Here is a 57,671-nt window from a genome sequence, read left to right as displayed (position 1 = left end):
CTGTACTACCTGAATGTCCCGTACAAGGACCAGGTTGACATCCCGCTGTTCGACACCGGCGAAACGCTGTTCAACTTCGACTCGCTGTTCCGCGACAACCGCTTCAGCGGCACGGACCGTATCGGCGACGAGAACAAGCTGTCGCTCGGCGTGACCAGCCGCTGGATCGAAGAGAACGGCTTCGAGCGTCAGAACATCAGCCTCGGCCAGGCGTACTACTTCAAGGACCGCAAGGTCCAGCTGCCAGGCATCGACTACCGTACCCGCAAGGACGCGCAGTCCGACGTATCGCCATACGCGCTGATGTACAACTACTACTTCAACCGCGACTGGCGCTTCAATTCGGACTTCAACTGGGACCCGGACAGCCGCAGCACCCGTTCGGGCAGCGCGATGTTCCACTACCAGCCTGAAGACAACCCGAACAAGGTGGTCAACCTCGGTTATCGCTACCGCAACGACACCATCGCTTACGACTCCACAACCGGTACGTGGAAAGTGGGCGGCGGCGACTACGGTACCCCGGGCACCGACGGCTACATCAAGGACTACTACAAGATCCAGCAGCACGACTTCTCGGTCATCTGGCCGATCGTGCCGCAATGGAGCGTGATCGCGCGCTGGCAGCATGACTACAACCGCAACCGCACCCTGGAAGCCATGGGCGGTTTCGAGTACGACAACTGCTGCTGGAAGCTGCGCCTGATCAACCGTTACTGGATCGACTACGACGACTTCAGCCAGGCGACTCCGCAGAACGAAAAAGGCGACCACGGCATCTTCCTGCAGATCGTGCTGAAAGGTCTCGGTGGCGTGGTAGGCAACAAGGTCGAATCTTTCCTCGACCAAGGCATTCAAGGTTACCGTGAACGTGAAGACCAAGCTTATTGATCGTCTGCGCCCAGTGTTGCTGGGCGCTGTATTGCTGAGTGGCGCGGTGCATGCCGCGGTGCAACCCCTGGACCGTGTGGTGGCCATCGTCGATAACGACGTGGTCATGCAGAGCCAACTGGACCAACGCGTCCACGAGGTGCAGCAGACCATCGCCAAGCGTGGCGGCGGCGTGCCGCCGACCGGCGCACTGGAGCAGCAGGTACTGGAACGCCTGATCGTCGAGAACCTGCAACTGCAGATTGGCGAACGTTCGGGCATCCGCATCACCGACGAAGAACTGAACCAGGCCATCGGCACCATCGCCCAGCGCAATGGCATGTCGCTGGAGCAGTTCCGCGCCGCGCTGGCCCATGACGGCCTGTCGTTCGACGACGCGCGCGAGCAGGTCAAACGCGAGATGATCATCAGCCGCGTGCGCCAGCGCCGTGTGGCCGAGCGTATCCAGGTGTCCGAGCAGGAAGTGAAGAACTTCCTCGCCTCGGACATGGGCAAGATGCAGATGTCGGAAGAGTATCGCCTTGCCAACATTCTGATCCCTACCCCGGAAGCCGCCAACTCGGACGACATCCAGAAGGCTGCACGCAAGGTCGGCGACGTCTACCAGCAACTGCGCCAGGGCGCCGACTTCGGCCAGATGGCAATTGCCAACTCGCGCAGCGAAAACGCCCTGGAAGGCGGCGAGATGGGCTGGCGTAAAGCCGCCCAGCTGCCCCCGGAGTTCGCCAAGCTGCTCAGCGGCATGAACGTCGGCGACATCACTCAGCCCCTGCGCATCCCTAGCGGTTTCATCATCATCAAGCTTGAGGAAAAACGCGGCGGCAGCGAGAACGTGCTGCGTGACGAAGTGCATGTGCGTCACATCCTGATCAAGCCGAGCGAGATCCGCAGCGAAGCCGCAACTGAACAGCTGGCTGATCGTCTGTACGACCGGATCACCAATGGCGAAGACTTTGCCGAGCTGGCGAAGAGCTTCTCGGAAGACCCGGGTTCGGCGCTCAACGGCGGCGACCTCAACTGGGTCGACCCGAACAGCCTGGTGCCTGAGTTCCGCGAGCAGATGGCCAACGCGCAGCAAGGCGTAGTGACCAAACCGTTCAAGACCCAGTACGGCTGGCATGTCCTGGAAGTGCTGGGCCGCCGCGCCACCGACAGCACCGAACAGGCCCGTGAACAACAGGCCCTGAGCGTCCTGCGCAACCGCAAATACGACGAAGAGCTGCAGACCTGGCTGCGCCAGATCCGCGACGAAGCCTACGTTGAAATCAAGCTGCCTGGCGCTGACCAGGCCGTACAGTGAAGCCCCTGCGCTTTGCCGTCACCCCCGGCGAACCAGCCGGTATAGGCCCCGACCTGTGCCTGCTGCTCGCCGCCGACGCCCAGCCCCACCCCCTGATCGCCATCACCAGCCGTGACCTGCTCGCCGAGCGGGCCGCGCGGCTGGGGCTGGCCGTCAACCTGCTGCCGGTAGCACCGGGCCAGTGGCCCGACCTCCCTGCACCGGCGGGTAGCCTGTATGTCTGGGATACCCCCCTGGCCGCCTCAGTGGCGCCAGGTCAGCTGAATAAAGCCAATGCGGCTTTCGTCCTGCAGACCCTTACCCGGGCCGGGCAGGGCTGCCTGAGCGGTGATTTCGCCGGGATGATTACCGCCCCTGTACACAAGGGCGTGATCAACGAGAGCGGCATCCCCTTCTCAGGCCATACCGAATTCCTGGCGGAGCTGACTCACACTGCCCAGGTGGTAATGATGCTGGCGACCCATGGCCTGCGCGTGGCCCTTGTAACCACGCACCTGCCGCTGCGGGACATCGCCGACGCCATCACCCCTGAGCGCCTGGAGCGCGTCACCCGCATCCTGCATGCGGACATGCGCGACAAGTTCGGCATCGCCAACCCACGCATCCTGGTCTGCGGGCTCAACCCGCATGCCGGTGAAGGCGGCCACCTTGGCCGCGAAGAAATCGACATCATCGAACCGACACTGGTCCGCCTGCGCACCGAAGGCATGGACCTGCGCGGCCCGCTGCCGGCCGATACCCTGTTTACCCCCAAATATCTGGAGCACTGCGATGCAGTGCTGGCGATGTACCACGACCAGGGCCTGCCTGTACTGAAGTACAAAGGCTTCGGTGCCGCAGTCAATGTGACCCTGGGCCTGCCGATCATCCGCACGTCGGTCGATCACGGCACCGCCCTGGACCTGGCCGGTACCGGCAAGGTCGACACCGGCAGCCTGCGCGTGGCCCTGGAAACCGCCTACCAGATGGCCGAGAACCGACCATGAACGAGCAATACCAACACCGGGCGCGCAAGCGCTTCGGCCAGAACTTCCTGCACGACGCCGGCATCATCGACCGCATCCTGCGCGCCATCAACGCCAAGGCCGGCGAACACCTGCTGGAAATCGGCCCGGGCCAGGGCGCCTTGACCGAAGGCCTGCTGGGTAGCGGCGCACAGCTGGACGTCGTTGAACTGGACAAGGACCTGGTGCCGATCCTTCAGCACAAATTCGCCGGCAACGACAACTTCCGGCTGCACCAGGGCGATGCCCTGAAGTTCGACTTCAACCAGCTGGGCGTGCCTGCGCGGAGCCTGAAGGTGGTCGGCAACCTGCCCTACAACATTTCCACCCCGCTGATTTTCCACCTGCTCAGCCACGCCGGGCTGATCCGCGACATGCATTTCATGCTGCAAAAAGAAGTGGTCGAGCGCATGGCCGCAGGCCCAGGCGGTGGCGACTGGGGCCGGCTGTCGATCATGGTGCAGTACCACTGCCGGGTCGAGCACCTGTTCAATGTCGGCCCAGGTGCGTTCAACCCGCCGCCGAAGGTGGATTCGGCCATCGTGCGCCTGGTACCGCATGAAGTGCTGCCCTACCCGGCCAAGGATCACCTGCTGCTGGAAAAAGTGGTTCGCGAAGCCTTCAACCAGCGTCGCAAGACCCTGCGCAATACGCTCAAGGGCCTGCTCGACAGCCAAGCTATTGAAGCCGCAGGCGTAGATGGCAGCCTGCGCCCAGAGCAGCTGGACCTGGCAGCCTTCGTGCGCCTGGCCGACCAGTTGGCCGATCAGCAAGGCTGATAGCGCCTGCAGTGGCCTCTTCGCGGGTTTACCCCGCGATGAGGCCACTACTGCCCACCTCCCCTCATTGAGCTCCCTCCCGACACCACTGGCCCTCCCCCCCGCCAATGGCCTAGACTGCATGGATCGCCGTATTCGCTAGTTTGCCAAGGCCCTTGCATGTCCGATCCCCGTTACCAGATCGACGTCAGCGTCGTGACCCGTTACCTGAAAGACCAATCCGACCCCGAAAGCGATCGTTTTGCCTTCGCCTATACCATCACCGTACAGAACAACGGTTCGGTCAAAGCCAAGCTGATGTCTCGCCACTGGCTGATCACCAACGGTGACGGCGAGGTGGAAGAAGTGCGCGGCGCGGGCGTCATCGGCCAGCAACCCCTGATCGAGCCTGGCCAGAGCCACACCTATAGCAGTGGCGCAGTCATCAGTACCCGCGTCGGTACCATGCAGGGCAGCTATCAGATGTTCGCCGAAGACGGCAAACGCTTCGACGCCGAGATCGCCCCGTTTCGCCTGGCTGTTCCAGGGGCCCTGCACTGATGGCCACCTACGCCGTCGGTGACCTGCAAGGCTGCCTGCAACCACTCAAATGCCTGCTCGACCGGGTCCGCTTCAACCCGGCTGTCGACCGCCTGTGGCTGGTCGGCGACCTGGTCAACCGCGGCCCCGAGTCGCTGGAAACCTTGCGCTACCTCTATTCCATCCGCCAATCGCTGGTGTGCGTGCTGGGCAACCATGACCTGCACCTGCTGGCCGCCTGGCACAACGTCGAGCGCCTGAAAAAAAGCGACACCCTGCGCGAAATCATCGAAGCGCCCGACGCCGATCAACTGTTCGATTGGTTACGCCAGCAGAAGCTGCTGCACTACGACGAGCCCCGCGGCATTGCCCTGGTCCATGCCGGCATCCCGCCGCAGTGGACGCTGGGGCAGGCGCTGGAACTGGCCGCAGAAGTCGAGCAAGTGCTGCGCGACGACGGGCGCCTGAAGCTGTACCTCGATGGCATGTATGGCAACGAGCCCAACAAGTGGAGCAAGAAACTCGGCGGCATCGAGCGCCTGCGGGTTATCACCAACTACCTCACCCGCATGCGCTTCTGCACCGCTGAAGGCAAACTCGACCTCAAGAGCAAGGAAGGCCTGGATTGCGCACCAAAAGGCTACAAGCCTTGGTACGCACACAAGGGCCGCCGCTCACGGCACGTCAAGATCATCTTCGGCCACTGGGCCGCCCTTGAAGGGCGGGTCGACGAGCCAGGCATCATCGCCCTGGACACCGGCTGCGTGTGGGGTGGCGCCATGACCCTGTACAACGTCGACAGCGGCGAATACCACCGCTGCGACTGCGCCGACGACGGCACCGTCCGCTCGCCGGCGCAACCGACTAAACTCAACGATCACCCCTGAAGGAAAGCCCTACCCATGAGCGAATTCAAACGCATCCCTCCCGAGCAGGCCCTGGCCCTGCGCGCGCAAGGTGCGGTCGTCGTCGACATTCGCGACCCGCAGGCATTTGCCGCCGGCCACATCACTGGTGCCACGCATCTGGACAACCATTCAGTTGCCGACTTCATCCGCAACGCCGACCTGGATGCCCCGACCCTGGTGGTCTGCTATCACGGCAATTCCAGCCAGAGCGCAGCCGCCTACCTGGCAGGCCAGGGCTTCTCGGAGGTGTACAGCGTCGATGGCGGCTTCGAGCTGTGGCGCGCCACCTACCCTGCCGAGACCGCCCAAGGCTCTGCTGAATAATATTTTTCATTTTTACTGCAGCCCGCGCCCCACGCGGGCTTGCGCCTCACCTGACGAACGGTCGTTCGCAACTTCTCCGCCGCTTGCCCTTGACCTTGCGGATAACCAACTATTCTTAAGCGCAGGCCATCCAAAAAAAGGGGAGAGCCGGTACACCGGCGTGCGGGTCATCGGTAGCGTTACAGGGTGTTCTGGGGGGTATACAGCAATCGGGAAGCCGATTGCATGCCAGCATCAGCTGACTGATCCGGCGTCGTCTCCACGTATCGAGCGAGGTGACGTCATGAGTATTTTTAGCCACTTCCAACAGCGTTTCGAGTCCACCCGCCAGGAAGAACTATCGCTGCAGGAGTACCTGGAGCTGTGCAAGGAGGATCGCAGCGCCTACGCATCGGCGGCTGAACGGCTGTTGCTGGCCATCGGTGAACCGGAGCTTGTCGACACCTCCAACAATTCCAGGCTTTCGCGGATATTTTCCAACAAAGTCATTCGGCGCTACCCGGCCTTTGAAGACTTCCACGGCATGGAAGAATGCATCGACCAGATCGTGTCGTACTTCCGCCATGCCGCTCAGGGGCTGGAAGAGAAGAAACAGATCCTCTACCTCCTGGGCCCGGTAGGCGGCGGCAAGTCGTCGCTTGCCGAAAAGCTCAAGCAACTGATGGAAAAGGTGCCCTTCTACGCCATCAAGGGCTCACCTGTATTCGAATCGCCACTGGGCTTGTTCAACGCCACCGAAGATGGGGCCATTCTCGAGGAAGAGTTTGGCATCCCTCGGCGCTACCTGAACACCATCATGTCGCCTTGGGCTACCAAGCGCCTGCAGGAGTTTGGCGGCGATATCTCCAAGTTCAAGGTGGTCAAACTCTACCCGTCGATACTCAACCAGATCGCCATCGCCAAGACCGAACCGGGCGATGAGAACAACCAGGACATCTCCGCCCTCGTGGGCAAGGTGGATATCCGCAAGCTCGAGGAATACCCGCAGAACGACGCCGATGCCTACAGCTACTCGGGCGCGCTGTGCCGGGCCAACCAGGGCCTGATGGAATTCGTCGAGATGTTCAAGGCGCCGATCAAGGTCCTGCACCCCTTGCTTACGGCGACCCAGGAAGGCAACTACAACAGCACCGAGGGGCTGGGGGCAATTCCCTACACCGGTATCCTGCTTGCCCACTCCAACGAATCGGAGTGGCACACCTTCCGCAACAACAAGAACAACGAGGCGTTCATCGACCGGATCTACATCGTCAAGGTGCCGTACTGCCTGCGCGTCAGCGACGAAATCAAGATCTACGACAAACTGCTGGTCAACAGCTCGCTGTCCAAAGCCCATTGCGCACCCGATACGCTCAAGATGCTCGCCCAGTTCACTGTACTGTCGCGCCTCAAAGAGCCTGAAAACTCCAACATCTACTCGAAGATGCGCGTCTACGACGGCGAAAACCTCAAGGATACCGACCCGAAAGCCAAGTCGATCCAGGAGTACCGCGATTCGGCAGGCGTCGATGAAGGCATGAACGGCCTGTCGACCCGCTTTGCGTTCAAGATCCTGTCCAAGGTCTTCAACTTCGACCCCCACGAAATTGCGGCCAACCCCGTTCACCTGCTGTATGTGCTGGAACAGCAGATCGAGCAGGAGCAGTTCCCGGCGGAAGTGCGCGAACGTTACCTTCGCTACCTCAAAGAATACCTGGCACCGCGCTACATCGAGTTCATCGGCAAGGAAATCCAGACCGCCTACCTCGAGTCCTACAGCGAGTACGGGCAAAACATCTTCGATCGTTACGTGCTGTACGCCGACTTCTGGATCCAGGACCAGGAGTATCGCGACCCGGAAACCGGCGAAATCCTCAACCGTATCGCCCTCAACGAAGAGCTGGAGAAGATCGAGAAGCCGGCCGGTATCAGCAACCCGAAAGACTTCCGCAACGAGATCGTCAACTTCGTACTGCGCGCACGCGCCAACAACAACGGCAAGAACCCAAGCTGGCTGAGCTATGAAAAGCTGCGGGTGGTGATAGAGAAGAAAATGTTCTCCAACACCGAAGACCTGCTGCCGGTCATCAGCTTCAATGCCAAGGCCAGCAAAGAAGACCAGAAGAAACACAACGACTTCGTCACCCGAATGGTGGAGCGTGGTTACACCGACAAGCAGGTTCGGCTGCTGTCGGAATGGTACCTGCGGGTCAGGAAATCGCAATAAAGCGGCAAGCTACAAACCGCGCGCCCAAGGCTGCAGTGGCAGCCGCGGGCGGCGGCAGCTGCTTTTACGCGCAGCTCGTAGCTTGAAGCGTGCAGCTGTTCCCAGCTACCGGAGGGACCATGAGCTACGTAATCGACCGACGCCTGAACGGCAAGAACAAGAGCACGGTCAACCGCCAGCGTTTTCTGCGGCGCTACCGTGACCACATCAAGAAGGCCGTCGAAGAGGCTGTGAGCCGCCGCTCCATCATGGACATGGAGCATGGCGAGCAGATCAGCATTCCAGGACGGGACATCGATGAACCGGTATTGCACCACGGTCGTGGCGGCAAGCAGACCATCGTGCACCCCGGCAACAAGGAATTTACCGCCGGCGAACACATCCCCAGGCCCCAGGGTGGTGGCGGCGGCGGTGGCCGCGGCAAGGCAGGCAATTCTGGCGAAGGGATGGATGAGTTTGTCTTCCAGATCACTCAGGAAGAGTTTCTCGAGTTCATGTTCGAAGACCTCGAACTGCCCAACCTGGTCAAACGCCACCTGACTGGCGCTGACACCTTCAAGACCGTACGTGCCGGTATCGCCAATGAAGGCAACCCGTCACGCATCAACATCGTTCGTACCCTGCGTTCGGCCCATGCCCGGCGCATTGCCCTGACTGGCAGCAGCCGCGCCTTGCTGCGCGAGGCGCAGAAAGAACTGGACCGGTTGAAAGTCGAGGAACCAGACAACTTCACCGATATCCAGGAAGTGGAGCAAGAGATCGATCGCCTGAAGGCACGCATCAATCGCCTGCCCTTCCTCGACACCTTCGACCTCAAGTACAACCTGCTGGTCAAACAGCCCAACCCCAGTTCCAAGGCCGTGATGTTCTGCCTGATGGACGTGTCTGGCTCGATGACACAGGCCACCAAAGACATCGCCAAACGGTTCTTCATCCTGCTGTACCTGTTCCTCAAGCGCAATTACGACCGCATCGAGGTGGTGTTCATTCGCCACCACACCAGCGCTCGCGAAGTGGATGAGGAAGAGTTCTTCTACTCACGCGAGACTGGCGGCACCATCGTTTCCAGCGCGCTCAAGATGATGCAGGAGATCATGGCCGAACGTTACCCGGCCAGTGACTGGAACATCTACGCTGCACAGGCCTCCGACGGCGACAACTGGAACGACGACTCGCCCATTTGCCGGGAGATCCTCTCCAAACAGATCATGCCGCATGTGCAGTACTACACTTACGTCGAGATCACCCCGCGTGAGCACCAGGCGTTGTGGTACGAGTATGAGCGGATCGGCGAGGCTTTCCCCGACACATTCGCCCAGCAGCAGTTGGTATCGGCCGGCGATATCTACCCGGTCTTCCGTGAACTCTTCCAGCGCAGGTTAGCCACATGACCGCCAGAGCACAGAGACGCCAACCCATATCCACCGGGTCAGAGTGGACGTTCGAGCTGATCCAGACCTACGACCGGGAAATCAGCCGCCTGGCCGAACGCTATGCCCTGGATACCTACCCCAACCAGATCGAGGTGATCACTGCCGAGCAGATGATGGACGCGTACGCCTCCGTCGGCATGCCGCTGGGTTATCACCATTGGTCCTATGGCAAGCAGTTCCTGAGTACCGAGAAATCCTACAGCCGCGGCCAAATGGGCCTGGCGTACGAGATCGTGATCAATTCGGACCCGTGCATTGCTTACCTGATGGAAGAAAACACCATGTGCATGCAGGCACTGGTGATCGCCCATGCCTGCTATGGCCATAACAGCTTCTTCAAGGGCAATTACCTGTTCCGCACCTGGACCGATGCCAGTTCAATCATCGACTACCTGGTGTTTGCCAAGCAGTACATTGCACAGTGTGAAGAGCGCCACGGGATCGATGCCGTCGAAGACCTTATCGACTCGTGCCATGCCTTGATGAACTACGGCGTGGACCGCTACAAGCGCCCTTACCCGATTTCCGCCGAGGAAGAGCGGCGTCGGCAGAAGGAGCGTGAAGAACACTTGCAGCGCCAGATCAACGACCTGTGGCGTACCATCCCCAAAAGTGCCGAGAAAGGTGGCGAACGCGATGATGCGCGGTTCCCCGCCGAACCCCAGGAAAACATCCTTTATTTCATTGAAAAGAACGCACCACTGCTCGAACCCTGGCAGCGTGAAGTGGTGCGCATCGTGCGCAAGATTGCTCAGTATTTCTACCCGCAGCGCCAGACCCAGGTCATGAACGAAGGCTGGGCTACATTCTGGCACTACACGCTGATGAACGACCTGTACGACGAGGGCCTGATCACCGAAGGTTTCATGATGGAGTTCCTTCAGTCGCACACCAGCGTGGTCTACCAACCTGGTTTCGACAGCCCCTACTACAGCGGCATCAACCCCTACGCCCTGGGTTTTGCCATGTACACCGACATCCGTCGCATCTGCGAGAACCCCACCGAGGAAGATCGCCGCTGGTTCCCCGACATTGCTGGCAGCGACTGGCTATCGACCATCAAGTTCGCCATGAGCAGCTTCAAGGATGAAAGCTTCATCCTGCAGTACCTGTCACCCAAGGTGATCCGTGACCTCAAGCTGTTCAGCATCCTCGACGACGATCAACGCGACGACCTGCTGGTACCCGCCATCCATGACGAGGCCGGCTACAGGGTCATCCGCGAGCTGCTGGCAGCTCAATACAACCTTGGCAATCGCGAACCCAACGTGCAGATCTGGAGCATCGACCGCCGTGGCGACCGCTCGCTGACCCTTCGCCACCAACAGCACAACCGCAAACCGCTGGGCGATTCCACCGAAGAAGTACTCAAGCACCTGCACCGCCTGTGGGGCTTCGACATCCATCTGGAAACCGTGCAAGGCGATCAAGTGGTCAAGACCCACCACATGCCGCCCCGGGGCGAACACGGCGATAGCGGCGACTATGGCCGCATGGACCTCGCCGTCATCCATCACCTCTAGCTTGTACGCCACCCATTACTGCCGACAGGGTATCCTGTCGTCAGTAATGGAGGCTGCACATGCACATCTACAAAGTCGGCGGCGCAGTACGCGACCGCCTGCTCGGGCGCCCGGTCAGCGATATCGACTGGCTGGTGGTCGGCGCTACCGTCGAAGAAATGCACGCCAAGGGCTTTCGCCCGGTCGGTGCCGACTTCCCGGTTTTCCTGCATCCCAAAACGGGCGAGGAATATGCCCTTGCGCGCACCGAGCGCAAGAGCGGGCGGGGCTATGGTGGTTTCACCTTCCATGCAAGCCCCGACGTCACGCTGGAAGAAGACCTCATCCGTCGCGACCTCACCATCAATGCGATGGCTGAAGACGAACAAGGCAATGTGCTGGACCCGTATCAGGGTCAAGCCGACCTCGAAAATCGCCTGCTGCGCCATGTTTCCCCGGCATTCGCCGAAGATCCCCTGCGCGTCTTGCGTGTCGCCCGCTTCGCTGCGCGCTACGCGCCGCTGGGGTTCAAGGTGGCAGATCAAACCCTGGAGCTGATGCGACGCATCAGTACTTCGGGCGAACTGCAGGCGTTGACTGCAGAACGGAGCTGGAAGGAGATCGAGCGGGCACTGATGGAAGACGAGCCTCAGGTGTTCATCCAAGTGTTGCGCGACTGCGGGGCCTTGAAGCAGCTCATGCCTGAGCTTGAGCAGGGCTCAACCTCACTGGCTGCGCTCACCCAGGCCGCCAGGCATCATCAGCCCCTGCACGTGCGCTGGGCATGCCTGCTGCACGGCTTGGATCAAGCCTCGATCAAAGCACTCAACCAGCGCTTCAAGGCGCCGCGTGAATGCCAGGAGCTATCCACGCTGGTGGGTGAGTTTGGCGGGCAGGGACGCCGGGCTTTCGAGCTCGAGCCCGAGACGTTGCTGGAGCTGCTGCAGAAGTTCGACGTTTACCGGCGCCCGCAGCGGTTCGAGGACTTTATCAACGCGTGTGAAATGGAAGCACTGGGCAAAGAGGTTCACGCTTATCCACAAGCTGACTACCTGCGTGGTGCGGCATCAGCAGCCAGGGCGGTGGATGTGAAGCCGCTGGTGGAGGCAGGCCTGAAGGGCCAAGGGCTGGGCGAGGCGCTAAAGCAGAAGCGACTTGAAGCGCTCATAGCGTACACAACCCGCTGACCAACCCGTCCTGTGGGAGCGTTCCTGCCGGGGCGCCCCACGAAAGGGGCGCGAAAGGCCGTCAAGCCTGGGTCAGCTGCAACCCCCGCCACTCGAACGCTACTGGCGCCAGGACCTGGTCAATATGCGCCTGCTGCCACAACTGCCCCATGGTCTGCCCTACACCGGGGTGCACCAGCTCAGGCGCAAGCAACGACAACGGCCACAGCACGAACGCATTCTTCAGAATCTCCGCCCGGGGCAGCACCAGGCCTTCGAAACTGCCCAGCAAGCTGTCGTACATCAGCACGTCGATGTCCAGCGGCAAACCCTTGCGGTCAGGCGCATAGCGACCGTTTTCCGCCTCGATGAACTTGAGCCGACGGCCCAGTTCCATCAACGGCAAATCGGTCTTGCCAGTCACCACAAAGTTGATGAACGGACCACTCTTGATCCCTACCGGCTGGCTCTCGAACGCAGGAGAACAGCGCATTTCGGTGAGGATAGCCGCCAACGCATCGAGCCCTGCACACAGGTGCGTGTGACGGTCGATGTTGCTGCCAAGGCCCAGGTAAACCGTGCTCAGAGACATCCGCGCTCGATCTCCACGCCTACACCGCCACGGGCCGCAGGGACCGCGCCCGGCTTGGTCAGCTTGAGACGCACCCAGGGAATGTGGAACTCTGCCATCAAGGTGGCCACCAAGCGCTCGGCGAATGTCTCCACCAGCTCGAAGCGCGCCTGCTCGGCAAAGGCCTGGATACGCGCCGAAACGCTGGCGTAGTCCAGCGCCAGGTTCAGGTCATCGCCGGCCGCTGCCGGGCGATTGTCCCAGGCAAAACTCAGGTCCAGGCGCAGGCACTGGCGAATATCCCGTTCCCAGTCATAGGCACCGATGACGGTATCGACTTCCAGGCCTTCGATGAACACTCTGTCCAAGCACTTCTCTCCACAGCACGACAAGGGCGACTGGCGCCGTTAGAATCAGGGCGTCCTCGCCCGGAATAGTTAGCATGTTTTGGTTACTGGCGCTGCTCGCCTACCTGCTCGGCTCGCTGTCCTTTGCCATCGTCCTAAGCCGCCTTTCGGGCAGCCCGGACCCACGTTCCAGCGGTTCGGGCAATGCCGGCGCCACCAACATGCTACGCCTGGCGGGCCGTAAAATGGCGATCCTGACCCTGCTTGGCGACCTGTGCAAGGGCTTGTTGCCCGTGTTGATCGCACGCGGAGCCGGGCTTGACCTGCAAGCGCAGGGCTGGGTCGGCGTCTGCGCCGTGCTTGGCCACCTGTTCCCCGTGTACTTCCGCTTCCAGGGCGGCAAGGGCGTAGCGACTGCGGCAGGCATGCTGATGGGCCTTTATTTCCCCGCCGCACTGCTGGCGATCAGCGCCTGGCTACTGACCTTCTACCTCAGCCGTACCAGTTCGCTGGCGGCGCTCATCGCAACACCTCTGACCCTACCACTGCTGGCCTGGCGCGAGCCCGAGGCGCTGCTGCCGATCAGCGTGCTCACCCTGATGATCGTCTGGCGGCATCGCAACAATCTGCGCGACCTGTTCGCCGGGCGCGAACGTCACTTCTGACATTCGCGTAGGCTCATTCACAGCGGCGGCAACTGCTCCATCGGCCAGCGCGCCTGCACGCTGATCGCCAAGTCCTGCTGCTGCCCGGCCAATAGCCGTTGGCAACCCGCGTAGGCGATCATCGCGCCGTTATCGGTACAGAACTGCGGGCGGGCGTAGTACACATTGCCTTTGATGCTCGCGAGCATGTCCTCGAGGGACAGGCGCAGCGCTTTGTTTGCGCTCACGCCACCGGCAATCACCAAGCGCTTGAGGCACGTCTGCTTCAGTGCGCGCTTGCACTTGATGGTCAGAGTGTCCACCACCGCCTGCTGGAAGGCCAGGGACACGTCGCAACGGGTTTGCTCATTGTCGTCGCCAGCATCGCGGCATTGCTGCCAAGTGTTCAGGGCGAAGGTCTTGAGCCCGCTGAAGCTGAACGCCAGGCCCGGGCGGTCGGTCATTGGCCGCGGGAATACGAAGCGCCCCGGTACGCCTTGCTCGGCAAGCCGAGCGATTTCCGGGCCGCCTGGGTAATTCAGGCCGATCAGCTTGGCAGTCTTGTCGAATGCTTCACCTGCAGCGTCGTCCAGGCTCTCGCCCAGCAGTTCGTATTGGCCGATGCCATCGACGCGAACCAGCTGGGTATGTCCGCCAGACACCAACAAAGCGACGAACGGAAATTGCGGAGGGTTTTCCTCCAGCATGGGGGCCAACAGATGGCCTTCCATGTGGTGTACACCGATCGCCGGGATGTCCCAGGCAAAGGCTAACGCCTGCGCGCACGAAGCACCGACCAACAGGGCACCGACCAGGCCAGGACCCGCGGTGTAGGCGATGGCGTCGATCTCGGTGGCCACGCACCCCGCCTCCTCCAGCACCTGGCGGATGAGGGGCAGCATGCGCTTGACGTGGTCACGCGAGGCAAGCTCGGGCACTACCCCACCAAACACGCGATGCAGGTCGATCTGGCTGAACAGCGCGTCAGCTAACAAACCGCGCTCACTGTCGTATAATGCGACGCCGGTTTCGTCGCAGGATGTTTCCAATCCCAGTACTAGCATGGGCTCGTCCCTTGTGGGGGCTGAATTCGAAGCCGCGCATGATAGTCCCCGTGCCGGGTGCCGACCAGCGGTTTTCGATCAGAGGCTTTGCATTCCGGCGTACTAAGGGTTAACATCCGCAACCCTTGAAAACCGACGTTCTCCAGCACACCTTTGTTTTGCCAGGAGCACGTCTACCCCGGTAATGAATTAAGGTAGCCCTGGATGCCAGCCGTCAAAGTTAAAGAGAACGAACCCTTCGACGTAGCTCTGCGTCGTTTCAAGCGCTCCTGCGAAAAAGCCGGTGTACTGGCTGAAGTTCGTAGCCGCGAGTTTTACGAGAAGCCGACCGCCGAGCGTAAGCGTAAAGCAGCTGCTGCTGTTAAGCGTCACGCCAAGAAAGTTCAGCGCGAACAGCGCCGCGCCGTTCGCCTGTACTAATACAGTACAAGCGTTCTACGCAAAGCTTCTGCCCTGCCCGGCTACCGCCGGGCCGTTGGCAGCGGTTTGTTTCAAACCTTGAGCAGCTAGCACAAGGCGTCCGCCGCACCTGTAGCGGGCAAAATGCTACAAACGTCAGAGCTGGTTCCCACCAGTCGTGCACGTCCTGACTGACGAACCTCCGGTTTACCTGGCGGTTACCGACGAGCACATATTCCCTCGCACTTCCCCTAGCAGCACTCCACCCAAACGGCGCGCTAGCGATTAGACTTGCCAGTTGCCAGATGACGAGACTGCCATGGCCGGGCTGATTCCCCAAAGCTTCATTGATGACCTGATCAACCGCCTCGACATCGTCGATGTGGTGAGTTCGCGCGTCCAGCTGAAAAAGACCGGCAAAAACTACTCGGCCTGCTGCCCGTTCCACAAGGAGAAAACCCCCTCCTTCACGGTCAGCCCCGACAAGCAGTTCTACTACTGCTTTGGCTGCGGCGCCGGCGGCAATGCCCTCGGCTTCGTCATGGACCACGACAACCTGGACTTCCCCCAGGCCGTCGAGGAACTGGCCCGTGCCGCCGGCATGGAAGTGCCCCGCGAGGAGGGGCGACGCTCGCAGAAGCCACGCCAGCCGACCGACTCCCCGCTTTATCCGCTACTGGACGCCGCCTCGGAATTCTATCGCCAGGCGCTGCGTAGCCACCCGACCCGCAAGGCGGCTGTGGATTACCTCAAGGGTCGCGGCCTGTCGGGCGAGATTGCCCGCGACTTCGGCCTGGGCTTCGCGCCACCGGGCTGGGACAACCTGCTCAAACACCTGGGTGCCGACACGCTGCAGCAGAAGGTGATGATCGACGCCGGCCTGCTGATCGAGAACGCCGAGAGCGGCAAACGCTACGACCGCTTCCGCGACCGGGTGATGTTCCCGATACGCGACAGCCGCGGGCGCATCATTGCCTTCGGCGGCCGCGTGCTGGGGGACGACAAGCCCAAGTACCTGAACTCGCCCGAAACCCCGGTCTTTCACAAGGGCCAGGAACTGTACGGGCTGTACGAGGCGCGCAAGCACAATCGCAACCTCGACGAGATCATCGTCGTCGAAGGCTACATGGACGTCATTGCCCTGGCCCAGCAAGGCCTGCGCAATGCCGTAGCCACCCTGGGCACCGCCACCAGCGAAGAGCACCTCAAGCGCCTGTTCCGTGTGGTGCCCAGCGTGCTGTTCTGCTTCGATGGCGATCAGGCCGGGCGCAAGGCCGCCTGGCGCGCCCTGGAGTCGACCCTGTCGGCCCTGCAGGACGGGCGCCGCGCGCGCTTCCTGTTTCTGCCCGAAGGCGAAGATCCGGACAGCCTGGTGCGCGCCGAAGGCACCGATGCCTTCATGGCTCGCATCAACCAGCATGCCCAGCCGCTGGCGGACTATTTCTTCGAGCAACTGAGCGCGGAGGCCGACCCCCGCTCGCTGGAAGGCAAGGCGCACATGGCGACCCTGGCTGTACCGTTGATCGAAAAGGTCCCGGGCGCCAACCTGCGCCAGCTGATGCGCAATCGCCTGAAGGAAATCACCGGCCTCGACCCGCAACAGGTAGAACAGCTGGCCCAGCAGGCTCCTGCCGCAACCAGCGTGCCGGACTACGACCCTGGCTACGATTACGACGCCATGGCCAGCTACACCCCCGACTACGGCGACATGCCGCAGCACGATTACGCGCCGGCACAACAAGAGCCGCAGTGGAAGCCGAACAAGGGTGGCGGCAAGAAGCCGTGGAGCGACAAGCCCTGGGACAAGAACCGCAAAGGCGGCAAGCCCTGGCAGCAACGAGACGAGGCACCACCACGCACGCCGGCACCGGTCGAGCCCCCGACGCTCGCAGCCTTGCGCACGCTGCTGCACCACCCGCTGCTGGCCGGCAAGGTCGAGGACGCCAGCCACTTCGCCGGCGAAGAACACCTCTACAGCCAATTGCTGGTAGCGCTGATCGAAGCCGCGCAGAAAAATCCTGGGCTAAGCTCAATGCAGTTGATCGCACGCTGGCACGGCACCGAACAGGGCCGCCTTTTGCGGGCGCTGGCGGAAAAGGAATGGCTGATCGTGGCCGACAACCTTGAACAACAGTTTTTCGACACTATAACTAGCTTGACCGCCCGCCAACGCGAGCGAAGCCTGGAACAACTGCTCAGGAAATCACGTCAAAGTGAGTTGACCAGCGAGGAAAAAACCCAGCTTCTCGCCTTGCTGAGCCGGAATGTTCCCGCACAAACGCCGACCTCATCTGGCGCGTGAGGCCCATGCTCGGGTATAATCCTCGGCTTGTTTTTTGCCCGCCAAGACCTTCAGTGGATAGGGTGTTATGTCCGGAAAAGCGCAACAGCAGTCTCGTATCAAAGAGTTGATCACCCGCGGTCGTGAGCAGGGCTACCTGACTTACGCGGAGGTCAACGACCACCTGCCTGAGGATATTTCAGATCCTGAACAGGTGGAAGACATCATCCGCATGATCAACGACATGGGGATCAACGTATTCGAGAGTGCTCCGGATGCGGATGCCCTTCTGTTGGCGGAAGCCGACACCGACGAAGCCGCGGCCGAAGAAGCCGCAGCAGCGTTGGCGGCCGTTGAAACCGATATCGGCCGCACGACCGACCCAGTGCGCATGTACATGCGCGAAATGGGCACCGTCGAGCTGCTGACCCGCGAAGGCGAAATCGAAATCGCCAAGCGGATCGAGGAAGGCATCCGTGAAGTCATGGGCGCCATCGCTCACTTCCCGGGTACTGTCGACTACATCCTCAGCGAATATGAACGCGTCACCACCGAAGGTGGCCGTCTGTCCGATGTTCTCAGCGGTTATATCGACCCTGACGACAATATCGCCGCTCCGACCGAAGAAGTGCCGATCCCTGGCGCCAAGGCCGCAGCTGCGAAGGAAGAAGACGACGACGAAGAAGAAAACGCCGAAAGCAGTGATGACGAGGAAGAGGCCGAAAGCGGTCCGGACCCGGTCGTCGCAGCCCAGCGTTTCGGTGCCGTATCCGATCAGCGCGACATCACCCTCAAGGTGCTCAAGAAGCATGGTCGCGACCATGCCGAGAGCATCGGGGCGATGCAGGCTCTGGCCGATCTGTTCATGCCGATCAAACTGGTACCGAAGCAATTCGAAGTACTGGTCGAGCGGGTACGTGATGCATTGAGCCGTCTGCGTCAGCAAGAGCGTGCGATCATGCAGCTGTGCGTACGTGATGCGCGCATGCCGCGTGCCGACTTCCTGCGCCTGTTCCCGGGCAACGAGACCGACCAGACCTGGAGCGGTGACCTGGCCAAGCGCAGCACCAAATGGGCTGCTGCCCTGGGTGAGAAGGACGCCGCCATTGTCGCTTGCCAGCAAAAGCTGATCGACCTCGAGACCGAGACCGGCCTGACCGTCGTCGAAATCAAGGACATCAACCGTCGCATGTCCATCGGTGAGGCCAAGGCCCGCCGCGCCAAGAAAGAAATGGTCGAGGCGAACCTGCGTCTGGTGATTTCCATCGCCAAGAAATACACCAACCGTGGCCTGCAGTTCCTTGATCTGATCCAGGAAGGCAACATTGGCTTGATGAAGGCGGTGGACAAGTTCGAATACCGTCGCGGCTACAAGTTCTCGACCTATGCCACCTGGTGGATTCGTCAGGCGATCACCCGCTCGATCGCCGACCAGGCCCGCACCATCCGTATTCCGGTGCACATGATCGAGACGATCAACAAGCTCAACCGCATTTCCCGCCAGATGCTGCAGGAAATGGGTCGCGAACCGACCCCGGAAGAGCTCGGTGAGCGCATGGAGATGCCTGAGGACAAGATCCGCAAGGTGCTGAAGATCGCCAAAGAGCCGATCTCCATGGAAACACCGATCGGTGACGACGAAGATTCGCACCTGGGCGACTTCATCGAGGACTCGACCATGCAGTCCCCGATCGATGTAGCCACGGTCGAAAGCCTCAAGGAAGCGACCCGCGACGTGCTCTCCGGCCTGACCGCACGCGAAGCCAAAGTGCTGCGCATGCGTTTCGGTATCGACATGAACACCGATCACACCCTTGAAGAAGTCGGCAAGCAGTTCGACGTGACCCGTGAACGGATCCGTCAGATCGAAGCGAAGGCGTTGCGCAAATTGCGCCACCCGACGCGCAGCGAGCACCTGCGATCCTTCCTCGACGAGTGATGACAAACCCCGGCCCAGGCCGGGGTTTTTCTTATGTGACAGATGGTCATGGCAACTAGCTACCCACCGAGCTGAATGCCCGTCTACACTCGACTTCAGACCATCTGAATGCGAGGCTGCCATGCCGCCAATGCCGGCCATTCTGTTGCTGCTCCTGATCTTGTGGAACACAACGGCCGGCGCCCTGACCCTGACAGACGAGGAAAAAACCTGGCTGGCTGCACACCCGCAGTTGAAGCTGGGCGTCGACGCCTCCTGGCCACCATTCGAGTTTCGAGACCAGGAAGGCCGGTACCAGGGATTGGCCGCCGATTACATCGCCTTGCTCCAGGAACGCCTGGGTGTGACGCTCAAGCCCATCGAGCCCAGCAGCTGGACCGAGGTGCTGACGCAGGCGCGCGAAAGCCGCATCGACCTGCTGCCCGGCATCATGTCGACGCCCGAACGCCAGGGTTATCTGGCTTTCACCCGCCCCTACCTGGATTTTCCGATCGTCATTCTTGCTCATGAAGGTGGCCCGCAACCGCACACCCTCAAAGACCTGTACGGCCTGAAAATCGCCGTGGTAGAGAACTATGCCCCCCACGAGTTGCTGCGTACCCATCACCCAGACCTCAACCTGGTGGCCCTGCCCAACGTCAGCTCGGCGTTGCAGGCGCTGGCTACCGATGAAGTGGATGCCGTGGTCGGTGACCTCGCCTCAAGCATCTGGAGCCTTCGCCAACTCAAGCTCGACGGTTTGTACGTCAGCGGCGAAACGCCCTACCGTTACCAGTTGGCCATGGCCGCGCCGCGCGACAAGAAGGTCCTTGTCGGCATTCTCGACAAGGTCATGGCCGACATGTCCAGCGAGGAAATCAGCCAGATCCAGCAACGCTGGGTGGGCAACGTAGTGGACCAGCGCACCTTCTGGCACGACATGCTCATGTATGGCCTGCCGGCCGTCCTGCTGCTCATCGCCATCCTCGCGGTGGTGATACGCATCAATCGCCGGCTCAGCTCGGAGATTTCCAGGCGTATCGCCCTGGAACAGGAACTGCGCAGCAGCGAGTACCACTACCGCGGCCTGATCGAAAGCCTGTCCGCCATTGCCTGGGAGGCCGATGCCAACGATTTCACGTATAGCTACGTCTCGCCCCATGCCGAAGACCTGCTGGGCTACCCCTTGCATGATTGGCTCAAGCCGGGCTTCTGGCGCAGCATCCTGCACCCGGAGGACGCGCTCTGGGCCCAGGCCTACTGTGAAAGCGAAACAGCCGCCGGCCGCGACCACAGCCTTGATTACCGAGTGATGCGCGCCGATGGCCAACCCCTCTGGGTGCGCAACATCGTCAGCATGATCGAGCACGGGCACCGACCGCTGATGCGCGGGCTGATGATCGACATCAGCGAAACCAAGCGCACCGAAGATGCCCTGCGCCTGTCGGAACAGAAATTCGCTTCGGTGTTCCAGCAATGCCCTGACATCCTGCTGATCGCCCGCCATAGCGACGGCTGCCTGCTGGAGGTCAACGAAGCCTTCGAGGAGCAGATCGGCCTGAGCCCCGGGCAAGTGATTGGCCGCACCGCCACCGAGCTTGACCTGTGGGGCGTGCAAGACACCGGGCCAATACTGCTGGAGCGCCTGCACCAAGGTGGCATCCGTAATCTGGAGATGAGCTTCCGGCGCAGCAATGGCCAACTGTTCACAGGCCTAACCTCAGCCGAAACCTTCGAGCTCGACGGCACCCTGGCCTTTGTCGTGGCGGTGCGGGATATCAGCCAGCTGAAGGAAACCCAGCAGCAATTGCAAACGTCCGAAGAGAAGTTTGCCAAAGCCTTCCATGCCTCACCTGACGGGCTGCTGCTGTCGCGCCAGAGTGATGGGCTGCTGGTCGAGGTCAACGAAGGGTTCTGCCGCCTGACCGGCTACGACCTCAACCCGACCATTGACCAGACCTCGTTCGACCTGGGGATCTGGGTGGACCTCAACGAACGCAAAAGGCTGATCGACCAGCTTGCCCGCGATGGCTTCGTGCGCGACTTCAGCTGCCACATCCGCCGCAGCGACGGGCAGATCCGCCTGTGCGAGCTGTCTGCCCGGCCGCTGCCGATTGCTGGCGTCGACTGCATGCTGACCATTGCCCGCGACATCACCGAGCGCCACCTGATGCAGGAGAAACTGCAACTGGCTGCCACCGTGTTCGAAAATACCGCCGAAGGCGTGCTGATCACCGACATCGACCAGCGCATCAGCGCGGTCAACCGCGCCTTCAGCGAGATCACCGGCTACAGCGAAATCGAAGCCCTCGGCCAGACCCCGCGCCTGCTCTCTTCCGGCCAGCATGACAGCGCCTTCTACGCCGCCATGTGGCACCAGCTCACCGCCGAAGGCCACTGGCAAGGTGAGATCTACAACAAACGCAAGAATGGCGAACTCTATCCGGGCTGGCTGACCATCAGCGCCGTGCGTAACAGCGACCGCGAAATCACGCATTTCGTCGCCGTATTTGCCGACATTTCCAGCATCAAGCACGCCCAGGCCAAGCTTGACTACCAGGCCCACCACGACCCGCTCACTGGCTTGCCCAACCGTGCCCTGTTCGAGAACCGCCTGCAGTCCGTGCTCACCTGCTCACAGGTCTCCAACCGCCAGGGCGCGGTGCTGTTTCTCGACCTCGACCGTTTCAAGCACATCAACGACAGCCTTGGCCACCCGGTCGGCGACTTGCTGCTCAAAGGCATCGCCCAACGCCTCAAGGAGCAAGTTCGCGATGTCGACACCGTGGCCCGCCTGGGTGGTGACGAGTTCATCATCCTGCTCCCCGGGCTGCACAAACCCAGCGACGCCAGCGCCATCGCCAACAAGTTGCTGGCCTGCTTCAGCGCGCCGTTCCAGGCCGGCGAACACGAGTTCTTCACCAGCGCCAGTATCGGCATCAGCCTGTACCCACAGGACGGCACCGACGTCGCCACGCTCATACGCAACGCCGACGCCGCCATGTACCGCTCCAAGGCCAAAGGCCGCAACCGGGTTGAAGCCTACACCCGCGACCTGACGGCCCAGGCCAGCGAGCGCATCGCCCTGGAACACGAATTGCGCCGCGCCGTCGAGCGCAACGAAATGAGCCTGTGCTACCAGCCCAAGTTCAGCCTCAAGACCCAGACCCTGGTCGGCGCTGAAGCGCTGATCCGCTGGAGCCACCCGACCTTCGGTGAAGTGCCGCCGGAACACTTCATTCACCTCGCAGAAGAAAACGGCACCATCCTGCAACTGGGGGATTGGGTACTGGAGCAGGCCTGCCGGCAGATGCACCACTGGAAGATGGACTACCAAGGCTTCGGCCCCTTGTCGATCAACCTGGCTGGCGCGCAGCTGCGCCACCATGGCCTGGCCAAACGCATCGAGCAGTTGCTCAAGACCTACCAGCTCAAGGCGGGCGATCTGCAACTGGAAATCACCGAAAACTTCATCATGAGCCAGGCCGAAGAAGCACTGGCCGTATTGCACCAGCTCAAGCAGCTGGGGGTGCAACTGGCGATCGACGACTTCGGTACCGGCTACTCGTCACTGAGTTACCTCAAGCGCCTGCCGCTGGACATTCTCAAGATCGACAAGTCGTTCATCCGCGGCCTGCCAGACGACCCTCACGATGCCGCCATCGCCCGCGCCATCATCGCCCTTGGGCGCAGCATGCAGCTGACCATCATTGCCGAAGGGGTGGAGAATCAGGCACAGCAGCGCTTCCTGGCTGCCGAAGGGTGTGAACAGATACAGGGTTACATCGTCAGCCTGCCGCTACCGCCAGACGAATTTGCAGCGACGTTTCTTCGTTTAGCACTATCCGATCTTTCGGATGGCACGCTTTCGAAACCCTCGTTATAATCCCGGCACTTACTGAGGGCCTATAGCTCAGTTGGTTAGAGCAGAGGACTCATAATCCTTTGGTCCACGGTTCGAGTCCGTGTGGGCCCACCAGACATGAACAAGCCGCGCCATGCGCGGCTTTTTCATGTCTGCTATTCGGCAACCCCCTCAGGCTTGCCCGGCCCTTGGCTGTATCGTGGTTTGGCGCGGGTTGTAGAAGGTGTTGTTGGCCGGAATATCCCGCGTTACCAGGGACATGGCGCCGATCACCACGTTGTCGCCGATGCTGATCCGGTCGGCCACGATGCAGCTATTGGCGCCCAGACTGACGTTGTCGCCAATGCGCAATGCATACTGGTCCAGGCCAAGCGTCTTGATGCCGATCGAGCAGTTCTGGCGAATGAAAAAGTTGCGCCCGATGTTCACGTGGCGGGTTATCACGACGCCAGGCAAGTGGGCAATGCGCAGGCCTGGAGCGATCTGCGCGCCAATGTCGATGTCCACCGCGTACTTGAGGTTGAGACGTTGCTGCATGCGCCGGGCATGGCGCCTGCCCAGGCCGCCGCGGGCATCGAGGTATTGGGCCAGGCGGTAGGCGAAGAGAAAGCGCAGCTTGTTGTCCTTGCGCGTTCGGCGCAGGACATTGAAGAACAGGCTGACGCGGCGCCCGGGCTTTTTCTTGTTGGAGACTTCCTGTCGCCAGCATTCCAGCAAGGTTTCGAAGTTCACGCGGTGGGTCCAGTACAGTCGGCCGTTTATCATGCCGCATTAAAGAGGGCGGCGCAGCACGCTTTGCCTTGCCCTGCCTGCCACCGGCTGGCTAGGCTAGCAAGCCCCCTGTAGAGACTTGCCATGTCGGACTCCCGCGCCATCACCCTCGACGAAATCGATCGCCAGCTGATAGCCCTGCTGCAGATCAACGCCCGCGAAAGCGTCGCCACCCTCGCCCGCCAACTGGGCATCGCTCGCACCACCGTCAACTCGCGGCTGGCCCGGCTGGAGAAAGGTAAAATCATCACCGGCTATGGCGTGCGCCTGGGCCAGCGCCTGATCGACGGCGGCCTGCAGGCTTATGTCGGGATCAAGGTGCAACCGCGCTCCGGCAAGGAAGTAGTACGACGCTTGAGCGCCATGGGGCAGGTTCAGCAGCTTTGCGCGGTGAGTGGCGAGTTCGACTACGTGGCCTGGTTGCGTAGCGATTCACCGGAGCAATTGGACCAACTGCTCGATCAGATAGGCAGCGTCGAAGGTGTGGAGAAGACGACGACGTCGATCATCCTCAGCAGCAAGGTGGATCGCGGGTAGCCCTACAGAAGAATGCATCGTCGAAATGCGCCTTCAATTAGTCATTTCGACCAAAAAAGCTGCGATTAGCCGATACTTTTCATCTTAATTACGAGCGCCGCGCTTCATAAAATGACCACCAGGCATCTCCTATACTCAGGCTCCGCCCTCCGCGCAGCCGCTCTGGCAAGGTCACTTCATGAACAAGAACAACCGCCACCCCGCCGACGGCAAAAAACCCATCACCATCTTCGGCCCGGACTTCCCCTTCGGCTTCGATGACTGGCTGGAGCATCCGGCCGGGCTGGGCAGCATCCCGGCCGAACGGCACGGTGAGGAAGTCGCCATTGTCGGTGCCGGCATCGCGGGGCTGGTGGCGGCGTACGAGCTGATGAAGCTGGGCCTCAAACCGGTGGTGTACGAAGCGTCGAAGCTGGGTGGGCGGCTGCGTTCACAAGCCTTCAACGGCACCGACGGGATCATCGCAGAGCTGGGCGGCATGCGCTTTCCGGTTTCTTCAACGGCCTTCTACCACTATGTGGACAAGCTGGGCCTGGAGACCAAACCCTTCCCCAACCCGCTGACACCGGCCTCGGGCAGCACGGTGATCGACCTGGAAGGCCAGACCTACTACGCCGAGAAGGCCGCCGACCTGCCTGAGCTGTTCCACGAAGTGGCCAACGCCTGGGCCGACGCGCTGGAGAGCGGTGCTCAATTTGCCGAGATCCAGCAGGCAATCCGCGACCGTGACGTACCGCGCCTCAAAGAGCTCTGGAACACGCTGGTCCCCCTGTGGGACGACCGCACCTTTTACGACTTCGTCGCGACTTCGCGCTCGTTCGCCAAACTGAGCTTCCAGCACCGCGAGGTGTTCGGCCAGGTCGGCTTTGGCACCGGGGGGTGGGACTCGGACTTCCCCAATTCGATGCTGGAAATCTTCCGCGTGGTGATGACCAACTGCGACGATCACCAGCACCTGGTGGTGGGCGGCGTGGAGCAGGTGCCGCAAGGTATCTGGCGGCATGTGCCCGAGCGCTGCGCCCATTGGCCAGAGGGCACCAGCCTCAGCTCACTGCACGGGGGCGCGCCGCGCACCGGGGTCAAACGCATCGCCCGCGCCGCAGATGGCCGGCTGGCGGTCACCGACAACTGGGGTGATACCCGCCATTACGCCGCCGTGCTCGCCACCTGCCAGACCTGGCTGCTGACCACCCAGATCGACTGCGAAGAATCGCTGTTCTCGCAGAAGATGTGGATGGCCCTGGACCGCACCCGCTACATGCAGTCGTCGAAAACGTTCGTGATGGTCGACCGGCCCTTCTGGAAGGACAAGGACCCGCAAACCGGCCGCGACCTGATGAGCATGACCCTCACCGACCGCCTCACCCGGGGTACCTACCTGTTCGACAACGGCGACGACAAACCCGGGGTGATCTGCCTGTCCTATGCGTGGATGAGCGACGCCCTGAAGATGCTCCCGCACCCGGTGGAAAAACGCGTTCAGCTGGCACTCGATGCCTTGAAGAAGATCTACCCGAAGACCGATATCGCCGGGCACATCATCGGCGACCCGATCACCATTTCATGGGAGGCCGACCCGCACTTCCTCGGCGCGTTCAAAGGCGCACTGCCGGGCCACTACCGCTATAACCAGCGGATGTACGCGCACTTCATGCAACAGGACATGCCCGCCGAACACCGCGGCATGTTCATCGCCGGCGACGACGTGTCGTGGACCCCGGCCTGGGTCGAAGGCGCGGTGCAGACCTCGCTGAATGCGGTGTGGGGTATCATGAACCACTTCGGTGGCCAGACCCACCCGGACAACCCCGGCCCGGGCGACGTGTTCGACGAAATCGGGCCTATCGCCCTGGCCGACTGAGACAAGGAGGCAGCATGCGCATCGCTCTGTTCCAGGGCACACCCAACCCGCTGGACGTGCCCGGCAACCTGCAACGGCTGCGCCATCAGGCGCAACGGGCGGCTGAGCGCGGCGCACAGTTGCTGGTGTGCCCGGAGATGTTCCTCAGCGGTTACAACATTGGCCTGGAACAGGTCGAGCGGCTGGCCGAGGCCGACGATGGCCCGTCAGCCATGGACGTGGTAGAGACTGCCCAGGCGCACCGCATCGCCATTGTCTACGGCTACCCAGAGCGTGCCGACGACGGGGCAATCTACAACAGCGTGCAACTGATCGATGCCCATGGCCGCAGCCTGTGCAATTACCGCAAGACGCACCTGTTCGGCGAGCTGGACCGCGCGATGTTCAGCGCCGGCGCCGATCACTTCCCGGTAGTGGAGCTGGAGGGCTGGAAGGTCGGGCTGTTGATCTGCTACGACATCGAGTTCCCGGAGAATGCCCGGCGCCTGGCGCTGGGCGGGGCCGAGCTGATCTTGGTGCCGACGGCGAACATGACGCCCTACGACTTTGTTTGCCAGGTGACCGTGCGCTCGCGGGCGCAGGAAAACCAGTGCTACCTGGTCTATGCCAACTATTGCGGGGCCGAGGGTGAGATCCAGTATTGCGGGCAAAGCAGCATCATCGGGCCGGATGGCAGCTTGCTGGGGATGGCTGGGCGCGAGGAGTGCCAGTTGCTGGCAGACCTGGAGCATGAGCGGGTGCACAAGGGGCGCGAGGCGTTTCCGTATCTGGCTGATCTGCGCCAGGAACTGCACCTGCGCAGGGGCTGAGTGACGCCCCATGCCAGACGCCACACGTCACCTCACCCTGGCCAACGGCCTGCAGCTGCGCCTGCGCCATGCCCCGCGGCTCAAGCGCTCGGCCGCAGCGTTGCGGGTGCATGCTGGCAGCCACGATGCCCCGGTACGATGGCCGGGGCTCGCGCACTTTCTTGAACACCTGTTCTTCCTCGGTACCTCTCGTTTTCCACTGGATGACGGCCTGATGCGCTACGTCCAGGCCGCAGGCGGCCAGGTCAACGCCAGTACCCGCGAACGTACTACCGATTTCTTCTTCGAAGCCCCCCCTGCGGCCCTGGCCGGAGGGCTGGAGCGGCTGTGCCAGATGCTTGCCGAACCGGACCTTGGCATCGAGCGCCAGCGCCGCGAACGGGAAGTCATACACGCAGAATTCATCGCCTGGTCGCGCAACCCGCAAGCGCAGCAGCAATTTGCACTGCTGCAGTCGGTTGCACCCGGCCATCCGCTGAGCGCCTTTCAGGCCGGCAACCGGCATACCCTTGCCCTGCAAAACCCGGCCTTCCAGCAAGCCCTTACAGGCTTTCATGAGCATTTCTACCAAGGTGGCCAGATCACCTTGAGTGTGTGCGGCCCGCAGCAACTGGATGAACTGGAGCAGCTCGGCAGGCAGTTCGCTAACGTGTTCGCCTATGGGGAGCGTGCTCGACAAAGCTTGCCTGCAGCCCTCCCACCGACGGGCACGGGGTGGGTGTTCACCCACCAAAACCTGCCCCCCTGTGCGGAGCAAGCGCTGGAGCTGTTGACCGCCTGCCTGAGCGACAGCAGGCCGGGCACTTGGCTGGATGCCCTGCGCCAGCGCGGCTGGCTACAAGGGTTCAAGGCACAGATGCTGTATGCCTTCGCGGGGCAAATGGTCTGGCATATCGACCTCAAACTCAGCCCGGACGCTTGCCCAGGTGAAGCACTTGCCTTGCTGCACGGTTGGTTCGGTTTCATCAGGCAACTCGACCCGGCCCAACTCAACGCCGAGTTCGGGCTGCTGCAACAGAGCCACGAGCGCAATGCCAGCCCGCTTGAGCTCGCCCGTCGCGACTGTGCAGGCCGGCCCTTTGCGGCATTGGATGCTCAAGCGCTGCATGCGCTTGGCGCATTGCTCGATGGCCTGCAGTGCACGCAGCATGGGCTATGGCAACTTCCACCGGCCGACCCTTTGCTGCTTGCCGGCTTGCCCGCCGCCACGGCCTGGCCTTTACCGGCGGCGCTAAAGGTCAGCCAGCAACTGCCCCCGATACGCCAATACGCAGCAGTTTATCTACGCTGGCAGCTACCGTCGGCACTGCGTCAGCACTTGTATAGAGTGCTCGCGCGGGCCCTGCTGCCGCTGCAGGAACGGTGCGAGCGCGCATCCTTGCAACTGCAATTCAGCGCCGCGGGCGAGCACTGGCAACTGCGCTGCGCCGGCCAGCCAGCCGCTGTGATCCGCGCTGTCGAGCATGCCATGACGTGCTTGCATTCACCCGGTAACTGGCAGCTGCCTTGCGAACAGGAACCCGCGCTGATCCCGATCAGGGCCTTGCTCAAGCAACTACCCGAGGCAGTGCTCGGCACTGCGCCAATGCCGCTGGCACCCGGCACACTTGATCAAAAGGCACTGGATGACGCCTGGCAACACAGCCAATGGCAGGGTCTTGCCGTTGGCTTCGACGCCGCCGCCCTGCTGTCTTTAGGCGCGGTGCTGCGGGGCTGCCCAGGGCATGCAGGCTCAGCACCGCCTGATCCCAGCTGGCGCGGCCATCGCTGGCACCACGCCAAGGTGCCGGGCAGCGAGCATGCATTGCTGCTGTTCTGCCCATTACCCGCCAGGCAACAAGCCTGCGGCCGCCTGCTTGCCCAGTTGCTGCAGGGCCCTGTGTACCAGCGCCTGCGGGTTGAACTGCAACTCGGCTACGCGGTTTTCAGTGCCTTTCGTCAGATAGAGGGCATCGGGGGCCTTCTGTTTGGCGTGCAATCGCCCCACGCCAGCCCAAGCGAAATTCTCGAGCATCTGCTGACTATTCTGCGTCAGGGCGTAACCCTCGACCCTGCAACCTGCCAGGCGCTGGCCGGGCAATTTGACGAGAACGCCATGCCTGACGCCGACGTCGCCGAATGGGTATGGCAGACATGTCTCGCTACACAACCCGACGATCTGCAGGCGTTACGCTGTTCTATGCTGGGGGTGCGCCAAGCTGGTCTGGACGACCTGTTACGCGGCATGCTCGACACCGATAGCGCCTGGCTGTGCCTGGCAAATGCCGCCGCACCCAATGGGTCATGGCAATGATGACAAGAGGATTGTTACGTTTTACGAAAGGGCGCTTATCGAATAATTAACCTTTCGGTACATAATTTTCTTGTAAGATAACGCTATCTCAGCCACTGGAACCTCTTGCGCGAGGTGACGCCAAACAAAGTAGCTGAACCCTCTACCTTACCCAGAAGGAGCAAAACCATGTGGACCAAACCTGCATACACTGATCTGCGTATCGGCTTCGAAGTGACCATGTACTTCGCCAGCCGCTAAGCCCTGCTTGCGTTACGACGCCTCGGCCCGCCGGGGCGTTGTCGTTTTTTGCACCAGGCTTCAGCACAGTTCGGATAGAGAGCAGCCATGTACATCCAGATTCTCGGCTCCGCCGCCGGCGGCGGCTTCCCGCAGTGGAACTGCAACTGCGTCAACTGCAAAGGCTTTCGCGATGGCAGCCTGCGCGCAACGGCGCGTACCCAGTCGTCGATAGCCCTGTCCGATGACGGTGTGCACTGGGTCCTGTGCAATGCCTCGCCAGACATCCGCGCCCAACTCCAGGCCTTCGCGCCGATGCAGCCGGCCCGCGCGCTGCGCGACACGGGCATCAACGCCATCGTCTTGCTCGACAGCCAGATCGACCACACCACCGGCCTGCTCAGCCTGCGCGAAGGCTGCCCGCACCAGGTGTGGTGCACCGACATGGTTCACCAGGACCTGAGCACCGGCTTCCCGCTGTTCAACATGCTCAGCCACTGGAACGGTGGCCTGCAGTGGAACCGCATCGAGCTCGAAGGCAGCTTCGTCATCGACGCCTGCCCCAACCTCAGGTTCACCCCCTTCCCCCTGCGTAGCGCTGCGCCGCCGTACTCGCCGCACCGCTTCGACCCACACCCGGGCGACAACCTCGGCCTGCTGGTCGAAGACACCCGCACCGGCGGCAAGCTGTTCTATGCCCCAGGCCTGGGCCAGGTCGACGAAAAGCTGCTGGCGATGATGCACGGCGCCGACTGCCTGCTGGTCGACGGCACGCTGTGGGAGGATGATGAAATGCAGCGCCGCGGTGTCGGCACCCGCACCGGCCGTGAGATGGGCCACCTGGCGCAGAACGGCCCCGGCGGCATGCTCGAGGTACTGGACGGCTTCCCGCTCCAGCGCAAGGTGCTAATCCACATCAACAACACCAACCCGATCCTCGATGAAGACTCCCCGGAGCGCGCCGAAGTACAGCGCCGCGGTGTAGAAGTCGCCTTCGACGGCATGAGCATCGAGTTGTAAGGAGGGTCGATGAGCGACGCACTGCCACTGTCGCCTGCCGAGTTCGAGCAGGCCCTGCGCGCCAAGGGCGCCTACTATCACATTCATCACCCGTACCACGTGGCGATGTACGAAGGGCGCGCTACCCGCGAGCAGATTCAGGGCTGGGTGGCCAACCGCTTCTACTACCAGGTGAACATCCCCATGAAGGATGCCGCGATCCTGGCCAACTGCCCGGACCGTGAAGTGCGCCGCGAGTGGGTCCAGCGCCTGCTCGACCACGATGGCGCTCCCGGCGAGGATGGCGGCATCGAAGCCTGGCTGCGCCTGGGCCAGGCAGTCGGGCTTGATCCCGACCAGCTGCGCTCCCAGGAGCTGGTGCTGCCCGGTGTGCGCTTTGCCGTCGACGCCTACGTCAACTTCGCCCGCCGAGCCAGCTGGCAGGAGGCCGCCAGCAGCTCGTTGACCGAGCTGTTCGCCCCGCAAATTCACCAGTCGCGGCTGGACAGCTGGCCGCAGCACTACCCGTGGATCGACCCGGCCGGCTACGAATACTTCCGTACCCGCCTGGGCCAGGCCCGGCGTGATGTGGAACACGGCCTGGCCATTACCCTGCAGCACTACACCACCCGCGACGGCCAGGAGCGTATGCTGGAAATCCTGCAGTTCAAGCTGGATATCCTTTGGAGCATGCTCGATGCCATGAGCATGGCCTACGAGCTGAACCGCCCGCCGTATCACACCGTCACCCAGCAACGGGTATGGCACAAGGGGATCGCCCTATGAGTTTTGATCGCAAGCTAGTACCGAACTGGCGCCCTGGCTACCGTTTCCAGTACGAACCGGCGCAGAAAGGCTACGTGCTGCTGTACCCCGAAGGCATGATCAAGCTCAACGACAGCGCGGCGCTGATCGGTGGCCTGATCGACGGCAAGCGCGATGTGTTGGCGATCATCGCCGAGCTCGAACAGCAATTTCCTGGTGTGCCCGAAGTCGCTGATGACATCGAGCAATTCATGGAGGTGGCCCGTGGCGAACACTGGATCACCCTCGCCTGAGGTGCCGGTCGGCCTGCCGCTGTGGCTGCTGGCCGAGCTCACCTACCGCTGCCCGCTGCAGTGCCCGTACTGCTCCAACCCCTTGGATTTCGCCCAGCAGGGCAAGGAGCTGAGCACTGAACAGTGGTTCAAGGTGATGGCCGAAGCCCGGGAGATGGGCGCAGCGCAGATCGGCTTTTCCGGCGGGGAGCCGCTGGTACGCCAGGACCTCGCCGAGCTGATCGGCGAAGCGCGGCGCCTGGGTTACTACACCAACCTGATCACCTCCGGCATTGGCCTGACCGAAGCGCGCATTGCCGCCTTCAAAAAGGCCGGCCTGGACCATATCCAGATCAGCTTCCAGGCCAGCGACGAGCAGGTCAACAACCTGCTGGCCGGCTCGAAGAAGGCCTTCGCACAGAAGCTGGAAATGGCCCGGGCGGTGAAGGCTCACGGTTACCCGATGGTGCTCAACTTCGTCACCCACCGGCACAACATCGACAAGATCGACCGTATCATCGAACTGTGCGTCGCGCTGGAAGCGGACTTTGTCGAGCTTGCCACCTGCCAGTTCTACGGCTGGGCGCACCTCAACCGCCTTGGCCTGCTGCCAACCCGCGAGCAACTCGAACGTGCCGAGCGCATCACCAACGAGTACCGCGCCAAACTCAAGGCCGCCGGCAACCCGTGCAAGCTGATCTTCGTTACCCCCGATTACTATGAAGAGCGCCCCAAGGCCTGCATGAACGGCTGGGGCAGCCTGTTCCTGACCATCACCCCGGACGGCACCGCTCTGCCTTGCCATGGCGCGCGCCAGTTGCCCGTGCAGTTCCCCAATGTGCGCGACCACGACCTGCACCACATCTGGTACGACTCGTTCGGCTTCAACCGTTTCCGTGGTTACGACTGGATGCCCGAGCCCTGCCGCTCGTGCGACGAAAAAGAGAAGGACTTCGGTGGCTGCCGCTGCCAGGCCTTCATGCTCACCGGCGATGCCAGCAACGCCGACCCGGTGTGCGCCAAGTCGGCTGACCACGGCATCATCCTCAAGGCCCGCGAGGAGGCAGAGACTGCAAACCTCGCCATCGAAGAGATGACCTTCCGTAATGAGCGCAACTCCCGTGTCATCGCCCGCGGCTGAACTCACTGCCGCCCAGGCGGTAGCCGCCGGCACCGACTTTGCCGAACTCAAGGCAGGCACCATGGGCCTGTTCTGGAACGAATTCCGCCCCGCCGATGGCGCCTGTCGGGTCTGGCACTGGCGTGACCAGCAGGCCCGCTGCCTCACGCCCGATGGCTTCAGCGTGCGCAGCCGGGTGTACGAATACGGGGGTGGCAGCTTCTGCCTGAGTGATGACGGGATCATCTTCGTCAACGAGAAGGATCAGCAGGTCTACCGCCAAGGGCTGGACCCAACACCACCATTACCCTTGACCCACAATGAACAGTGCCGCTACGGCGACCTGCAATGGCATGAGGGCCAGGTACTGGCGGTCGAGGAGCGCCATGGCGAGGGTGTCGAGCATCGCCTGGTGGCCTTGGTCGAAGGCAGTGCTGAAGTACTCGCTGAGGGTGCTGATTTTTATGCATCGCCGACGATCAGTGCCGATGGCCAACGCCTCGCCTGGGTCGAATGGGATCGCCCCGCTCAGCCCTGGACGGTCACCCGGCTGATGTGTCGCGCACGGCAAAGCGACGGTAGCTGGGGCGCGGCACGCTGCATCGCGGCGCACGACGAGTCCCTGCAACAACCGCGCTTCGACGCGCAGGGGCGCCTGTACTGCCTGTCCGACCGCAATGGCTTCTGGCAACCCTGGGGCGAGCTCGATGGCGGTTGGCAGCCGTTGCCCGCCAAACCTGCAGACCACGCCGCCGCGCCCTGGCAACTGGGTACCTGCACCTGGCTGGCCCTTGGGCCGCAAAGCTATCTGGCAAGCTGGTTCGAAGGGGGCTTCGGGCAACTGGGGCTGCGTAATGTCGACGGCCAGGTGGAACGTTTCGCCAGCGCCTATAGCCGCTTTCGCAACCTTGCCATGGATGCCGAGTACATCTATGCCATCGCCGCCTCGCCGATCAGCCCGCCAGCGGTCATTGCCATCGACCGGACCAACCACGAGGTGCACATTCTGGCAGGGGGCGCCGAGCTGCTGCCGGCCGAGTGCATAAGCCTGCCGCAGTCGATGCTCTACGAAAGCGCTGGCGCGTTTGCCCGCGGGTTCTTCTACCCGGCTGTGGGTGCCAAAAGCCCCACGCCGTTGGTGGTGTTCATCCACGGCGGCCCGACCTCCGCTTGCTATCCGGTGCTCGACCCACGCATCCAGTACTGGACCCAACGCGGCTTCGCCGTCGCCGACCTGAACTACCGGGGCAGCACCGGCTATGGCCGCGAGTATCGCCAGGCACTGCATTTGAGCTGGGGCGAAAGCGACGTGCAGGATGCCTGCGCGGCGGTCCAGCACCTGGCCGAACGTGGCTTGATCGATGCCGGCAAAGCCTTCATTCGCGGTGGCAGTGCCGGCGGTTACACCACCCTTTGCGCCTTGGCTTTCGGTGATGTATTTCGCGCCGGTGCCAGCCTTTACGGGGTCAGCGATCCGGTTGCATTGGGCCGTGCCACGCACAAGTTCGAAGGCGACTACCTGGACTGGCTGATCGGCGACCCGCAACAGGATGCCGAGCGCTACCGCCAACGCACGCCGCTGTTGCATGCCGCGCAGATCAATGTACCGGTGATTTTCTTCCAGGGTGAACTGGATGCGGTGGTGGTGCCGGAACAGACACGCTCAATGCTGGACGCATTGAAGTTGAATGGCATCGAAGCCGTGGGGCATTTCTATGCCGGGGAGCGGCATGGGTTCCGCAAGGCCGAGAACTTGGCGCATGCACTGGAAGAAGAATGGAAGTTCTATTGCCGGGTGCTGGGTGAATAACAGGCCGGGGCCGCGTTGCGGCCCCGGCAGTTTCACCGCTTGGCGATGATGTACACCGCATGCACGATGCCTGGAATGTAACCCAGCAAGGTCAGCAGGATATTCAGCCAGAATGCCCCGCCGAACCCCACTTGCAGAAACACGCCCAGCGGCGGCAGAAGGATGGCGATGATGATGCGAATGAAGTCCATGCGTGTCTCTCCTGAAAGGGTCTAAACAGAGACTAGCTGGGCATCACAGAGGTTCCACAGGTAAGCGCCAGGCAAAAAAAACGCCCCGGGCCAAATGAAACAGGCCAGGGGCGATGCGCAGAAACGCCAGACGGTTCGTAGAATTCGTTACGCCGATACTTCGCGGCGGGCATGCTGCTGCGCATGCAAGCGGGAAAAGGCCCGGGCCAGGCGCAGCAGCATTTCATCGATGTTGCCTTTGCTCACGGTCAGCGCAGGCGAAAAGCGCACCACATCCACCTGCGGCGCATTGAGCAGCAGTCCCTCATGCAAGGCTGCCTGCACCAGGTCCTTGGCCAGGTGCTCCTGCAACTGCAAAGCCCACAGCAGGCCTTGGCCACGCACTTCGCCTTGGCCGTAGCGGCCAGCCAGCCGGCTCAAGCCATCGCGCAGGTGCCGCCCGCTGTCTTGAACCTGCTCGAAGAAGCCCGGCTCCAGCACGGTATCCAGCACGGCCAGGCCAGCAGCGCTCATCAGCGCATTGCCATGGTGGCTGCCTTCCAGTTCGCCCGGCTCGGCGCAGCAGGCAGTACCGCGGGCAAGCAAGGCTGCCAGCGGAACGCCACCACCCAGGCCCTTGCCCAAGGTGATGATGTCGGCGCGCACACCATAGGTTTCTTCGGCCAGCAGCGCGCCGCAGCGGCCAATGCCGGTCTGTACTTCGTCAAGGATCAGGAGGATGCCCAGTTCGCGGCACAGCTTCTCGACGCCTTGCAGGTAGTCCCGGGTAGCGGGAATGACCCCGGCTTCACCTTGAATGGGCTCCAGCATGATCGCCACGGTGCGCGAGTCCACTTCGGCATGCAGCGCCGCCAGGTCGTTGAACGGCACCTTGCTGAAACCCGGTAGCCCCGGCTCGCAGCGGTTGCAGGGCAGCGGGTCGGATGCCGACAAGGCGCCCAGGCTGCGGCCATGGCAGCCCTGGCTGGCGGTGATGATGTGATAGGCGCCGCCGCGGTGCAGCTGGCCCCACTTGCGCGCCAGCTTGATCGCGCCTTCGCAGGCCTCGGCACCACTGTTGAGCAAGTACGCCTGCTCGCTGCCCGTGCTCTGGCACAGCCGGTTGACCAGCGCCAGCAGGCCCCGGCTGTGAAAACCTGCCCCTGGGTTGATCAGCGCCTGGGCCTGGTTGCCCAGCGCCTTTACCAGCACCCCAGGGCTGTGGCCGAGGCTGTTGACCGCACAACCCTGGGTGAAATCCAGGTAGGCGTGCCCTTCGTCGTCCCACAACCAGGAACCTTGACCACGCACGAACACTTGGGCGGCACGTTCGGTGCTCGGCATCAGGCGCTCGCGTGACAGCAGCGGCGCGTCCGCCACAGGCACCGGGGCGCGCTTGGGCTCGGCCAATTCGGCAGGGGCCGAGCGGCGCAGGTTGAACAGGTTCATCGGGGCTCCAGCCAGGCACGGTAAGGGGGGCCAGCATCCGGTCTTTGCGCCGGCGCTTGATATTTTGTCTTGCCTATCAAAAGTGTTTTTCAAACGGAGTAACAATGCGCTGATTGACTGCTGTAACCCGTTGGAATACGGCGATAGACTAGGCTTCGGCGGCGCATGCGGCCATTCCGTTTTTCCAGCTTTTTCGATAAGTGTTACTTATGGATTTTCGCCAACTGCGTTATTTCGTCGCGGTGTATGAAGAAGGCCATGTCGGCCGGGCGGCCGAGCGCCTGTCGTTGTCCCAGCCAGCGCTCTCGCAACAGATCCGCCAACTGGAGCACAGCCTCGACCTGAGCCTGTTCGAGCGCAGCAACAAGCGCCTGCTGCCCACCCTGGCCGCCCACACTTTGTACAACCATGCCCTGCCCCTGCTTGACGGCTTGCAGCGCGCCCATGAGGCGATGCGCAACTTCAAGGGCCAGTCGCTACGCACATTGGCCATCGGCGTGCTGCAGACGGTGCGCCCGAGCCTGGTGCCGCAGTTGCTGGAACGGGTGCGCAAAGCCCAACCGCACCTTGTGGTGCAGATCTATGAGTTGTCAGGGCTGGAAATCGAGCGGCGCCTGCTCAATGGCAACCTCGACATCGGTATCAGCTACCTGCCGCCGCGCCAGCCGGGGCTGCATGGATTGCTGCTGTACGAAGACGAACTGCAGTTGGTCATCCCGGACACTCATCCCTTGAAGGATTTCAAGAAGGTGTCGATCAGGCAGGCTGCAGAGTTGCCGATGCTGATGCTCGGCGAGGAATTCCAGATCCGCCAGATCTGGAAGGAACAGTTGGCCAGCCAGGGGCGTCGGCCGCAGGTTCAAGCGGAAATGAACAATATGGGCGGCATTCTCGACAGCCTGGGCCACACTGCGCTGGCCACTATCTTGCCTGGCCGGGCCAAGGATGCCGCCGAAGATGACCAGGGTTTGCTGTGGAAGCCATTGAGCGAACCGCGCGTGCCACTGAAAGTGGGCCTGGTGTTCCGCGACGCTCAGCGTCAACAGGCATCGGTGGAGTTGCTGCGCACGCTGCTCGAGGAGGAGACTGACGCCAGGCAACTGAGCGCCTCGCCACTGGATGTGCTTGGCTGAAAAAAACGCGCACAAAGAAAACCCCGCCTAAGCGGGGTTTTCCAGACTGTTTCCCTGTGACATCCCTATCGCCCCGCCATCCTGGCAGGAAATCCTTCGTGTCCCTGTTCTGTCCTTTGCGCTTCCTGCGCAACGTCCATGTAGAAATAGTAGCTATGGATCCAATCTGATACCAGTGGCGAAAAGTCACCGCGTCACGTAGGAAAATGCTTACAGGCAATATGGTGGCATATCAAAACTGCTCGGCGTCCAGCAAGTACAACGACTCGCTGCCTGCCTTCACCGAAGCCACCAGCGAATCCACCCGTGGCAACAGGCGCGCAAAGTAGAACCGGGCGGTGCCCAGCTTGGCAGAATAGAACGCCTCATCGCCCTCACCGGCCTTGGCAGCACGCGTCATCAACGCCCACATGTAGGCATATGCCACATAGCCAAAGGCGTGCAGGTACTCCACCGATGCCGCACCGATCTCGTTCGGGTTGCCCTTGGCCTGTTGCAGCACCCACTCGGTCAGCCCGTCGAGCTGGTCGAGGTAAGCCCCCAGCGGCTTGGCAAACTCATCGAGTTCTCCATGCGCAGTGGCAATGAACTGGCGAACCTCGTCGGAAAACACCTTGTAGTAAGCGCCACCGCTGGCCACCACCTTGCGCCCCATCAGGTCCAGGGCCTGGATACCGTTGGTGCCTTCGTAGATCTGGGTAATGCGCACGTCGCGCACCAGCTGCTCCTGGCCCCACTCGCGGATGTAGCCATGGCCACCGAACACCTGCTGGCCATGCACCGCGCACTCCAGGCCCAGATCGGTGAGGAACGCCTTCGCCACCGGGGTCAGCAGCGCCACCAGCTCTTCACTGCGCTTGCGCGTGGCGGGCTCCTCGCTGTACTTGGCGCTGTCCAGTTGCATGGCCACGTAGGTGGAGAATGCACGGCCACCTTCAATCAACGCTTTCATGGTCAGCAACATGCGGCGCACATCGGGGTGGACGATGATCGGGTCGGCAGCCTTGTCCTTGGCTTGCGGGCCGGTGGGGGCGCGGCTTTGCAGGCGGTCCCGTGCGTACTCGACGGCGTTCTGGTACGAGCGCTCGGCCGTGGCCAGGCCCTGAATACCCACACCAAGGCGCTCGTAGTTCATCATGGTGAACATCGCCGCCAGGCCTTTATTCGGCTCGCCGACGATGTAACCGACGGCGTCGTCGAAGTTCATCACGCAGGTCGCCGAGGCCTGAATGCCCATCTTGTGCTCGATCGAGCCACAGGTAGCCGGGTTGCGCGCACCGAGGCTGCCGTCATCGTTGACCATGAACTTCGGCACCAGGAACAGCGAGATACCCTTGGGCCCGGCCGGTGCGTCCGGCAGCTTGGCCAGCACCAAATGGATGATGTTCTCGGTAAGGTCGTGCTCGCCACCGGTGATGAAAATCTTCGTGCCGCTGACCTTGTAGCTGCCATCGGCCTGGGGCTCGGCCTTGGTGCGGATGATCCCCAGGTCGGTGCCGGCATGCGGCTCGGTCAGGCACATGGAGCCGGCCCACACGCCGGCGTACATGTTCGGCAGGTACTTTTCCTTCAGTGCCTCGCTGGCATGGGCATTGATCGACAGGCAGGCGCCGGCGGTCAGCATCGGGTAAAGGCCGAAGGCCAGGCTCGACGCGTTGACCATTTCTTCAACCTGGGCGGAGATTGCCTTGGGCATGCCCATGCCACCGAACAGCGGGTCGCCGCCCACGCCCACCCAGCCGCCTTCGGCGTAGGTGTTGTAGGCCTCGATAAAGCCCGCTGGCGTGCGCACTGCGCCGTTGTCCCAGTGGCAGCCCTCTTCGTCAGCCGCGCGGCTGAGCGGGGCGATGGACTTGCTGGTGACTTTGCCAGCCTCTTCAAGTACGGCAATGGCCGTCTCGGCATCGACTGCCTCGGCCAGCTCGGGCAGTTGCGCCCACAGTTCTGCCACGTTGAAGACTTCATTCAGAACGAAGCGCATGTCGCGCAGCGGCGCTTTATAGTCAGCCATGACAACCTCTCGCTAGTCGGGTCGGGGCGGTCTCCAGGGACCGCGGCACGGGGTTGAATCCAGTGTAACCGAACAACTTTTGCGAGACATAGGGTCATCACGCGACCATGTAGTCAATTACGGTCACGCGGTACGTACCGCCCCGCGCCGTGATTGTTGCCCATGAACCATGACACAGTTGCGCCCAGCACCCTTGGCGCTGTACAGCGCCTGGTCGGCGCACTTGAGCACTTCTTCGGGGTTGCGGTGCTCGGCCAGGCGTTCGGCGACGCCGATGCTGATGGTCACCGACACGGTGCCACTGGCACTGCCACTGCGCCGCTGGCGGCCGGCGGAGTCATCCTGCGGGCGATTGTTCTGGTCACGCAGGTGCATGGTGTAATTGGCGATCATCTCGCGCACCGCTTCCACATGGGGCACGCATTCTTCGGCCGTCTTGCCGGCGAATACCAAGGCAAATTCTTCGCCGCCATAGCGGTAGGCGCGGCCACCGCCGGTCACCTTGGCCAGCCGGCTGGCCACCAGGCGCAGCACCTGGTCACCGACGTCATGGCCATGGGTGTCGTTGAATTTCTTGAAGTGGTCCACATCGGTCATGGCAATCACGTAGTTGCGCCCCAAGCGCTGCATGCGCTCATTCAGCGCGCGACGCCCGGGCAAGCCAGTCAACTCATCGCGAAACGCCATCTGGTAGGCCTCGTGGGAAACCGCCGCAGCGATCATCAGCATCACCTGGCTGCACATGATGTTCAGCGTGAAAGGCAGGATGAACGTCTTGGGCAGCATCCAGAAGATGCCGATCAAGCCGATGATCTGCGCCGCGTGCAAGGGCCTGGGCTCGCGCAGGTATTGCACCACCAGCAAGATGAATACCCCCATGAACAACGGGTAGACCATCTGGATCAGGCTCATCCACTGGCCATGCAGCGACGGCCAGCGGATTTCCGCCAGCCACCCCAGCAACGCGTCGGGAAAACTCTGCTCAAGGGCCACGGCCACGCTACCGACGGCGAACAGCACGGCAAAGCGGGCGAGCAGGTCCTGGGCCAGGTGGGTACGCTCTTGCCAGGCGCCGAACAGCCCGTACAACGCGGGCAACAGCAGGCACACCAGGTGGAAGATTACCGCGGCGTCCTCGCGCACGCGGCCGTTGTCGCGGTAGTAGTCAGTTTGGGTATCGAGCAGAAAGTAGGCAATGTACACCGCGACCATCAGAAACAGCTCGCGCTGGCGCCGATACACAGCGCAATAGGCGCCGCCCAGCAGCAGGACCAAGGTGGGCAAGACGTTGAAAAGTGACGTGAAGAAGACGCTGAGGTCTCTTACGTAAGCCGCCGCAAGCCCTGCCAGCAATAGAATCAGCGAAGGCAGGAAGTGGCTCGCGCGTACAGCGTTTAAACGAAACAAGGGTAATCTCCGACCCGGCAGATCAATAATGGCATTGTGCCTTTACTTCATCGGCAGCGCACATGAATTGATGAATACACCGGTGTGTTAACGGCAGCGGGGGCGGAGGGCTTGAGCTTTTCTTGTAACCGGTTTTTGGGGCCGCTACGCGCCCCATCGCCGGCAAGCCGGCTCCCACAATGTCCGCGGCGCTGCAAAACCTGTGGGCGCCGGCTTGCCAGCGATGGAGCGCGAAGCGGCCCTCAAAAACGCGAAAACCCGCCTGCCGACAAGGCAGACGGGTTTTCGACGGGCTGAAGGCTTAGATCGACAGACCGAAGTCTTCTTCTTTCATCGCCATCAGGTTGCCGGCACCGGACAACATGGTTGCCACGTGAGTGCGGGTGCGCGGCAGGATACGCTGGAAGTAGAAACGCGCAGTCTGCAGTTTGGCGGCGTAGAACGCCTCTTCGGAAGTACCGGCAGCCAGCTTCTCCGCGGCCAGGCGGGCGATGTCGGCCCAGAAGTAAGCCAGGCACGCATAACCCGAGTACATCAGGTAATCCACCGAAGCGGCGCCCACTTCCTCGCGGTCCTTCATGGCAGCCATGCCCACTTTCATGGTCAGCTCGCCCCACTCCTTGTTGATCGCAGCCAGCGGCTCGACGAACTCCTTGATCGCCTCGACACCTTCCTGCGCCTGGCAGAACTTGTGCACGATCTTGGTGAAGCCCTTGAGCGCTTCGCCTTGGGTCATCAGCACTTTACGGCCGAGCAGGTCGAGCGCCTGGATGCCGGTGGTGCCTTCGTACAGCATGGAGATACGGCTGTCGCGCACGTTCTGCTCCATGCCCCACTCGGCGATGAAGCCGTGGCCACCGTAGATCTGCACACCGTGGTTGGCCGACTCGAAGCCGACTTCGGTCATGAAGGCCTTGGCGATCGGGGTGAGGAAGGCCAAGAGGGCGTCGGCCTTCTTGCGCTCTTCCTCGTCCTGGCTGTACTTGACGATGTCCACCTGCTTGGCAGTGAAGTAGACCATGGCGCGGTTGCCTTCGGCGAAGGCCTTCATGGTCAGCAACATGCGGCGCACGTCCGGGTGCACGATGATCGGGTCGGCAGCCTTGTCGGGCGCTTTAGGGCCGGTGAGCGAGCGCATCTGCAGGCGATCACGGGCGTACTTCAGGCCACCCTGGAAAGCCACCTCGGCATGCGCCAGGCCTTGCAGCGCCGTGCCCAGGCGAGCGGTGTTCATGAAGGTGAACATGCAATTCAGGCCCTTGTTGGCTGGGCCGATCAGGTAGCCGGTGGCGCTGTCGAAGTTCATCACGCAGGTCGCGTTGCCATGGATGCCCATCTTGTGTTCCAGCGAGCCGCAGCTCACACCGTTGCGCTCACCTACGCCGCCTTCGGCGTTGGGCAGGAACTTCGGCACGATGAACAGCGAAATGCCTTTGGTGCCGGCCGGGGCATCGGGCAGGCGGGCCAGAACGATATGGACGATGTTGCCGGCCATGTCGTGCTCACCGGCAGAGATGAAGATCTTGGTGCCCGACACTTTGTACGAACCGTCGGCCTGCGGCTCGGCCTTGGTGCGCAGCATGCCAAGGTCGGTGCCGCAGTGCGGCTCGGTCAGGCACATGGTGCCGGTCCACTCGCCGCTGACCAGCTTGGTCAGGTAGGTGTGCTGCTGCTCCTCGGTGCCGTGCGCCGAAATGGTGTTCATCGCGCCATGGGACAGGCCTGGGTACATGCCCCACGACCAGTTCGCCTCACCCACCATCTCGCTCAGGGCCAGGCCCAGCGACTCGGGCAGGCCTTGGCCGCCATGGGCAACGTCATGCGCCAGGCTCGGCCAGCCGCCTTCGACGAACTGCTCGTAGGCTTCCTTGAAGCCGGTCGGGGTCTTAACGCCGGACTCGCTCCAGGTACAGCCTTCCAGGTCACCGACACGGTTCAGCGGGGCCAGCACCTGCTCACAGAATTTCGCGCCTTCTTCGAGGATCGCGTCGACCATGTCGGGCGTCGCGTCCTGGCAACCCGGCAGGCTCTGATAGTGCGCCTCATAGCCGAGCAGCTCGTCGCGAACGAAGCGAATATCACGCAAGGGGGCTTTGTAATCAGGCATTGCGATGAACCTCTGTGATGAGTCCGGTGGGGAGACCGCTGATACCGACCAGCTCTTGCCGGCTTTCGGTCAAACAGTTGTTTGAAACTTACGTTTAGCACTGACCGATGTCAAGGAGGGACTATGGTGCCATTTATGCCGCGAAAGATGGCATTTACGCCATCGGCCTTTTTCGAGGCCATTTACGACTGTGGGAGCGGCCTCGCCCCGCGAATGCGTCAGCCCGGAACAGATTGCCTGTTCTGACACATTCGCGGGGCAAGCCCGCTCCCACAGAGGTTGCAGCGTGATAAGTCGATATCAGGCGTAGGTGTCGATGAACCGACCGAGCATTTCGTCGGAAGCCTTGGCGACCTTCGCACCCAATTCGACTTCGGTTTTGCCCAGCGACAGTTGCACAGTGCTGGTGGCGAGGTCCATCTGCTGGCTGCGATCGACCGCGCGCAGGCGCTCGGCCTGATAGTCGCTCGACTGGCTGGTGGCGGCGCGCTCGACACTGTTGTTGGCGATCTGGCTGGCCGCCTGGTCGATGCGGTTGTGCCCGCTCTGGATGGCGCTGAGGCCCGCGTAGTACGCGGAGCTACCGGTGATTTCCATGTCAGGACTCCAATGACGCTGGATGTGATCAGTGGCAATTAAAGCAGGCCAGGGCACAAAAGACCCGTTTAAATCCCTAATAGCTCAGTGCCAGCCAATAGACATGAGGCATGCTGCCTCAGTCCAGCAAGTCCAGTTGCAGGTGTTCGGCCACCGCATCGGCCGTCGCCACCTTGAGTTTGGGCACACGCCCCAGGCACGGCGCGGGCAGCCGCTCGGCCAGGCTGGCCAGGTTCTCCTCCAGCCGCGCAGTACGCGGCTCGATGATATTGGCCACCCACCCCGCGAGCTGCAGGCCATCACGGGCGATCGCTTCCGCGCTGAGCAAGGCGTGGTTGATGCAACCAAGGCGCACGCCCACCACCAGGATCACCGGCAGTTTCAGGGCAATCGCCAGGTCGGACAGGTTGGCGTGATCGGAAAGCGGTACGCGCCAGCCACCTGCACCTTCGACCAAGGTGAAATCCGCATCCTGGTCCAGCACATGGCGCATGGCCTTCAGCAAGGCCGGCACTTCCAGTGCAACACCCGCCTCGCGCGCGGCCACATGCGGCGCGATGGCAGGTTCGAAGGCGAAGGGGTTGACCGCTTCATAGCCCAGCTTGACCGAGCTTTCGTCGATCAGCGCCAGAGCATCTGCGTTGCGCAGCCCTTTGGCAGTTGCGCTACAACCGGACGCCACCGGCTTCGCACCCAGCGTACTCAGGCCCTGCAGCCGTGCTGCATGCAACAGCCCGGCAGCAATGGTGGTCTTGCCGACATCGGTATCGGTCCCCGCGATGAAATAGGCCTGGCTCATGTCGCTCCTCTTACGCCTGTGGCTTGCGCAACACACCATAGACCACCTGATAGGTGGCTGGCAGCCCTTGCGGTTGACGGAATGCTTCGTAAGCCTGCAACAGCCCCTGCATACGGGCGCGGCCAGTCAGGCCTGATGGCCGCCCGGGGTTGAGATTGTGCGCACCAAGGGCCTTGAGTTCGTGGGTCAGGCCGCGGACATGCGGGTAGTGCAGCACATGTGCCTGCTGCTGCAGGCAGAGTTGTTCCAGGCCACTTGCCGCGCACAGGCGCTGGTAGTCCTCGAAGCGGCGGAAGCGATTGACGTGCACCATGCCATCCACGGCCTGCCAACTGGCACGCAGCTCATCGAGGGTGCCGACACACAGGCTGCTGAAGGCCAGCACGCCACCTGGGCGCAATACCCGCCGGACTTCTTCCAGCACGCTGGCGAACTGCCCGCACCACTGAACCGCCAGGCTGGAGAACACCAGGTCGACGCTATCATCGGCCAGCGGCAGGCGCTCGGCATCGCCCGCTACGTAATACTGCGCCCCGCCCCGCTCGCCACGGGCATGGCGCAACATGCCTTCGGCAATGTCCACAGCCAAACCACTGGCGGGTGCGAAGCGCTCGGCCAGCACGCGGCTGAAATAGCCGGTGCCACTGCCCAGGTCGAGCCAGCGTGATGGCGCCAGTTCGTCCGGCAGCTGCTGCAACAGGCTCACGCCCACCGCACGCTGCAGGGCTGCCACACTGTCGTAGCTGGCCGCTGCACGGGAAAACGAAGCCGCTACCTGGCGCTTGTCCGGCAGTGCGCCGGGCAGGGTTGGACGGGAAAGGTCAGTCATCGCCACTCTCATGCAGGAAAATCTTGATGCCCGCCGCCAGCTCCTGTGGGTACTCCAGCAGGAAGGCGTGGGAACTGTCTTCAACCAGCCCGACCTCCACGTCGGGTAGCAACTCGCTCAGCGCTTTCGCCGCCTCGGCCGGGACCAACGCATCGCTGCCAGCGAACAAGTGCAGTTGCGGCCCCCCATAGGCCTGCAGTGCCTCACGGGTATCCAACTGGGCCAATACTTCCAGCCCGTTGGCAAGGTAAAGCGGGTCTGTCTCCGGCACACCAACGCCCAGTTGGCGCAGCAGGGTGCGCGGTTGCTGGGCGCCGTCGCTGCACAAGCTGCGAAAGCGCTTGAGGGTCACGGAGGTATGGCTGCGGCACCCATCCAGGAAGGTCCCAAAGGTGTCATTGGCCATGCCGTATGGCCAATCGGCACGGGCCACGAAGCTTGGGTTGCTGGCCAAGGTCAACAGCCCGCAACAATGGTCGCCGCGCTTGCGCGCAAGTTCGCTGGCGAGCATGCCGCCCAGCGACCAGCCGCCCAGCCAGGTATCGCTGGGCAACGTGCGGTCAAGGTGGTCGACCCAAGCCTGAACATCGGCTTCGGCCAGCTCCGGCAGGGGCATCAGCTCGACCTGCAGGCGGGCGTCCTGGGCGCGCAGGCTGGCCGCCAGCGGCTCCAGGGCCGCAGTACCCAGCCCCCAGCCCGGTAAAAGGATCAGTCGGTTACGCATCGGCGGCCTCCAGCTGTGGATAACACTCGGCCAATGCATTCAACAATAGCTGCACCTGCGCCTCGCTGTGCGCGGCGCTCAAGGTAACCCGCAAGCGTGCGCTGCCGGCAGGCACGGTGGGCGGGCGAATGGCGGTAACCAGCAGGCCACGTTCGCGCAACATCTGTGACAGCCGCAGCGCCTGTGCGCTGTCGCCAATCAGGATGGGCTGGATCGGCGTCGGGCTGTCCACCAGCGTCAGGCCGATCGCTTCGGCACCCAGGCGGAACTGGCGGATCAACGCGCCCAGGTGCTCACGGCGCCAGGTTTCGCTGCGCAGCAGTTGCAGGCTCTTGAGTGTCGCGCAAGCCAGAGCCGGTGGCTGACTGGTGGTGTAGATGTAGGGCCGGGCAAACTGCACCAGGGCTTCGATCAGCTCCTCGCTGCCGGCGACAAAAGCACCCGCCGTACCGCAGGCCTTGCCCAGCGTGCCGATCAGCACAGGCACGTCTTCGATGCCCAGGCCGAAGTGCTCGACGATACCCCCGCCCTGTGCTCCCAAGGTGCCCAGGCCGTGTGCATCGTCGACCATCAACCAGGCGCCGCGAGCCCGCGCGACCTCGGCCAGTGCGGGCAAGTCGGCAAGGTCGCCGTCCATGCTGAACACGCCGTCCGTGACCACCAAGGTATTGCCGGTGGCTTTGTCCAGGCGCTTGGCCAGGCTGGCCGCATCGTTGTGCAGGTAACGATTGAAGCGGGCACCGCTGAGCAAACCGCCGTCCAGCAGCGAGGCGTGATTCAGGCGGTCCTGCAGCACCGTGTCGCCCTGCCCCACCAGCGCGGTAATAGCGCCAAGGTTGGCCATGTAGCCGGTGGAAAACAGCAGCGCCCGGGGGCGGCCGGTCAACTCGGCGAGCGCTTCTTCCACCTGGTGGTGAGGGGTGCTGTGGCCGATGACCAGATGCGAAGCGCCGCCGCCTACCCCCCAGCGCTCGGCACCCGCCTGCCAGGCGGCGATCACCTCGGGGTGGTTGGCCAGGCCCAGGTAGTCATTGCTGCAGAAGGCCAGCAATGGCTGGCCATCGACCACCACGTGCGGCCCTTGCGGGCTTTGAAGCAGTGGCCGCTGCCGGTAGAGGTCTGCGGCGCGCCGTTCGGCCAGGCGCGCCGCCAGATCAAAGGCCATGTCAGGCAGACGCGGCGTTATAGAACAGCTCGCTGCTGCGTTGCTCGACCAGCGCCTGCTCGATGGCGGCCTGGTGCACTTCGTCGGCATGCTCTTCGCGCGCTTCGGGCTTGATGCCCAGGCGAGCGAACAGCTGCATATCCTTGTCGGCCTGCGGGTTGGCGGTGGTCAGCAGTTTTTCACCGTAGAAAATCGAGTTGGCGCCGGCCATGAAGGCCAGGGCCTGCATCTGCTCGTTCATCTGCTCGCGGCCAGCGGACAGACGCACGTGCGACTTGGGCATCAGCAACCGCGCGACCGCCAGCATGCGGATGAAGTCGAACGGGTCGACGTCTTCTTCATCAGCCAGCGGCGTACCGGCCACCTTCACCAGCATGTTGATCGGCACCGATTCCGGGTGCTCGGGCAGGTTGGCCAGCTGGATCAGCAGGCCCGCGCGGTCGTCCAGCGACTCGCCCATGCCGAGGATGCCACCGGAGCAGATCTTCATGCCGGCATCACGCACATAGGCCAGGGTCTGCAGGCGCTCGCTATAGGTGCGGGTGGTAATGATGCTGCCGTAGAACTCCGGCGAGGTGTCGAGGTTGTGGTTGTAGTAGTCGAGGCCAGCCTGGGCCAGGGCCTGGGTCTGATCCTGATCGAGCTTGCCGAGGGTCATGCAGGTTTCCAGGCCCATGGCCTTGACCCCTTTGACCATCTCCAGCACGTAAGGCATGTCTTTTGCCGATGGGTGCTTCCAGGCCGCGCCCATGCAGAAGCGGGTCGACCCGATGGCCTTGGCCCTTGCAGCCTCCTCCAGCACCTTCTGCACTTCCATCAGCTTCTGTTTTTCCAGCCCGGTGTTGTAGTGGCCAGACTGCGGACAATATTTGCAATCTTCCGGGCAGGCTCCGGTCTTGATCGACAGCAATGTCGAAACCTGCACGCGGTTGGGGTCGAAATGCGCGCGATGCACGGTCTGCGCCTGGAACAGCAAGTCATTGAACGGTTGCTGGAACAGTGCCTTGACCTCGGCCAGTGTCCAGTCGTGACGTGTTGTTGCAGTTGTGCTGGCGCTCATCGGCGTTTCCTTGTTTAGGCTGTAGCTGGCGCCGGGACAGGAATGCCCACCAGCGCATCACGGATAGCTCGCATAGTCATGGAAGGCCTATGAACTGTCAACCTTGGTTAAAAGCACTGGTTTACAAGTGTATAGATATTAACCACTCCTGCTCGCTGTGCGATGAGCTGGCCGAACAGCCCTACCCTTTGTGCGTAGCCTGCGAGCAGGAGCTGCCGTGGTTGAGTGAATACTGCCTGCGCTGTGCGCTGCCGCTACCCATGGGCGGGCTCACCTGCGGCCAGTGCAGCCGCCGCGCGCCGGCCTTTGAGCAGGTCGTCGCGCTTTGGCATTACGGCTTCCCCGTGGATACGCTGATCAGCCGTTTCAAGCACAACCGCCAATGGCCGCTGGGCCGTTTGATGGCCGAAATGTTGAGTTCTGGCCTGCAGCATCGCTATGCCGAAGGGCTGGCCAGGCCTGACCTGCTGTTACCAGTACCCCTGGCCAGGCGTCGACAGCGTGAGCGCGGCTTCAACCAGGCCGGCCTGTTGGCGCGCTGGCTGTCGAAGCGCCTGGCAATCGCCCTCAACGAACGTTTGCTGCAGCGCACCCGCGAGACACCGGCGCAGCAAAGCCTGGATGCCAAGGCGCGTCGGCGTAACTTGCAGCGGGCATTTGCCCTGGTCGACGAGGGCGTTGTCGAGGGCCTGCACGTGGCCGTGGTCGATGACGTACTGACCACCGGGGCCACCGCACAGGCCATTGCCGCACTGCTGCGCGGGGCCGGTGCGCGGCAGGTCGATGTGTATTGCCTGGCACGCACGGCAAAACCGGGGCAAGCTTGACGGGTCAGTCCCAGATAGGCGCCATCATGTCCTTGCCCGCTCTGCTCACCCAGCACATCGCCCGCCGCCCGCAACGCATCGCCCTGCTTCAGCACATCGCCGAGCAAGGCTCGATCACCCGCGCCGCCAAAGCCGCCAGCATCAGCTACAAAGCGGCCTGGGATGCCATCGACGAGCTCAACAACCTGGCCAGCCAGCCTCTGGTCGAGCGCAGCACCGGCGGGCGTGGGGGCGGCGGCGCACGCTTGTCGGTCGAAGGCGAACGCGTGCTGCGCCTTTATCAACGCCTGCAAACACTGCAGGCGCAAATCCTTGAAGCCGCCGAAGAGTCCAGCGACCTCGACCTGCTCGGGCGCCTGATGCTGCGTACCAGCGCGCGCAATCAGCTGCAGGGCAAGGTCAGCGGCCTGCGCCGTGAAGGCCGGCATGATTGCGTGAGCCTGGCGCTGGGCGGTGGCCTGCAGATCGAGGCGCTGATTACCCACGACAGCACCGCACGCCTGGAGCTGACCCTGGGTACAACGGTGGTGGCGCTGCTCAAGGCCGGGTGGGTTCAGCTGCTTGGGGCAGATAATGTGCCGGAGCCAGGCAGTAACTACCTCCCGGTCTGCATTGAAGAACTGCTGGCGGATGAAAGCGGCCAGAGCGAGCTGCGATTGGCGCTGGGCAACGGCCAGACGTTGTGCGCACTTGCCGACACCGACTGGCTGGCCCAGCAGGGCCTGAAGGCGGGTACCGAGGCCAGGGTGCAGTTTCACCCGTCCTTCGTCCTGCTGGGCGTGCCGATCTAGGTCAGGGTGCATGGCTGAAGAGCAGGACAGTAAGCAGCAGCATTTCTTGCGGGTACTGGCAGAACTGCTAATACCCAGCAGGCCTGCGCGACACTGCGATCGCTTGCGCCTGCGAACCGATTGGGGGAGGCTGAACGCTCAGAGCGTCATTACAATGCGGGCTCGATGCCCCATTCCCCTTGCGGAGCTTTCATGTCCCACCCTTTCGATACCCTCACCCCAGACCTGGTCCTGGATGCCGTTGAAAGCATCGGCTTTCTCAGCGATGCCCGGATCCTGGCGCTGAACAGCTACGAAAACCGCGTGTATCAGGTGGGCATCGAAGGCGAACAACCGCTGATCGCCAAGTTCTATCGCCCCGGGCGCTGGAGCGATGAGGCGATCCTTGAAGAACACCGCTTCACCGCCGAGCTCGCCGACTGTGAAGTACCCGTGGTCGCCCCCCTGCAGCACGATGGCCGCACGCTGTTCGAGCACCAGGGTTTTCGCTTCACGCTGTTCCCCCGCCGCGGCGGCCATGCACCGGAACCCGGCAACCTCGACCAGCTCTACCGGCTCGGCCAACTGCTTGGCCGCCTGCACGCAGTTGCCGCGACAAGGCCGTTCGAGCATCGCGAAGCGCTGGCTGTGGACAACTTCGGCCACGCTTCACTGCAAACCCTGCTGGAAGGCAACTTCGTCCCGCGCGAATTGCTGCCCGCATTCGAGTCCGTAGCCCGCGACTTGTTGAAACGGGTCGAGGACATCTACGCACGCACGCCACATAAGGTGATGCGCCTGCACGGCGACTTGCACCCAGGCAACCTGATGCATCGCGACGAGGTGTATCACGTGGTCGACCTCGACGACTGCCGGATGGGCCCGGCGGTACAGGACCTGTGGATGATGCTCGCCGGCAGCCGTGAAGAACGCCTCGGCCAACTGGCAGAGCTGATCGACGGCTACAACGAGTTCCACGACTTCGACCCGCGCGAGCTGCCACTGATCGAGCCCTTGCGCGCCCTGCGCCAGCTGCACCACTGCGCCTGGCTGGCACGGCGCTGGGATGACCCGGCATTCCCCCGCAGCTTCCCCTGGTTTGGCCAGCCGCGTTACTGGGGCGATCAGATCCTTGCCCTGCGCGAGCAAATGGCGGCGCTCGACGAGCAACCGCTGAAATTGTTCTAAATGCCCGCAAGGGTCTGACTACAATAGGCGTCGCTGTATTTAGCTACCTAAGCAAGGATTCTGCATGCACGCCGCAAACCCGCGTCGCGGGTACATTCTTGGCCTTTCGGCCTACATCATCTGGGGCTTGTTCCCGCTGTATTTCAAAGCCATCCAGAGCGTCCCCGCGGTGGAAATCATCGTCCACCGGGTGCTTTGGTCGGCACTGTTCGGCTCGCTGTTACTGCTGGTCTGGAAGCACCCAGGCTGGTGGCGGGAGCTGCGTGACAACCCACGCCGGCTAGCCGTGCTGGCCCTGAGCGGCACCTTGATTGCCGGCAACTGGCTGACTTACGTCTGGTCGGTGAACAACGGGCGCATGCTCGAAGCCAGCCTGGGTTACTACATCAACCCGCTGGTCAACGTGCTGTTGGGCATGCTTTTGCTAGGTGAGCGCCTGCGCCGCCTGCAATGGCTGGCGGTGGGGTTGGCTGCGCTGGGTGTGGCGCAACAAGTATGGCAGGTCGGCAGCCTGCCATGGGTGTCACTGGTGCTGGCGCTGACCTTTGGTTTTTACGGGCTGATCCGCAAGCAGGCACCGGTTGCGGCACTGCCGGGGCTGGTGGTGGAAACCTGGATGCTGGTGCCTCTGGCGCTTGGCTGGCTGCTGCTGCACCCCACCGCAATGAGCGCGCAGGGCGCCTTCTACACCAGCAGCGAGGCGCTGTGGCTGATGGCTGCGGGGCCGGTGACGCTGATCCCGCTGGTGTGCTTCAACGCCGCAGCCCGGCATTTGCCCTACACCACGCTGGGCTTCCTGCAGTACCTGGCGCCTACCCTGGTGTTGCTGCAGGCAGTGCTGTTGTTCGATGAGCATTTGTGCTCGAGCAGCCTGGTGGCATTCGTGTGCATCTGGGCGGGTTTGGCGCTGTACAGCGTCGATGCCTGGCTGAATTTACGCAAGCGCGCCTGATCAATTAATGATCAAAACTCTGCAGGCCACGCAGTTCGTGGCCTGGCAGAACATCTCCAGAGGTTATCCACACCCTCGTCCCCGTGGTTTGTGCACAAGCGACTGATTAGTGGACGTTTTTTGCACAAATCGCCCGGAGCCTCGCCGTTATTGGGCTGGCGAGGTGCACCCCCAGCTTATCCACAGGGCCGTCCCCGTAAAACCGGGATAACGCGGCGGGCCGCTTCGCGCCCCGATCGCTGCCCAGCCGACGCGTCTGCGCAAACCCTGTGTGAGCCGGCTTGCCGGCGATAGGGTCGCGCAGCGGCCCCGCCCACAGCTCAATCCTCCGGCCGCAACTTCAACTCCACCATCAAATCATCCGCCAGGCTCTCCAGCTTCTGCTGTAGGTCATCCAGCGACAGGGTCAACGGCAGCGCCAGCAAGGCATCGGCATGGAACAGCGGCTCGCTGCTCATGGGCGCAGGGCGCACTTCGGTGGTAAAGCGCTCCAGGTTCACACCCTGCTCGGCCAGCAAACGGGTAATGTCACGCACGATGCCGGGCCGGTCATTGCCCACCAGCTCCATGGCAATCGGCTTCCACGTACACGAAGGCTCGATGCCGCTCTCGGCGATCAACACGCGAATGTCGTATTGGCCCAACGCCTGCAGCGACTTCACCAGCTCATCGTAGTTTTCTGCAGGCACCGCCACCCGCAAGATTCCGGCGAACTGGCCGGCCATGCGCGACATACGGCTCTCCAACCAGTTACCGTTGTGGTCGGCGATGCACTGGGCAATGCGTTCTACCTGGCCCGCCTTGTCAGGGGCGATCACGGTCAGTACAAGATGATCCACGGGGGCTTCCTCTGCGTCGAGCCGCCCAAAGCGGCGCAAATAGGGGGATCGACTCAGTATAGGCAAGGCGCGGCAACCTGCCGCAGGGCCGTCCGCCGAACTAATCGTGTACTGTTTCAAGATTTATCTGGAACAATCCACCGGTTTTTTGCGAACATACCCACTCCCAGCGTGACCCGAAGCGACCACCCGGTCGCAGAGCGACGCTTTTAGTCTGATGTTTACCAGCCTGCTGCTTCATGTAGTATGCGCTGGCGCGGACTACAAAACGTCGTTTCGATGTCTGCCAAGGCGCCTGTGAAAATACGCCAACCGCCCGCCAGCCTGCCTGGCGAGCCGCACCCAGCCGCTCTCGTAGTGGCGAGAGCATGAACTGGTGCCGTGTTTAGAGAAGCGCTACAGGCTTAATACAGAAGAGCGAAAGCGAAATAGCTGAGCAAAGGTGAGGCAAGCAATGACTGGATACGTTCAAGTCGGTGGCCTTCAGGTCGCCAAGGCCCTGTACGACTTCGTCAACAACGAAGCGATCCCTGGAACCGGCGTCAAAGCCGATGCGTTCTGGGCCGGGGCAGAAAAGATCATCAACGACCTCGCCCCCAAGAACAAAGCCCTGCTCGCCAAGCGCGACGAGCTGCAAGCCAAGATCGACGCCTGGCACCAGGCACGTAAAGGCCAGGCCCACGACGCCGTAGCCTACAAGAGCTTCCTCCAGGAAATCGGCTACCTGCTGCCACAAGCCGACGATTTCCAGGCCACCACCCAGAATGTGGACGAAGAAATCGCCCACATGGCCGGCCCACAGCTGGTCGTGCCGGTGATGAACGCGCGCTTCGCCCTGAACGCCGCCAACGCCCGTTGGGGTTCGCTGTACGACGCGCTGTACGGCACCGACGCCATCAGCGATGAAGGCGGCGCCGAAAAAGGTCAGGGCTACAACAAGGTGCGTGGCAACAAAGTCATCGCCTTCGCCCGCGCCTTCCTCGACGAAGCCGCGCCGCTGGCTGCAGGCTCCCACGTTGACTCCACGGCCTACCGTATCGAGGGTGGGAAGCTGATCGTCGCCCTGAAGGGTGGCAGCAACAGCGGCCTGCGTGATGACGCCCAGCTGATTGGTTACCACGGCGACGCCGCCGCGCCGACTGCTGTGCTGCTCAAGCACAATGGCCTGCACTTCGAGATCCAGGTCGACGACAGCACCCCGGTCGGCAGCACCGACGCCGCCGGCGTCAAAGACATCCTGATGGAGTCGGCGCTGACCACCATCATGGACTGCGAAGACTCGGTCGCCGCCGTCGATGCCGACGACAAGGTCATCGTTTACCGCAACTGGCTGGGCCTGATGAAAGGCGACCTGGCCGAAAGCGTAAGCAAAGCTGGCAAGACCTTCACCCGCACCATGAACCCCGACCGCGAGTACACCGCGCCAAATGGCGGCAGCGTCACCTTGCATGGTCGCTCGCTGTTGTTCGTGCGTAACGTCGGTCACCTGATGACCAACCCGGCGATCCTCGATGCCCAGGGCAACGAAATTCCGGAAGGCATCCAGGACGGCCTGTTCACCAACCTGATCGCCCTGCACAACCTCAACGGCAACACCACCCGCAAGAACACCCGCACCGGCAGCGTGTACATCGTCAAGCCGAAGATGCACGGCCCGGAAGAAGTGGCGTTTGCCGCTGAAATCTTCAGCCAGGTCGAAGACCTGCTGGGCATGCCGCGCAACACCGTCAAGGTCGGCATCATGGACGAGGAGCGCCGTACCACGGTCAACCTCAAGGCCTGCATCAAGTCGGCCGCCGAACGCGTGGTGTTCATCAACACCGGCTTCCTTGACCGTACCGGTGACGAAATCCACACCTCGATGGAGGCCGGCGCCGTGGTGCGCAAGGGCGCCATGAAAAACGAGAAGTGGATCGGTGCCTACGAAAACAACAACGTCGACGTGGGCCTTGCCACCGGCCTGCAAGGCCGCGCGCAGATCGGCAAGGGCATGTGGGCCATGCCGGACCTGATGGCCGCCATGCTCGAGCAGAAGATCGCCCACCCGCTGGCCGGCGCCAACACCGCCTGGGTGCCGTCGCCGACTGCAGCCACCCTGCACGCGCTGCACTACCACAAGGTCGACGTGCAGGCCCGTCAGCGCGAGCTGGCCAGCCGTACTCCGGCTTCGGTCGACGATATTCTGAGCATCCCGCTGGCTGCCGACACCAACTGGTCGGAAGAAGAAATCCGCAACGAGCTGGACAACAACGCCCAGGGCATCCTCGGCTACGTGGTGCGCTGGATCGACCATGGCGTGGGTTGTTCGAAGGTGCCGGACATCAACAACGTCGGCCTGATGGAAGACCGCGCCACCCTGCGTATCTCGGCCCAGTTGCTGGCCAACTGGCTGCGCCATGGCATCGTCAGCCAGGAGCAGGTGGTAGAGAGCCTCAAGCGCATGGCTGCAGTGGTCGACAAGCAGAACGCCAGCGACGCCCAGTACCGCCCGATGGCGGCGAACTTCGACGACAACGTGGCCTTCCAGGCAGCGGTGGAGTTGGTGCTCGAAGGTGCCAAGCAACCGAACGGTTATACCGAGCCGGTGCTGCACCGCCGCCGCCGCGAGTTCAAGGCGCGTAACGGCCTCTGATCCGCAAAGGGCCGCGTTGCGGCCCAATCGCCGGCAAGCCGGCTCCCACAGGTAGAGCACCGGCCTCAAGGGCTGTACTGTACCTGTGGGAGCCGGCTTGCCGGCGATGGGGCCCGCACCGAGAACACAGCTATTCGAGCTTCAATTCCTTCTTCACCAGCTGCAACAGCTTCCCCAGATCCACTGGCTTGAGCAGAAAATCCACTACCCCCAGGTGCATCACGTCTACCGCCTCCTTCACATCGGTGTCGCCCGACACCACGATGATCGACAACGCCGCCCGCTCCGTCTCTCGAATCTGCCGAATCAGTTCCAGGCCATCCTCGGGCTGCATGCGCAGGTCGGTGATCATCAAGGAGATTCGCGGTTCATAATGCAGCTTGAACATCGCCTCCTGAGCCCCGTCGGCCTGCATGCACTCAATGCCCCTGCTTTTCAGGTAAAGGCTCAGTGCCTCGCTATTCACCGGGTTGTCATCGACAACCAGCACCACCGGCTTGGGCGCTATAGGTGCACTCAAACCGGCCAATGCCTCGCGTTCTGCGTCACTCAGGATGTCGTCATGCTCAACCATGTTCGTCTCATCAAATAGATCTTGCTCACCGGTAAGACCGCGGCATGCGAAATTGATCACACCAGGCTCATAGACTTACGTCCAATGGGCACCACACGGCCGTCAGCCGACCATGGGGGCCGAGAACAACAAGGCCGCACCTATATATAGATATATATAGTTCGGCGTAGCGATACGGTCAGTTTCATGAGCAAAAAGGACGCCTACAGCCAAGCGGGCAGAACAGCAGTGCTGCAGAACATTCAAGGCACTCTGCAGTTCTTGCAGCGCTTCCCGCCGTTCAACCAGATGGAGCACAGCCACCTGGCGTTTCTGGTGGAACAGTGCCAGCTGCGCTTCCATGCGCGTGGTGAAAGCATCATCAAGCCCGCCGACGGGCCGGTGGAGCACTTCTACATCGTCAAGCAGGGCCGCGTGGTCGGTGAGCGCCAGCACCTGGTCAAGCCAGGCGTTGAAACCACCTTCGAAATCACCAGCGGTGAATGCTTCCCGCTGGCCGCGCTGTTGGGGGAGCGCGCGACCCGCACCGAGCACCTGGCGGGTGAGGACACGTTCTGCCTGCAATTGAACAAAGCCGCCTTCATCCGCGTTTTCTCGATGTCTGCAGTGTTTCGCGATTTTGCCTTGCGCGGCGTCAGCAGCCTGCTCGACCAGGTCAACCAGCAGGTGCGCCAGCGCGCCGTGGAAACCCTTGGCACCCAGTACTCGCTGAACACCCCGCTGGGCGAACTGGCCATGCGTCACCCGGTGGTCTGCACCCCCGACATGCCCCTGCGTGACGCTGTGCGGCTGATGCACGAGCAGCAGGTCGGCAGTATCGTCGTGATCGACCCGCAGCGTTACCCGGTGGGCATCTTCACCCTGCGCGACCTGCGCCAGGTGGTGGCCGCGGCCGATGCCGACCTGGGCGCGCCGATCGACCGGCACATGACCGCCAAACCGTTCTACCTCAGCCCGCAGGCCAGTGCCTTCGATGCCGCCATGGCGATGACCGAGCGGCACATTGCCCACGTCTGCCTGGTGGACAACCAGCGCTTGTGCGGCGTGGTTTCAGAGCGCGACCTGTTTTCCCTGCAGCGGGTCGACCTGGTGCACCTGGCCCGCACCATTCGCCACGCCCCGCGGCTGGACTCGCTGGTGTCGCTGCGCGGCGAGATCGGCCAACTGGTCGAACGCATGCTCGCCCATGGCGCCTCCTCGACGCAGATCACCCAGATCATCACCCTGCTCAACGACCACACGGTATGCCGGGTAATCGAGCTGGCCCTGGCCGAGCGTGGCGACCCAGGCGTGCCGTTCAGCTGGCTGTGCTTCGGCAGCGAGGGGCGCCGTGAGCAGACGCTGCATACCGACCAGGACAACGGCATCCTCTTCGATGCCGCCGACAGCGCAGAGGCCGACGCCATACGCACGCGCCTGCTGCCGCTGGCGCAGTCCATCAACCAGAGCCTGGCCCAATGCGGCTTCACCTTGTGCAAGGGCAATGTCATGGCCGGCAACCCCGCGCTGTGCCTGTCGCGCACCGAGTGGGCACGGCGCTTCGCTGGCTTCATCCGCGAAGCCAGCCCGGAGAACCTGCTGGGCTCCAGCATCTACTTCGACCTGCGTGTGGTCTGGGGCGATGAACAAGGGTGCGAACAGTTGCGCCAAAGCGTACTGGAGCAAGTGGCCGACAACCGCATATTCCAGCGCATGATGGCTGACAACGCCCTCCGCCAGCGGCCACCGGTAGGCCGCCTGCGCGAGTTCGTGCTGACCCGCCAGGGCAACGACAAGGCCGCCACCCTCGACCTCAAGGTCCAGGGCCTGACGCCATTCGTAGACGGTGCGCGGCTGCTGGCCCTGGCCAATGGCATCGGCG

The 57,671-nt window shown here is 62.4% G+C and carries 50 protein-coding genes and 1 tRNA gene (2 of these 51 cut by a window edge); 34 read left to right on the top strand and 17 right to left on the bottom strand.

Going from position 1 to position 57,671, the window contains the following annotated elements; all coding sequences use genetic code 11:
* The 11 genes from ABEH27_RS11305 to ABEH27_RS11255 all read left to right on the top strand — a co-directional run.
* On the top strand, positions 1-891 hold the end of the coding sequence (locus ABEH27_RS11305; RefSeq protein WP_346613663.1) for an LPS-assembly protein LptD. 1,917 nt of this gene lie to the left of the window's left edge; only the last 891 of its 2,808 coding nucleotides appear in the window; the start codon falls outside the window, past its left edge; the stop codon is at positions 889-891.
* Positions 866-2,191 (top strand): peptidylprolyl isomerase, encoded by a 1,326-nt coding sequence (locus ABEH27_RS11300; protein WP_346613662.1) that lies wholly within the window; start codon positions 866-868, stop codon positions 2,189-2,191. Before ABEH27_RS11305 ends, ABEH27_RS11300 begins: the two co-directional genes overlap by 26 nt.
* Positions 2,188-3,177, top strand: a complete 990-nt coding sequence (gene pdxA, locus ABEH27_RS11295; RefSeq protein ID WP_346613661.1) for a 4-hydroxythreonine-4-phosphate dehydrogenase PdxA — start codon at positions 2,188-2,190, stop codon at positions 3,175-3,177. Before ABEH27_RS11300 ends, pdxA begins: the two co-directional genes overlap by 4 nt.
* The gene (rsmA, locus tag ABEH27_RS11290; protein ID WP_346613660.1) at positions 3,174-3,974 is read left to right on the top strand and encodes a 16S rRNA (adenine(1518)-N(6)/adenine(1519)-N(6))-dimethyltransferase RsmA; all 801 of its coding nucleotides are present in this window, start codon (positions 3,174-3,176) and stop codon (positions 3,972-3,974) included. Before pdxA ends, rsmA begins: the two co-directional genes overlap by 4 nt.
* A 159-nt stretch (positions 3,975-4,133) precedes the next feature.
* On the top strand, positions 4,134-4,514 hold the full coding sequence (gene apaG / locus ABEH27_RS11285) for a Co2+/Mg2+ efflux protein ApaG (RefSeq protein WP_346613659.1): 381 nt from the start codon (positions 4,134-4,136) through the stop codon (positions 4,512-4,514).
* Positions 4,514-5,380, top strand: coding sequence for a symmetrical bis(5'-nucleosyl)-tetraphosphatase (locus ABEH27_RS11280; protein WP_346613658.1), 867 nt, complete (start codon positions 4,514-4,516; stop codon positions 5,378-5,380). The genes apaG and ABEH27_RS11280 overlap by 1 nt, the downstream gene beginning before the upstream one ends.
* 15 nt (positions 5,381-5,395) lie before the next feature.
* Entirely contained in the window at positions 5,396-5,725 is a 330-nt protein-coding gene (gene glpE, locus ABEH27_RS11275; RefSeq protein ID WP_346613657.1) for a thiosulfate sulfurtransferase GlpE, read from the top strand.
* A 283-nt stretch (positions 5,726-6,008) separates the two neighbouring features.
* Positions 6,009-7,931 carry a PrkA family serine protein kinase gene (locus ABEH27_RS11270; protein ID WP_346613656.1) on the top strand — a complete coding sequence of 641 codons (1,923 nt, stop codon included), beginning with the start codon at positions 6,009-6,011 and terminating at the stop codon, positions 7,929-7,931.
* A 119-nt stretch (positions 7,932-8,050) separates the two neighbouring features.
* On the top strand, positions 8,051-9,322 hold the full coding sequence (locus ABEH27_RS11265) for a YeaH/YhbH family protein (RefSeq protein WP_346613655.1): 1,272 nt from the start codon (positions 8,051-8,053) through the stop codon (positions 9,320-9,322).
* Positions 9,319-10,887: a SpoVR family protein gene (locus ABEH27_RS11260; protein ID WP_346613654.1), complete on the top strand. Its 1,569-nt coding sequence runs from the start codon at positions 9,319-9,321 to the stop codon at positions 10,885-10,887. Before ABEH27_RS11265 ends, ABEH27_RS11260 begins: the two co-directional genes overlap by 4 nt.
* A gap of 59 nt (positions 10,888-10,946) precedes the next feature.
* Positions 10,947-12,053 (top strand): multifunctional CCA addition/repair protein, encoded by a 1,107-nt coding sequence (locus tag ABEH27_RS11255; RefSeq protein WP_346613653.1) that lies wholly within the window; start codon positions 10,947-10,949, stop codon positions 12,051-12,053.
* A gap of 61 nt (positions 12,054-12,114) precedes the next feature.
* Here ABEH27_RS11255 and folK read toward each other — a convergent pair whose 3' ends face one another.
* Both folK and folB read right to left on the bottom strand, forming a co-directional pair.
* A complete protein-coding gene (gene folK / locus ABEH27_RS11250; protein WP_346613652.1) occupies positions 12,115-12,624 on the bottom strand; it encodes a 2-amino-4-hydroxy-6-hydroxymethyldihydropteridine diphosphokinase in 510 nt (169 codons plus the stop codon).
* Positions 12,615-12,971, bottom strand: a complete 357-nt coding sequence (gene folB, locus ABEH27_RS11245) for a dihydroneopterin aldolase (RefSeq protein ID WP_346613651.1) — start codon at positions 12,969-12,971, stop codon at positions 12,615-12,617. Before folB ends, folK begins: the two co-directional genes overlap by 10 nt.
* 74 nt (positions 12,972-13,045) lie before the next feature.
* Between folB and plsY the strand changes: the two genes are divergently transcribed.
* Positions 13,046-13,615, top strand: coding sequence for a glycerol-3-phosphate 1-O-acyltransferase PlsY (gene plsY / locus ABEH27_RS11240; protein WP_346613650.1), 570 nt, complete (start codon positions 13,046-13,048; stop codon positions 13,613-13,615).
* A gap of 17 nt (positions 13,616-13,632) precedes the next feature.
* Here plsY and tsaD read toward each other — a convergent pair whose 3' ends face one another.
* The gene (gene tsaD / locus ABEH27_RS11235) at positions 13,633-14,658 is read right to left on the bottom strand and encodes a tRNA (adenosine(37)-N6)-threonylcarbamoyltransferase complex transferase subunit TsaD (protein ID WP_346613649.1); all 1,026 of its coding nucleotides are present in this window, start codon (positions 14,656-14,658) and stop codon (positions 13,633-13,635) included.
* A 204-nt stretch (positions 14,659-14,862) separates the two neighbouring features.
* Between tsaD and rpsU the strand changes: the two genes are divergently transcribed.
* The 5 genes from rpsU to ABEH27_RS11210 all read left to right on the top strand — a co-directional run bounded on the left by rpsU (position 14,863) and on the right by ABEH27_RS11210 (position 23,235).
* Positions 14,863-15,078 carry a 30S ribosomal protein S21 gene (rpsU, locus tag ABEH27_RS11230; protein WP_003255575.1) on the top strand — a complete coding sequence of 72 codons (216 nt, stop codon included), beginning with the start codon at positions 14,863-14,865 and terminating at the stop codon, positions 15,076-15,078.
* A gap of 298 nt (positions 15,079-15,376) precedes the next feature.
* Positions 15,377-17,359 (top strand): DNA primase, encoded by a 1,983-nt coding sequence (gene dnaG, locus ABEH27_RS11225; RefSeq protein ID WP_346613648.1) that lies wholly within the window; start codon positions 15,377-15,379, stop codon positions 17,357-17,359.
* Between the two features lie 67 nt (positions 17,360-17,426).
* Positions 17,427-19,277: an RNA polymerase sigma factor RpoD gene (gene rpoD / locus ABEH27_RS11220; RefSeq protein ID WP_346613647.1), complete on the top strand. Its 1,851-nt coding sequence runs from the start codon at positions 17,427-17,429 to the stop codon at positions 19,275-19,277.
* A 121-nt stretch (positions 19,278-19,398) separates the two neighbouring features.
* Positions 19,399-23,142 carry an EAL domain-containing protein gene (locus tag ABEH27_RS11215; protein WP_346613646.1) on the top strand — a complete coding sequence of 1,248 codons (3,744 nt, stop codon included), beginning with the start codon at positions 19,399-19,401 and terminating at the stop codon, positions 23,140-23,142.
* A 16-nt stretch (positions 23,143-23,158) separates the two neighbouring features.
* Positions 23,159-23,235: transfer RNA gene (locus ABEH27_RS11210), tRNA-Ile, on the top strand.
* A 57-nt stretch (positions 23,236-23,292) separates the two neighbouring features.
* On the opposite strand, the gene ABEH27_RS11205 is transcribed toward ABEH27_RS11210, so the two are convergent.
* Positions 23,293-23,853: a serine acetyltransferase gene (locus ABEH27_RS11205; protein WP_346613645.1), complete on the bottom strand. Its 561-nt coding sequence runs from the start codon at positions 23,851-23,853 to the stop codon at positions 23,293-23,295.
* Between the two features lie 123 nt (positions 23,854-23,976).
* Between ABEH27_RS11205 and ABEH27_RS11200 the strand changes: the two genes are divergently transcribed.
* The 10 genes from ABEH27_RS11200 (at position 23,977) to ABEH27_RS11155 (ending at position 34,577) form a co-directional block, all read left to right on the top strand.
* A complete protein-coding gene (locus ABEH27_RS11200) occupies positions 23,977-24,429 on the top strand; it encodes an Lrp/AsnC family transcriptional regulator (protein ID WP_346613644.1) in 453 nt (150 codons plus the stop codon).
* A 178-nt stretch (positions 24,430-24,607) separates the two neighbouring features.
* Positions 24,608-26,290, top strand: a complete 1,683-nt coding sequence (locus ABEH27_RS11195; RefSeq protein WP_346613643.1) for an NAD(P)/FAD-dependent oxidoreductase — start codon at positions 24,608-24,610, stop codon at positions 26,288-26,290.
* 14 nt (positions 26,291-26,304) lie between these two features.
* Positions 26,305-27,099 (top strand): carbon-nitrogen hydrolase family protein, encoded by a 795-nt coding sequence (locus ABEH27_RS11190; RefSeq protein ID WP_346613642.1) that lies wholly within the window; start codon positions 26,305-26,307, stop codon positions 27,097-27,099.
* Between the two features lie 10 nt (positions 27,100-27,109).
* Complete coding sequence (gene pqqF, locus ABEH27_RS11185) at positions 27,110-29,392, top strand: pyrroloquinoline quinone biosynthesis protein PqqF (protein WP_346613641.1); 2,283 nt, start codon at positions 27,110-27,112, stop codon at positions 29,390-29,392.
* A 168-nt stretch (positions 29,393-29,560) separates the two neighbouring features.
* Positions 29,561-29,632 carry a pyrroloquinoline quinone precursor peptide PqqA gene (pqqA, locus tag ABEH27_RS11180; RefSeq protein WP_008365141.1) on the top strand — a complete coding sequence of 24 codons (72 nt, stop codon included), beginning with the start codon at positions 29,561-29,563 and terminating at the stop codon, positions 29,630-29,632.
* Between the two features lie 87 nt (positions 29,633-29,719).
* Positions 29,720-30,631 (top strand): pyrroloquinoline quinone biosynthesis protein PqqB, encoded by a 912-nt coding sequence (pqqB, locus tag ABEH27_RS11175; protein ID WP_346613640.1) that lies wholly within the window; start codon positions 29,720-29,722, stop codon positions 30,629-30,631.
* A gap of 9 nt (positions 30,632-30,640) precedes the next feature.
* Entirely contained in the window at positions 30,641-31,396 is a 756-nt protein-coding gene (gene pqqC / locus ABEH27_RS11170; RefSeq protein ID WP_346613639.1) for a pyrroloquinoline-quinone synthase PqqC, read from the top strand.
* On the top strand, positions 31,393-31,668 hold the full coding sequence (pqqD, locus tag ABEH27_RS11165) for a pyrroloquinoline quinone biosynthesis peptide chaperone PqqD (RefSeq protein WP_346613638.1): 276 nt from the start codon (positions 31,393-31,395) through the stop codon (positions 31,666-31,668). The genes pqqC and pqqD overlap by 4 nt, the downstream gene beginning before the upstream one ends.
* A complete protein-coding gene (pqqE, locus tag ABEH27_RS11160; RefSeq protein WP_346613637.1) occupies positions 31,640-32,788 on the top strand; it encodes a pyrroloquinoline quinone biosynthesis protein PqqE in 1,149 nt (382 codons plus the stop codon). Before pqqD ends, pqqE begins: the two co-directional genes overlap by 29 nt.
* On the top strand, positions 32,754-34,577 hold the full coding sequence (locus ABEH27_RS11155) for a S9 family peptidase (RefSeq protein ID WP_346613636.1): 1,824 nt from the start codon (positions 32,754-32,756) through the stop codon (positions 34,575-34,577). The genes pqqE and ABEH27_RS11155 overlap by 35 nt, the downstream gene beginning before the upstream one ends.
* A gap of 32 nt (positions 34,578-34,609) precedes the next feature.
* Here ABEH27_RS11155 and ABEH27_RS11150 read toward each other — a convergent pair whose 3' ends face one another.
* Positions 34,610-34,768 (bottom strand): YqaE/Pmp3 family membrane protein, encoded by a 159-nt coding sequence (locus ABEH27_RS11150; protein WP_003177654.1) that lies wholly within the window; start codon positions 34,766-34,768, stop codon positions 34,610-34,612.
* A gap of 147 nt (positions 34,769-34,915) precedes the next feature.
* Positions 34,916-36,196, bottom strand: a complete 1,281-nt coding sequence (locus tag ABEH27_RS11145; RefSeq protein ID WP_346613635.1) for an aminotransferase class III-fold pyridoxal phosphate-dependent enzyme — start codon at positions 36,194-36,196, stop codon at positions 34,916-34,918.
* A 209-nt stretch (positions 36,197-36,405) separates the two neighbouring features.
* Between ABEH27_RS11145 and ABEH27_RS11140 the strand changes: the two genes are divergently transcribed.
* Positions 36,406-37,329: a LysR family transcriptional regulator gene (locus ABEH27_RS11140; RefSeq protein ID WP_346613634.1), complete on the top strand. Its 924-nt coding sequence runs from the start codon at positions 36,406-36,408 to the stop codon at positions 37,327-37,329.
* Between the two features lie 232 nt (positions 37,330-37,561).
* Here the strand turns inward: ABEH27_RS11140 and ABEH27_RS11135 are convergent, their stop codons facing one another.
* From ABEH27_RS11135 to bioB, 9 genes are all read right to left on the bottom strand, one after another.
* Positions 37,562-39,340 (bottom strand): acyl-CoA dehydrogenase C-terminal domain-containing protein, encoded by a 1,779-nt coding sequence (locus tag ABEH27_RS11135; RefSeq protein WP_346613633.1) that lies wholly within the window; start codon positions 39,338-39,340, stop codon positions 37,562-37,564.
* Positions 39,341-39,463: 123 nt separating this feature from the next.
* A complete protein-coding gene (locus ABEH27_RS11130; RefSeq protein WP_346613632.1) occupies positions 39,464-40,747 on the bottom strand; it encodes a GGDEF domain-containing protein in 1,284 nt (427 codons plus the stop codon).
* A 301-nt stretch (positions 40,748-41,048) separates the two neighbouring features.
* Positions 41,049-42,854, bottom strand: coding sequence for a phenylacyl-CoA dehydrogenase (locus ABEH27_RS11125; RefSeq protein ID WP_346613631.1), 1,806 nt, complete (start codon positions 42,852-42,854; stop codon positions 41,049-41,051).
* 300 nt (positions 42,855-43,154) lie between these two features.
* Positions 43,155-43,451, bottom strand: coding sequence for a pyrroloquinoline quinone biosynthesis protein PqqE (locus ABEH27_RS11120; protein ID WP_346613630.1), 297 nt, complete (start codon positions 43,449-43,451; stop codon positions 43,155-43,157).
* A gap of 118 nt (positions 43,452-43,569) precedes the next feature.
* Entirely contained in the window at positions 43,570-44,250 is a 681-nt protein-coding gene (gene bioD, locus ABEH27_RS11115) for a dethiobiotin synthase (RefSeq protein WP_346613629.1), read from the bottom strand.
* Between the two features lie 10 nt (positions 44,251-44,260).
* Positions 44,261-45,079, bottom strand: coding sequence for a malonyl-ACP O-methyltransferase BioC (gene bioC, locus ABEH27_RS11110; RefSeq protein WP_346613628.1), 819 nt, complete (start codon positions 45,077-45,079; stop codon positions 44,261-44,263).
* Positions 45,072-45,803, bottom strand: coding sequence for an alpha/beta fold hydrolase (locus ABEH27_RS11105; RefSeq protein ID WP_346613627.1), 732 nt, complete (start codon positions 45,801-45,803; stop codon positions 45,072-45,074). Before ABEH27_RS11105 ends, bioC begins: the two co-directional genes overlap by 8 nt.
* Positions 45,796-46,968, bottom strand: a complete 1,173-nt coding sequence (bioF, locus tag ABEH27_RS11100; protein WP_346613626.1) for an 8-amino-7-oxononanoate synthase — start codon at positions 46,966-46,968, stop codon at positions 45,796-45,798. The genes ABEH27_RS11105 and bioF overlap by 8 nt, the downstream gene beginning before the upstream one ends.
* 1 nt (position 46,969) lies before the next feature.
* Complete coding sequence (gene bioB / locus ABEH27_RS11095) at positions 46,970-48,028, bottom strand: biotin synthase BioB (protein ID WP_346613625.1); 1,059 nt, start codon at positions 48,026-48,028, stop codon at positions 46,970-46,972.
* Between the two features lie 89 nt (positions 48,029-48,117).
* Here bioB and ABEH27_RS11090 point away from each other — a divergent pair, with 89 nt between their 5' ends.
* From ABEH27_RS11090 to rarD, 4 genes are all read left to right on the top strand, one after another.
* The gene (locus ABEH27_RS11090; RefSeq protein ID WP_346613624.1) at positions 48,118-48,855 is read left to right on the top strand and encodes a ComF family protein; all 738 of its coding nucleotides are present in this window, start codon (positions 48,118-48,120) and stop codon (positions 48,853-48,855) included.
* A gap of 26 nt (positions 48,856-48,881) precedes the next feature.
* Complete coding sequence (locus tag ABEH27_RS11085) at positions 48,882-49,646, top strand: TOBE domain-containing protein (RefSeq protein WP_346613623.1); 765 nt, start codon at positions 48,882-48,884, stop codon at positions 49,644-49,646.
* Positions 49,647-49,838: 192 nt separating this feature from the next.
* Positions 49,839-50,813 carry a serine/threonine protein kinase gene (locus ABEH27_RS11080; protein WP_346613622.1) on the top strand — a complete coding sequence of 325 codons (975 nt, stop codon included), beginning with the start codon at positions 49,839-49,841 and terminating at the stop codon, positions 50,811-50,813.
* Between the two features lie 64 nt (positions 50,814-50,877).
* Entirely contained in the window at positions 50,878-51,765 is an 888-nt protein-coding gene (gene rarD / locus ABEH27_RS11075) for an EamA family transporter RarD (protein ID WP_346613621.1), read from the top strand.
* A 320-nt stretch (positions 51,766-52,085) separates the two neighbouring features.
* On the opposite strand, the gene ABEH27_RS11070 is transcribed toward rarD, so the two are convergent.
* Positions 52,086-52,604, bottom strand: coding sequence for an ACT domain-containing protein (locus ABEH27_RS11070; protein ID WP_346613620.1), 519 nt, complete (start codon positions 52,602-52,604; stop codon positions 52,086-52,088).
* Positions 52,605-53,058: 454 nt separating this feature from the next.
* Between ABEH27_RS11070 and ABEH27_RS11065 the strand changes: the two genes are divergently transcribed.
* Positions 53,059-55,236, top strand: coding sequence for a malate synthase G (locus ABEH27_RS11065; protein WP_346613619.1), 2,178 nt, complete (start codon positions 53,059-53,061; stop codon positions 55,234-55,236).
* Positions 55,237-55,366: 130 nt separating this feature from the next.
* Here ABEH27_RS11065 and ABEH27_RS11060 read toward each other — a convergent pair whose 3' ends face one another.
* Entirely contained in the window at positions 55,367-55,810 is a 444-nt protein-coding gene (locus tag ABEH27_RS11060) for a response regulator (protein WP_346613618.1), read from the bottom strand.
* A gap of 186 nt (positions 55,811-55,996) precedes the next feature.
* Here ABEH27_RS11060 and ABEH27_RS11055 point away from each other — a divergent pair, with 186 nt between their 5' ends.
* A protein-coding gene (locus tag ABEH27_RS11055) for a putative nucleotidyltransferase substrate binding domain-containing protein (protein ID WP_346613617.1) crosses the window boundary here: on the top strand, positions 55,997-57,671 show its 5' portion. The gene runs 263 nt beyond the window's last position; 1,675 of the gene's 1,938 nt are visible here — the first part of the coding sequence; the start codon lies at positions 55,997-55,999; the stop codon falls past the right edge of the window.

This window comes from Pseudomonas sp. P39-UII1 (genome assembly GCF_039672635.1).
GTDB lineage: Bacteria > Pseudomonadota > Gammaproteobacteria > Pseudomonadales > Pseudomonadaceae > Aquipseudomonas.
Note: the sequence above shows the minus strand (reverse complement) of the source record. Positions and strands in the feature narration are given on the sequence as shown.

Coding starts and splice junctions, on each gene's coding strand:
- ABEH27_RS11200 (WP_346613644.1), top strand. CDS start 23,977: ATGTCGGACTCCCGCGCCATCACCCTCGACGAAATCGATCGCCAGCTG.
- ABEH27_RS11265 (WP_346613655.1), top strand. CDS start 8,051: ATGAGCTACGTAATCGACCGACGCCTGAACGGCAAGAACAAGAGCACG.
- ABEH27_RS11155 (WP_346613636.1), top strand. CDS start 32,754: ATGAGCGCAACTCCCGTGTCATCGCCCGCGGCTGAACTCACTGCCGCC.
- pqqB (WP_346613640.1), top strand. CDS start 29,720: ATGTACATCCAGATTCTCGGCTCCGCCGCCGGCGGCGGCTTCCCGCAG.
- ABEH27_RS11255 (WP_346613653.1), top strand. CDS start 10,947: ATGCACATCTACAAAGTCGGCGGCGCAGTACGCGACCGCCTGCTCGGG.
- ABEH27_RS11135 (WP_346613633.1), bottom strand. CDS start 39,340: ATGGCTGACTATAAAGCGCCGCTGCGCGACATGCGCTTCGTTCTGAAT.
- ABEH27_RS11190 (WP_346613642.1), top strand. CDS start 26,305: ATGCGCATCGCTCTGTTCCAGGGCACACCCAACCCGCTGGACGTGCCC.
- rarD (WP_346613621.1), top strand. CDS start 50,878: ATGCACGCCGCAAACCCGCGTCGCGGGTACATTCTTGGCCTTTCGGCC.
- glpE (WP_346613657.1), top strand. CDS start 5,396: ATGAGCGAATTCAAACGCATCCCTCCCGAGCAGGCCCTGGCCCTGCGC.
- ABEH27_RS11065 (WP_346613619.1), top strand. CDS start 53,059: ATGACTGGATACGTTCAAGTCGGTGGCCTTCAGGTCGCCAAGGCCCTG.
- ABEH27_RS11085 (WP_346613623.1), top strand. CDS start 48,882: ATGTCCTTGCCCGCTCTGCTCACCCAGCACATCGCCCGCCGCCCGCAA.
- bioD (WP_346613629.1), bottom strand. CDS start 44,250: ATGAGCCAGGCCTATTTCATCGCGGGGACCGATACCGATGTCGGCAAG.
- pqqD (WP_346613638.1), top strand. CDS start 31,393: ATGAGTTTTGATCGCAAGCTAGTACCGAACTGGCGCCCTGGCTACCGT.
- ABEH27_RS11280 (WP_346613658.1), top strand. CDS start 4,514: ATGGCCACCTACGCCGTCGGTGACCTGCAAGGCTGCCTGCAACCACTC.
- bioC (WP_346613628.1), bottom strand. CDS start 45,079: ATGACTGACCTTTCCCGTCCAACCCTGCCCGGCGCACTGCCGGACAAG.
- tsaD (WP_346613649.1), bottom strand. CDS start 14,658: ATGCTAGTACTGGGATTGGAAACATCCTGCGACGAAACCGGCGTCGCA.
- ABEH27_RS11140 (WP_346613634.1), top strand. CDS start 36,406: ATGGATTTTCGCCAACTGCGTTATTTCGTCGCGGTGTATGAAGAAGGC.
- pqqF (WP_346613641.1), top strand. CDS start 27,110: ATGCCAGACGCCACACGTCACCTCACCCTGGCCAACGGCCTGCAGCTG.
- ABEH27_RS11150 (WP_003177654.1), bottom strand. CDS start 34,768: ATGGACTTCATTCGCATCATCATCGCCATCCTTCTGCCGCCGCTGGGC.
- apaG (WP_346613659.1), top strand. CDS start 4,134: ATGTCCGATCCCCGTTACCAGATCGACGTCAGCGTCGTGACCCGTTAC.
- ABEH27_RS11145 (WP_346613635.1), bottom strand. CDS start 36,196: ATGAACCTGTTCAACCTGCGCCGCTCGGCCCCTGCCGAATTGGCCGAG.
- ABEH27_RS11060 (WP_346613618.1), bottom strand. CDS start 55,810: ATGGTTGAGCATGACGACATCCTGAGTGACGCAGAACGCGAGGCATTG.
- ABEH27_RS11195 (WP_346613643.1), top strand. CDS start 24,608: ATGAACAAGAACAACCGCCACCCCGCCGACGGCAAAAAACCCATCACC.
- bioB (WP_346613625.1), bottom strand. CDS start 48,028: ATGAGCGCCAGCACAACTGCAACAACACGTCACGACTGGACACTGGCC.
- ABEH27_RS11125 (WP_346613631.1), bottom strand. CDS start 42,854: ATGCCTGATTACAAAGCCCCCTTGCGTGATATTCGCTTCGTTCGCGAC.
- folK (WP_346613652.1), bottom strand. CDS start 12,624: ATGTCTCTGAGCACGGTTTACCTGGGCCTTGGCAGCAACATCGACCGT.
- ABEH27_RS11260 (WP_346613654.1), top strand. CDS start 9,319: ATGACCGCCAGAGCACAGAGACGCCAACCCATATCCACCGGGTCAGAG.
- ABEH27_RS11090 (WP_346613624.1), top strand. CDS start 48,118: ATGAACTGTCAACCTTGGTTAAAAGCACTGGTTTACAAGTGTATAGAT.
- ABEH27_RS11120 (WP_346613630.1), bottom strand. CDS start 43,451: ATGGAAATCACCGGTAGCTCCGCGTACTACGCGGGCCTCAGCGCCATC.
- ABEH27_RS11105 (WP_346613627.1), bottom strand. CDS start 45,803: ATGCGTAACCGACTGATCCTTTTACCGGGCTGGGGGCTGGGTACTGCG.
- ABEH27_RS11215 (WP_346613646.1), top strand. CDS start 19,399: ATGCCGCCAATGCCGGCCATTCTGTTGCTGCTCCTGATCTTGTGGAAC.
- pqqC (WP_346613639.1), top strand. CDS start 30,641: ATGAGCGACGCACTGCCACTGTCGCCTGCCGAGTTCGAGCAGGCCCTG.
- rpoD (WP_346613647.1), top strand. CDS start 17,427: ATGTCCGGAAAAGCGCAACAGCAGTCTCGTATCAAAGAGTTGATCACC.
- dnaG (WP_346613648.1), top strand. CDS start 15,377: ATGGCCGGGCTGATTCCCCAAAGCTTCATTGATGACCTGATCAACCGC.
- ABEH27_RS11080 (WP_346613622.1), top strand. CDS start 49,839: ATGTCCCACCCTTTCGATACCCTCACCCCAGACCTGGTCCTGGATGCC.
- rpsU (WP_003255575.1), top strand. CDS start 14,863: ATGCCAGCCGTCAAAGTTAAAGAGAACGAACCCTTCGACGTAGCTCTG.
- plsY (WP_346613650.1), top strand. CDS start 13,046: ATGTTTTGGTTACTGGCGCTGCTCGCCTACCTGCTCGGCTCGCTGTCC.
- ABEH27_RS11270 (WP_346613656.1), top strand. CDS start 6,009: ATGAGTATTTTTAGCCACTTCCAACAGCGTTTCGAGTCCACCCGCCAG.
- rsmA (WP_346613660.1), top strand. CDS start 3,174: ATGAACGAGCAATACCAACACCGGGCGCGCAAGCGCTTCGGCCAGAAC.
- bioF (WP_346613626.1), bottom strand. CDS start 46,968: ATGGCCTTTGATCTGGCGGCGCGCCTGGCCGAACGGCGCGCCGCAGAC.